Annotated in this window: 55 protein-coding genes and 3 pseudogenes (1 of these 58 running past the window's edge); 11 read left to right on the plus strand and 47 right to left on the minus strand. The window is 42.4% G+C overall.

Annotated elements, in window-relative coordinates:
- Nucleotides 1–195: 195 nt before the first annotated feature.
- From V6D44_RS19635 to gamR, 3 genes are all read right to left on the minus strand, one after another.
- Nucleotides 196–1,263 (minus strand): branched-chain amino acid aminotransferase, encoded by a 1,068-nt coding sequence (locus V6D44_RS19635; protein ID WP_087991805.1) that lies wholly within the window; start codon nt 1,261–1,263, stop codon nt 196–198.
- Between the two features lie 211 nt (nt 1,264–1,474).
- Nucleotides 1,475–1,750 carry a DUF1648 domain-containing protein gene (locus tag V6D44_RS19640; protein ID WP_087991804.1) on the minus strand — a complete coding sequence of 92 codons (276 nt, stop codon included), beginning with the start codon at nt 1,748–1,750 and terminating at the stop codon, nt 1,475–1,477.
- A gap of 56 nt (nt 1,751–1,806) precedes the next feature.
- Nucleotides 1,807–2,514 (minus strand): transcriptional regulator GamR, encoded by a 708-nt coding sequence (gamR, locus tag V6D44_RS19645; protein ID WP_202329058.1) that lies wholly within the window; start codon nt 2,512–2,514, stop codon nt 1,807–1,809.
- 218 nt (nt 2,515–2,732) lie between these two features.
- Here gamR and nagB point away from each other — a divergent pair, with 218 nt between their 5' ends.
- Nucleotides 2,733–3,482 (plus strand): glucosamine-6-phosphate deaminase, encoded by a 750-nt coding sequence (gene nagB, locus V6D44_RS19650; RefSeq protein WP_087991802.1) that lies wholly within the window; start codon nt 2,733–2,735, stop codon nt 3,480–3,482.
- Nucleotides 3,483–3,502: 20 nt separating this feature from the next.
- The gene (ptsG, locus tag V6D44_RS19655; protein ID WP_087991801.1) at nt 3,503–5,398 is read left to right on the plus strand and encodes a glucose-specific PTS transporter subunit IIBC; all 1,896 of its coding nucleotides are present in this window, start codon (nt 3,503–3,505) and stop codon (nt 5,396–5,398) included.
- Between the two features lie 140 nt (nt 5,399–5,538).
- On the opposite strand, the gene trhO is transcribed toward ptsG, so the two are convergent.
- From trhO to purT, 11 genes are all read right to left on the minus strand, one after another.
- Nucleotides 5,539–6,507: an oxygen-dependent tRNA uridine(34) hydroxylase TrhO gene (gene trhO / locus V6D44_RS19660; protein WP_333516831.1), complete on the minus strand. Its 969-nt coding sequence runs from the start codon at nt 6,505–6,507 to the stop codon at nt 5,539–5,541.
- A gap of 199 nt (nt 6,508–6,706) precedes the next feature.
- Nucleotides 6,707–7,594 (minus strand): helix-turn-helix transcriptional regulator, encoded by an 888-nt coding sequence (locus V6D44_RS19665; protein WP_333516832.1) that lies wholly within the window; start codon nt 7,592–7,594, stop codon nt 6,707–6,709.
- 108 nt (nt 7,595–7,702) lie between these two features.
- Nucleotides 7,703–9,043, minus strand: a complete 1,341-nt coding sequence (locus V6D44_RS19670; RefSeq protein WP_333516833.1) for an erythromycin esterase family protein — start codon at nt 9,041–9,043, stop codon at nt 7,703–7,705.
- A gap of 92 nt (nt 9,044–9,135) precedes the next feature.
- Nucleotides 9,136–9,426 (minus strand): hypothetical protein, encoded by a 291-nt coding sequence (locus V6D44_RS19675; protein ID WP_087991797.1) that lies wholly within the window; start codon nt 9,424–9,426, stop codon nt 9,136–9,138.
- Nucleotides 9,427–9,480: 54 nt separating this feature from the next.
- Nucleotides 9,481–10,272 carry a phosphatidylserine decarboxylase gene (locus V6D44_RS19680; RefSeq protein ID WP_087991796.1) on the minus strand — a complete coding sequence of 264 codons (792 nt, stop codon included), beginning with the start codon at nt 10,270–10,272 and terminating at the stop codon, nt 9,481–9,483.
- Nucleotides 10,265–10,753: a DedA family protein gene (locus tag V6D44_RS19685; RefSeq protein WP_087991795.1), complete on the minus strand. Its 489-nt coding sequence runs from the start codon at nt 10,751–10,753 to the stop codon at nt 10,265–10,267. Before V6D44_RS19685 ends, V6D44_RS19680 begins: the two co-directional genes overlap by 8 nt.
- Nucleotides 10,744–11,277 (minus strand): CDP-diacylglycerol--serine O-phosphatidyltransferase, encoded by a 534-nt coding sequence (gene pssA / locus V6D44_RS19690; protein ID WP_087991794.1) that lies wholly within the window; start codon nt 11,275–11,277, stop codon nt 10,744–10,746. The genes V6D44_RS19685 and pssA overlap by 10 nt, the downstream gene beginning before the upstream one ends.
- A gap of 199 nt (nt 11,278–11,476) precedes the next feature.
- A complete protein-coding gene (locus tag V6D44_RS19695) occupies nt 11,477–12,361 on the minus strand; it encodes an alpha/beta fold hydrolase (RefSeq protein ID WP_087991793.1) in 885 nt (294 codons plus the stop codon).
- 174 nt (nt 12,362–12,535) lie between these two features.
- Nucleotides 12,536–12,934, minus strand: coding sequence for a DUF2606 family protein (locus V6D44_RS19700; RefSeq protein WP_087991792.1), 399 nt, complete (start codon nt 12,932–12,934; stop codon nt 12,536–12,538).
- A complete protein-coding gene (locus V6D44_RS19705; protein WP_087991791.1) occupies nt 12,897–13,835 on the minus strand; it encodes a trypsin-like serine peptidase in 939 nt (312 codons plus the stop codon). Before V6D44_RS19705 ends, V6D44_RS19700 begins: the two co-directional genes overlap by 38 nt.
- A gap of 144 nt (nt 13,836–13,979) precedes the next feature.
- Nucleotides 13,980–15,134, minus strand: a complete 1,155-nt coding sequence (gene purT, locus V6D44_RS19710) for a phosphoribosylglycinamide formyltransferase 2 (protein ID WP_087991790.1) — start codon at nt 15,132–15,134, stop codon at nt 13,980–13,982.
- A 287-nt stretch (nt 15,135–15,421) separates the two neighbouring features.
- Between purT and V6D44_RS19715 the strand changes: the two genes are divergently transcribed.
- The 3 genes from V6D44_RS19715 (at nt 15,422) to V6D44_RS19725 (ending at nt 17,731) form a co-directional block, all read left to right on the plus strand.
- The gene (locus V6D44_RS19715) at nt 15,422–16,249 is read left to right on the plus strand and encodes an AraC family ligand binding domain-containing protein (RefSeq protein WP_333516834.1); all 828 of its coding nucleotides are present in this window, start codon (nt 15,422–15,424) and stop codon (nt 16,247–16,249) included.
- Nucleotides 16,246–17,166, plus strand: coding sequence for a DMT family transporter (locus V6D44_RS19720; protein WP_333516835.1), 921 nt, complete (start codon nt 16,246–16,248; stop codon nt 17,164–17,166). Before V6D44_RS19715 ends, V6D44_RS19720 begins: the two co-directional genes overlap by 4 nt.
- A 139-nt stretch (nt 17,167–17,305) precedes the next feature.
- Nucleotides 17,306–17,731 (plus strand): hypothetical protein, encoded by a 426-nt coding sequence (locus V6D44_RS19725; protein ID WP_442893327.1) that lies wholly within the window; start codon nt 17,306–17,308, stop codon nt 17,729–17,731.
- 19 nt (nt 17,732–17,750) lie between these two features.
- On the opposite strand, the gene V6D44_RS19730 is transcribed toward V6D44_RS19725, so the two are convergent.
- The 3 genes from V6D44_RS19730 to V6D44_RS19740 form a co-directional block, all read right to left on the minus strand.
- The gene (locus V6D44_RS19730; protein WP_087991787.1) at nt 17,751–19,004 is read right to left on the minus strand and encodes an MFS transporter; all 1,254 of its coding nucleotides are present in this window, start codon (nt 19,002–19,004) and stop codon (nt 17,751–17,753) included.
- Nucleotides 19,001–19,918, minus strand: a complete 918-nt coding sequence (locus tag V6D44_RS19735) for a bifunctional helix-turn-helix transcriptional regulator/GNAT family N-acetyltransferase (protein ID WP_202329071.1) — start codon at nt 19,916–19,918, stop codon at nt 19,001–19,003. Before V6D44_RS19735 ends, V6D44_RS19730 begins: the two co-directional genes overlap by 4 nt.
- 91 nt (nt 19,919–20,009) lie before the next feature.
- On the minus strand, nt 20,010–20,258 hold the full coding sequence (locus V6D44_RS19740; protein ID WP_087991809.1) for a YbeF family protein: 249 nt from the start codon (nt 20,256–20,258) through the stop codon (nt 20,010–20,012).
- Between the two features lie 292 nt (nt 20,259–20,550).
- On the opposite strand from V6D44_RS19740, the gene glpT reads away from it, so the two are divergent.
- Both glpT and V6D44_RS19750 read left to right on the plus strand, forming a co-directional pair.
- Nucleotides 20,551–21,885, plus strand: coding sequence for a glycerol-3-phosphate transporter (gene glpT, locus V6D44_RS19745; protein ID WP_087991785.1), 1,335 nt, complete (start codon nt 20,551–20,553; stop codon nt 21,883–21,885).
- Between the two features lie 100 nt (nt 21,886–21,985).
- Nucleotides 21,986–22,885, plus strand: coding sequence for a glycerophosphodiester phosphodiesterase (locus tag V6D44_RS19750; RefSeq protein ID WP_087991784.1), 900 nt, complete (start codon nt 21,986–21,988; stop codon nt 22,883–22,885).
- A 16-nt stretch (nt 22,886–22,901) separates the two neighbouring features.
- Here V6D44_RS19750 and V6D44_RS19755 read toward each other — a convergent pair whose 3' ends face one another.
- Nucleotides 22,902–24,530, minus strand: a complete 1,629-nt coding sequence (locus V6D44_RS19755; protein WP_176365284.1) for a Na/Pi cotransporter family protein — start codon at nt 24,528–24,530, stop codon at nt 22,902–22,904.
- Between the two features lie 350 nt (nt 24,531–24,880).
- On the opposite strand from V6D44_RS19755, the gene V6D44_RS19760 reads away from it, so the two are divergent.
- The gene (locus tag V6D44_RS19760) at nt 24,881–25,141 is read left to right on the plus strand and encodes a hypothetical protein (RefSeq protein WP_087991782.1); all 261 of its coding nucleotides are present in this window, start codon (nt 24,881–24,883) and stop codon (nt 25,139–25,141) included.
- Nucleotides 25,142–25,181: 40 nt separating this feature from the next.
- Here the strand turns inward: V6D44_RS19760 and V6D44_RS19765 are convergent, their stop codons facing one another.
- A complete protein-coding gene (locus V6D44_RS19765) occupies nt 25,182–26,435 on the minus strand; it encodes a cytochrome P450 (protein WP_333516837.1) in 1,254 nt (417 codons plus the stop codon).
- 61 nt (nt 26,436–26,496) lie between these two features.
- Here V6D44_RS19765 and V6D44_RS19770 point away from each other — a divergent pair.
- Nucleotides 26,497–27,284: pseudogene (locus V6D44_RS19770) on the plus strand (penicillin-binding transpeptidase domain-containing protein).
- Nucleotides 27,285–27,313: 29 nt separating this feature from the next.
- Here the strand turns inward: V6D44_RS19770 and V6D44_RS19775 are convergent.
- The 4 genes and pseudogenes from V6D44_RS19775 to V6D44_RS19790 form a co-directional block, all read right to left on the minus strand.
- A pseudogene (locus V6D44_RS19775) lies at nt 27,314–27,497 on the minus strand (YbxH family protein).
- A 15-nt stretch (nt 27,498–27,512) separates the two neighbouring features.
- Entirely contained in the window at nt 27,513–27,761 is a 249-nt protein-coding gene (csgA, locus tag V6D44_RS19780; protein WP_003234887.1) for a sigma-G-dependent sporulation-specific acid-soluble spore protein CsgA, read from the minus strand.
- A 110-nt stretch (nt 27,762–27,871) separates the two neighbouring features.
- A complete protein-coding gene (locus V6D44_RS19785; RefSeq protein WP_148962841.1) occupies nt 27,872–29,260 on the minus strand; it encodes an amino acid permease in 1,389 nt (462 codons plus the stop codon).
- Between the two features lie 284 nt (nt 29,261–29,544).
- On the minus strand, nt 29,545–30,729 hold the full coding sequence (locus tag V6D44_RS19790; RefSeq protein ID WP_087991778.1) for a DUF4885 domain-containing protein: 1,185 nt from the start codon (nt 30,727–30,729) through the stop codon (nt 29,545–29,547).
- 132 nt (nt 30,730–30,861) lie between these two features.
- Between V6D44_RS19790 and V6D44_RS19795 the strand changes: the two genes are divergently transcribed.
- Nucleotides 30,862–31,719 carry a hypothetical protein gene (locus V6D44_RS19795; protein ID WP_202329075.1) on the plus strand — a complete coding sequence of 286 codons (858 nt, stop codon included), beginning with the start codon at nt 30,862–30,864 and terminating at the stop codon, nt 31,717–31,719.
- A gap of 123 nt (nt 31,720–31,842) precedes the next feature.
- On the plus strand, nt 31,843–32,658 hold the full coding sequence (locus V6D44_RS19800) for a serine/threonine protein kinase (RefSeq protein ID WP_202329083.1): 816 nt from the start codon (nt 31,843–31,845) through the stop codon (nt 32,656–32,658).
- Here V6D44_RS19800 and V6D44_RS19805 read toward each other — a convergent pair.
- The 24 genes and pseudogenes from V6D44_RS19805 to cdaA form a co-directional block, all read right to left on the minus strand.
- Nucleotides 32,655–32,840, minus strand: coding sequence for a hypothetical protein (locus V6D44_RS19805; RefSeq protein ID WP_176365283.1), 186 nt, complete (start codon nt 32,838–32,840; stop codon nt 32,655–32,657). The two genes, V6D44_RS19800 and V6D44_RS19805, sit on opposite strands and share 4 nt — an antisense overlap.
- Before the next feature lie 69 nt (nt 32,841–32,909).
- Nucleotides 32,910–33,896, minus strand: coding sequence for a sensor histidine kinase (locus tag V6D44_RS19810; RefSeq protein WP_202329085.1), 987 nt, complete (start codon nt 33,894–33,896; stop codon nt 32,910–32,912).
- On the minus strand, nt 33,893–34,564 hold the full coding sequence (gene ybdJ / locus V6D44_RS19815; RefSeq protein ID WP_087991776.1) for a two-component system response regulator YbdJ: 672 nt from the start codon (nt 34,562–34,564) through the stop codon (nt 33,893–33,895). Before ybdJ ends, V6D44_RS19810 begins: the two co-directional genes overlap by 4 nt.
- A gap of 1 nt (nt 34,565) precedes the next feature.
- Nucleotides 34,566–35,543: an alpha/beta fold hydrolase gene (locus V6D44_RS19820; protein WP_333516838.1), complete on the minus strand. Its 978-nt coding sequence runs from the start codon at nt 35,541–35,543 to the stop codon at nt 34,566–34,568.
- 248 nt (nt 35,544–35,791) lie between these two features.
- Nucleotides 35,792–36,217, minus strand: coding sequence for a TlpA family protein disulfide reductase (locus V6D44_RS19825; protein WP_087991774.1), 426 nt, complete (start codon nt 36,215–36,217; stop codon nt 35,792–35,794).
- 4 nt (nt 36,218–36,221) lie between these two features.
- Complete coding sequence (skfG, locus tag V6D44_RS19830; protein WP_087991773.1) at nt 36,222–36,737, minus strand: sporulation killing factor biosynthesis/export protein SkfG; 516 nt, start codon at nt 36,735–36,737, stop codon at nt 36,222–36,224.
- A gap of 45 nt (nt 36,738–36,782) precedes the next feature.
- On the minus strand, nt 36,783–38,198 hold the full coding sequence (skfF, locus tag V6D44_RS19835; protein WP_087991772.1) for a sporulation killing factor system integral membrane protein: 1,416 nt from the start codon (nt 38,196–38,198) through the stop codon (nt 36,783–36,785).
- Complete coding sequence (locus V6D44_RS19840) at nt 38,191–38,913, minus strand: ABC transporter ATP-binding protein (protein ID WP_087991771.1); 723 nt, start codon at nt 38,911–38,913, stop codon at nt 38,191–38,193. The genes skfF and V6D44_RS19840 overlap by 8 nt, the downstream gene beginning before the upstream one ends.
- Nucleotides 38,914–38,931: 18 nt before the next feature.
- A complete protein-coding gene (locus V6D44_RS19845; RefSeq protein ID WP_087991770.1) occupies nt 38,932–40,422 on the minus strand; it encodes a CPBP family intramembrane glutamic endopeptidase in 1,491 nt (496 codons plus the stop codon).
- Nucleotides 40,415–41,650, minus strand: a complete 1,236-nt coding sequence (skfB, locus tag V6D44_RS19850) for a sporulation killing factor system radical SAM maturase (RefSeq protein ID WP_087991769.1) — start codon at nt 41,648–41,650, stop codon at nt 40,415–40,417. Before skfB ends, V6D44_RS19845 begins: the two co-directional genes overlap by 8 nt.
- 66 nt (nt 41,651–41,716) lie before the next feature.
- On the minus strand, nt 41,717–41,884 hold the full coding sequence (skfA, locus tag V6D44_RS19855; RefSeq protein ID WP_019257315.1) for a sporulation killing factor: 168 nt from the start codon (nt 41,882–41,884) through the stop codon (nt 41,717–41,719).
- 307 nt (nt 41,885–42,191) lie between these two features.
- Nucleotides 42,192–42,577 (minus strand): annotated as a pseudogene (locus V6D44_RS19860) (glutamine--fructose-6-phosphate transaminase (isomerizing)); the annotation flags it as partial.
- 117 nt (nt 42,578–42,694) lie between these two features.
- Entirely contained in the window at nt 42,695–43,867 is a 1,173-nt protein-coding gene (locus V6D44_RS19865) for an MFS transporter (RefSeq protein WP_253268780.1), read from the minus strand.
- A 124-nt stretch (nt 43,868–43,991) separates the two neighbouring features.
- Nucleotides 43,992–44,294, minus strand: coding sequence for an ArsR/SmtB family transcription factor (locus V6D44_RS19870; protein WP_003234907.1), 303 nt, complete (start codon nt 44,292–44,294; stop codon nt 43,992–43,994).
- Between the two features lie 487 nt (nt 44,295–44,781).
- Complete coding sequence (locus V6D44_RS19875; protein WP_202329087.1) at nt 44,782–45,144, minus strand: DUF2294 domain-containing protein; 363 nt, start codon at nt 45,142–45,144, stop codon at nt 44,782–44,784.
- 52 nt (nt 45,145–45,196) lie between these two features.
- Nucleotides 45,197–45,487, minus strand: a complete 291-nt coding sequence (locus tag V6D44_RS19880) for a DUF6407 family protein (RefSeq protein WP_253268779.1) — start codon at nt 45,485–45,487, stop codon at nt 45,197–45,199.
- Nucleotides 45,488–45,544: 57 nt separating this feature from the next.
- Nucleotides 45,545–46,072: a carbonic anhydrase gene (locus tag V6D44_RS19885; protein ID WP_087991765.1), complete on the minus strand. Its 528-nt coding sequence runs from the start codon at nt 46,070–46,072 to the stop codon at nt 45,545–45,547.
- Nucleotides 46,073–46,133: 61 nt separating this feature from the next.
- Nucleotides 46,134–48,752 (minus strand): DUF2309 domain-containing protein, encoded by a 2,619-nt coding sequence (locus tag V6D44_RS19890; protein ID WP_087991806.1) that lies wholly within the window; start codon nt 48,750–48,752, stop codon nt 46,134–46,136.
- A gap of 14 nt (nt 48,753–48,766) precedes the next feature.
- Entirely contained in the window at nt 48,767–50,275 is a 1,509-nt protein-coding gene (locus tag V6D44_RS19895) for an NADH dehydrogenase subunit 5 (protein WP_253268778.1), read from the minus strand.
- A 1,087-nt stretch (nt 50,276–51,362) separates the two neighbouring features.
- Nucleotides 51,363–51,986, minus strand: a complete 624-nt coding sequence (locus tag V6D44_RS19900) for an undecaprenyl-diphosphatase (protein ID WP_087992011.1) — start codon at nt 51,984–51,986, stop codon at nt 51,363–51,365.
- A gap of 332 nt (nt 51,987–52,318) precedes the next feature.
- Nucleotides 52,319–54,121, minus strand: coding sequence for a glutamine--fructose-6-phosphate transaminase (isomerizing) (glmS, locus tag V6D44_RS19905; protein WP_202329093.1), 1,803 nt, complete (start codon nt 54,119–54,121; stop codon nt 52,319–52,321).
- A gap of 430 nt (nt 54,122–54,551) precedes the next feature.
- Nucleotides 54,552–55,898 carry a phosphoglucosamine mutase gene (gene glmM / locus V6D44_RS19910; RefSeq protein ID WP_202329095.1) on the minus strand — a complete coding sequence of 449 codons (1,347 nt, stop codon included), beginning with the start codon at nt 55,896–55,898 and terminating at the stop codon, nt 54,552–54,554.
- A gap of 18 nt (nt 55,899–55,916) precedes the next feature.
- On the minus strand, nt 55,917–57,359 hold the full coding sequence (gene cdaR, locus V6D44_RS19915) for a CdaA regulatory protein CdaR (protein WP_087992007.1): 1,443 nt from the start codon (nt 57,357–57,359) through the stop codon (nt 55,917–55,919).
- Nucleotides 57,352–57,671, minus strand: partial view of a diadenylate cyclase CdaA gene (cdaA, locus tag V6D44_RS19920; RefSeq protein ID WP_087992006.1) — the end only. The gene runs 502 nt beyond the window's last position; the window shows 320 of its 822 coding nt (coding positions 503–822); the start codon falls outside the window, past its right edge; the stop codon is at nt 57,352–57,354. Before cdaA ends, cdaR begins: the two co-directional genes overlap by 8 nt.

A 57,671-nucleotide genomic window follows, 5' to 3' on the forward strand; every position in this document is an offset into this window, starting at 1 on the left:
CCACAGCCGCATGCCAGAACATGAAGAAGATTGCCACATACCTAGCCAAGCAGGGCTAGGTATGTGGGAGCTCTTTTTCTGCTTTTGAAATCAGCTGAATATCTAAAGAAACATTACAAAACAAAAAAGCTTGTAGAAAAAACATCGTTTTCTCTACAAGCTGAACCTGCCTCAGAGCAGGTTCTTTTTCGATCTTTAGACTTCCACTGTCCAGTTGCACGGCCCTTTCACTTTGCCAAGCTGAATATCTGTTATCGTTTCATACAATTTTTTCGAGATGTCCCCGATTTGTCCGTCGCCTACAATCACCGTTTTCCCACGAATATTGAGTTCACCGACAGGCGTTACGACGGCTGCCGTGCCCGTGCCGAAGACCTCTGTCAATTCCCCGCGCGCAGAGGCCGCATAAATCTCATCAATCGAAATTCTCTCTTCACGAACCGGAATGCCCCAGCTGCGAATCAGTTCAATCGCAGACGAACGTGTAATCCCGCTTAAAATACTCCCGTTTAAAGCCGGTGTGACAGCTTCCCCGTTCATGACAAAAAAGATGTTCATGCTCCCTACTTCTTCCACATATTTCTTTTCAATGGCGTCCAGCCACAGCACCTGGTCATAGCCCCGCTCATTCGCTTTTCGCTGCGCTTCAAGGCTGGCGGCGTAGTTTCCCGACGTTTTTGCACATCCGACTCCGCCATTTACCGCCCGCACGTACTCATCTTCGACGTAGATTTTCACCGGCTTCAGCTGATCGCCATAGTATGAGCCGACAGGCGAAAGCACGATCATAAATGTATAGGTTTTGGATGCCTTCACCCCGAGACTCGGTTCTGTGGCGATGATAAAGGGCCGAATATACAGTGACGTCCCCTTTTCCTTTGGAACCCAATCTTTCTCCAGCTCAATTAATTGCGTCAATGCCTCAAGCACAAGCTCTTCGTCTAAAGGAGGCATACTCATGCGCTCACATGATCTGTTCAGCCGTTTGATATTTTGGTCCGGCCGGAACAGAAGCACTCTGCCATCTTCTGTTCTGTACGCTTTTAATCCTTCAAAAACAGCCTGGCCGTAATGAAAGACAGATGAAGAAGGATCAAGCGTAAGCGGCGCGTACGGCGTTATTCTAGGATGGCACCAGCCTATTCCCTCTTCATAATCCATCACAAACATATAATCTGTAAAATATTTCCCGAATTCCAAGAATGACGGGTCAGGCTTCGCCTTATGAAATGCAATTTTTTCTCGTTCGATAAGCTTATTCAATCTGATCAGCACACCTTTCACATCGTAGTTGTTTAAATATTCAGTCTTTTTAAAGCTGCAAAAACTTCAGCCGCTTCTTTGATTATACGCCGCTTTTAATCTATAAATTTCAGAATATTCTTTATGATCATCAGCTATTATACACCACATCCATTGTCAAATGAAGAAAAAATAAAAGAAAAACAGCCAGATTCATTCCGGCTGTCTGATTTTAGACTGCTAAATAAAGGACGGCAATATGGCAAATCAGCAAAATATACACCGCGATCACAAATTGCCAATTGATCTTCTGCGCCCATGCGAACACCAACATCATGACAGGCAGTATCACTGTCCCCGCCAACTTGTTCACTGTCAAATCCGGGCTGTTTGTACCATCATAATGAATCGGCATCTCCGCCGGAAGAAACGGATAAAACACCATTGAAAGGACGAAAGCAGCAATCACAGACCCCCACAGCGCTTTTCCATTCGTCAATAGAAACATAGAACCACCATTCCTTTCTTCATAACCATCAGGCGTTTTCTTTCATACGCATTGCTTTATGAATGATATGACTGTTCTACGGTGAATTTCGTTCGGTCTCCCCGCGTAATAATTTGCGCATATTCCACGACTTCTTCATTTTTATCATAGGTGAGGGATTCTGCTAAAAACGCCGGTGCTCCCACATTGGTTAATAAGTGGCCGCTGATCGTTTCATCGGTTAAAATCGGTTCGATCGATTCCGTGCCCCTGCTGATTTCAATATTGTATTTTGTCCTTAACAGTTCAAAAAGCGAGCCGGTGCACTCTTCCGGAGCCAGACCAGGTGCCGCTTTCCATGGAATATATGAGGTGTGGTACTGCAAAGGTTCCCCCTCGGCATATCTGACTCTGACAAGCTTATTGACAGGTTCATTCTCTTTCATTTTCAAAAGCTCGGCAATGGAGTGATCAGCAGGGATCACCACGAGTTCAAGCACTTTTGATTCAGAACGCAGGCCTCTCATTTGTTCTGCAAAGCTCGTAATCTGATGCGGAATCGGCGTTTGTATTTTTGCCGCCGATACAAATGTTCCTTTTCCTTGAATCCGTTTAATATATCCCTCAAGCTCAAGCTGCTGCAGAGCCAATCTCACAGTTGTTCTGCTGACATCATATTGTTCGCAAAACTCGCTCTCCGTCGGCAGCTGATCATTCGCCTTATATTTGCCCGACTTAATTAATTCAATGATTTTAAACTTGATAACAGAATATAAAGCTGTCATTTCATTCTCCCCATCCTGTATGCAAACCGTTCTTTTTGATTGAGACCATCATACCACTTAATCTCATAATGATGAAAGATTTGTATCTTTCTTTTATAACAAATTTTCAGAAATTTATATTGACACTTTAATGATTATGGTGCTAAATTCGTAATGACAACTATCATAAATTGATTGTAACAAATGTGGTGCTTGTCTATCTCTTTGGGGGGTGTCGCATGAAAATTATTGTCGCCGAGCATTATGAAGAACTCTGTAAGTTAAGCGCTAACATAATCAAGGAACATGTACAGGCAAAGAAAGATGCCGTTCTCGGCCTGGCAACAGGAAGCACGCCGGTCGGCTTGTACAAGCAGCTGATTTCAGACTATCAGTCAGGCGAAATTGATTTTTCAAAGGTTACTACATTTAATTTGGATGAATATGCAGGCCTCTCTCCATCTCATCCGCAAAGTTATAACAATTTTATGCATGAGCACCTTTTTCAGCATATCAATATGCAGCCTGACCATATCCATATCCCGCAAGGAGACAATCCGCAGCTTGAGGCTGAATGTATGATCTACGAGGATCTCATCCGTCAGTCGGGAGGCATTGATGTTCAAATTCTCGGCATCGGCGCCAACGGCCACATCGGTTTTAATGAACCGGGTTCTGATGTTGAGGGTCGAACACGAGTTGTTAAGCTGTCAGAAAGCACGATACAGGCAAATGCCAGATTCTTCGGCGGTGATCCTGTGCTGGTGCCGAGACTCGCAATTTCAATGGGCATTAAAACCATCATGAAATTCAGCAAACATATTGTGCTTTTAGCGAGCGGCGAGGAAAAAGCAGATGCCATTCAAAAGATGGCTGAAGGCCCTGTCACGACAGATGTACCGGCCTCCATTCTTCAAAAACACAATCATGTAACCGTTATCACAGATCAAAAAGCAGCCAGCAAATTAAAGAATACATCCTACTCATAAAACAATAAAAGGAGATTGTCATGTTTAAAAAGGCATTTCAAATTCTGCAGCAGCTTGGCCGTGCATTGATGACCCCGGTTGCCGTCCTGCCGGCAGCCGGTCTTTTGCTCCGTTTCGGTGACAAGGATTTACTGAATATCCCTATTATAAAGGATGCGGGCGGTGTTGTATTCGATAATCTGCCGCTGATTTTCGCCGTGGGGGTCGCGATCGGTTTAGCCGCCGGCGAAGGTGTAGCCGGACTTGCCGCTGTCATCGGATATTTAATTTTAACCGTTACCCTCGACAACATGGGGAAATTACTTGGCCTTCAGCCTCCGTATGAAGGAGCCGAGCACCTGATTGATATGGGCGTATTCGGAGGAATCATCATCGGGCTTCTTGCCGCCTATTTATATAAACGTTTTTCAACAATTGAACTGCATCCTGTCCTTGGATTTTTTTCAGGAAAACGGTTTGTCCCAATTATCACTTCCATCAGTTCATTGGTGATCGGCGTCATTTTCTCATTGGTATGGCCGCTGATCCAAAACGGGATTAACGCTGCCAGCAGTTTAATTGCCGATTCAACGGTCGGCCTGTTCTTTTATGCAACGATCTATCGTTTGCTGATTCCTTTTGGCCTGCATCATATTTTTTATACACCTTTCTATTTTATGATGGGAGAATACACAGACCCGTCAACAGGAAATACCATAACCGGCGATCTGACAAGGTTTTTCGCGGGAGATCCGACAGCCGGGCGCTTTATGATGGGAGATTTCCCTTACATGATTTTCTGTCTGCCGGCAGTTGCACTTGCCATTATCCATACCGCACGTCCGGAAAAGAAGAAAATGATCTCCGGCGTGATGATTTCTGCCGCGCTCACATCTATGCTGACAGGCATTACAGAGCCAGTTGAATTTTCTTTCTTGTTCGTTGCGCCCGTGCTCTATTTGATTAACTCTATTCTCGCCGGCGTCATCTTTGTCGTTTGTGATTTATTCCATGTCCGCCATGGCTATACGTTCTCAGGCGGCGGAATTGACTACGTCTTAAACTACGGACTGTCGACAAACGGCTGGGTTGTCATTCCTGTCGGGATCGTATTTGCTTTCATATATTATTATTTGTTCCGATTTGCGATTTTGAAATGGAATTTAAAAACGCCGGGCCGTGAAACAGATGAAGCCGATCAGAATGAGGCAAAAGCGCCTGTTGCAAAAGACCAGCTTGCCTTTCATGTGCTGCAAGCCTTAGGCGGACAGCAAAATATCGCCAACCTGGATGCGTGTATTACAAGGCTCCGTGTGACCGTTCATCAGCCAAACCAAGTCAGCAAGGATGAATTAAAACGGCTTGGCGCAGTAGGTGTGCTGGAAGTCAACAACAACTTCCAGGCGATATTCGGAACAAAATCCGACGCCTTAAAAGACGACATCAAAACGATCATGGCCGGAGGCGTGCCTGATACAGCCGCCGCGCTGGATGCGGAAACTGACATACAGCAGATTCCCGCTTCTGACGAATCCTTTATTTATCCGCTCAAAGGAGAAACAGTCTCTTTAACGGACGTGCCGGATCCAGTTTTTTCAGAAAAAATGATGGGCGAGGGGTTTGCGATTGATCCATCGGAAGGAAAAGTCATTGCCCCAGCAGACGGCGAAATCGTCTCCATTTTTCCGACAAAGCACGCCATCGGCTTTATGAGCGCCGGCGGCATTGAAATCCTGATTCATGTCGGCATTGATACTGTCAAATTAAACGGGGAAAGCTTCGAAGCACATGTCACGAGCGGACAAGCCGTCACACAAGGTGAACTGCTTCTCTCATTTGATCTCGATACCATCAAACAGCATGCCGCTTCAGCTGTAACACCGATCATTTTCACCAATGCATCTGAAGAAGATATGAAGCACATTCAAATAAAGTAAAAAATCCCTCCTGCTGGTGATGTTTTCGTTGGCACATGAAAACATCACCACCAAAATAAAAAAGGACAAAATCCCGAAACGAAATGTTTTAGGATTTTGTCAACATCTGAGAATACCTTGAATACAAGGTGTTCTTTCTACTATTCAGCAGCAGCGTGATCTTCTTTTTCAATCGCTGCCAGTCTTGCGATGACTTCTTCTTCTGTCATATTGTGCTCTTTGACATACAGGTTTCTTGAGTTCGTGCGGCATTCGTGGCTGCAGCTGCGCATATACTTATACTCATTTTCCGGTGTGCATATCATTTTTTTGTTGCAAGATGGATTTGCGCAGTTCACATAACGCTCACACGGTTCATCTGTAAAGCAGTCTTTTCCGACAACCACATGCTCGACACGGTTGACAGGCACGCTGATTCTTTCATCAAAGACGTAGCACTGGCCGTCCCAAAGCTTGCCTTGCACCTCAGGATCTTTTCCGTAAGTCACGATTCCGCCGTCAAGCTGTGATACATCTTCAAAACCTTGCTTCATCAGCCATCCTGAGAATTTTTCACAGCGCACGCCGCCCGTGCAGTACGTTAAAATCTGTTTGCCTTCAAGCAGTTCTTTGTTCTCTTCAATCCACTCAGGCAATTCACGGAAGGCTTCGATGTCAGGACGGACAGCACCTCTGAAATGGCCAAGATCATACTCGTAATCGTTACGCGCGTCGAGCACAATTGTGTTAGGATCCTGCATTTTCTCAAAAAATTCCGCGGGCTTCAAATGCTGTCCTGTTGTTTGATTCGGATCCACATCATCTTCAAGACGAAGCGTCACAAGCTCTTTTTTATGACGGACGAAGATTTTTTTGAACGCATGGTCCTCTTCTTCATCAATTTTAAATACCATATCCGCAAAACGAGGGTCAGCTTTCATTGTTTCCATATATTTTTCAGTCTGTTCAACCGTACCTGATACCGTACCGTTAATTCCTTCAGAAGAAACAAGAATACGGCCTAACAAACCAAGCTCCTTACAAAAAGCCAAATGCTGCTCTCTAAACGCCTCTGGATCTTCAATCGGAACATATTTATAGTAAAGTAATACTCTGTATTGTTTTTCCATGATTTAAACACCCTGTTCAATTATAGTTAGTTGCTATGCACACTCTTACTATATCATACAGGAAAATGCCGCAAAGATGAACATATCCGCACAGACTGATAAAAATATCCAAGCTCTTGCAAACCCACGCGGCACCAGGGTTTATTAATAACGAATAGTATTTTCCACTAACTTACTAATAAAAGTAGTTGTCTGAAAACTATTTTTGTAGTTCCTCTTCAAAAGATAAATTTATCGGCTCATCTAAAAGTTCTCCCGGCATTTCAAGATTTGTTGAAGGAATACTCTCATCTACCTCTTCAAAAACAACATGATCCATCCACATCTGACCCGGCCCAGATAATAGGACACCAAAGGAAATCACAGCACTCTTTTCAGGGACATCTAAAACAATAGCATAATGATTCCAATTGGTTGTCCCGGTAATAGGCCTGTTGCTCATATTGTCAAATTGGAGAACATCGTCAGCAGCACTGTCAACCCGCATCCAAAGTGAGGCAAAATGCTGCACTCCTTTTGTTTTGATAAAACTTGATAGCCGAAGCCTTTTTCCTAGATAGCGATCTGCCTTAAATTGCTGCATCATCGTCGCAAATTCACCGTTGCCCTGCACCATCGTTGATTTTAAATACCCTGAAGCTTTTCCCTGATGTACATTTTCCCGGTCAACCCCCATTTCGTATTGGAATGGATGGCTCCCGTTCAATAACCAGCCCTTCATTTTTTTCCCCATGCGAGATTCCTCCTTTTTTGAAGTCAATCGCTTCATAAATGTTCGATATGCTCCAGGCGGCATGTGATACAGCTTTTTGAACGTCCTCGTAAATGCTTCTTGAGATTCAAACTGATAATGCAAAGCAATATCCATAATACGAAAATCGGTATAAAGCAATGCTGCCGCTGCTGTAGCAAGACGTCTTAAACGAATATAAGAAGCAACCGACATGCCGACTTCTTTTTGAAAAATCCGATGAAAATGGAATTTTGAAAAGCCTGAAACGTTTACAATATCCTCACTTGATATTTGCTCATGTAAATGTGATTCAATCCAATCGATTGTTTTCTGGACAGCTTTTTCATAATACATTGCACGTTTTAATCTCCTTTCTTTTTTAGAATAATGGATCTCGGCTTATATGTTTTGATGATTTTTGCGATATGTAAAAATCCCCTGTTATATCACAGGGGACACCGCTCACTTGATAATGACAGATGGCGTGATATGCTCCAGCCAAATGACACCGTCATATTGTTCCTTTAGGATCATCCGCTCTTCCATGAACCCCCAATAGAGTGCTGTCCGCGGGGTATACATCCACGAAGTGCCTTTCTTGTTTTTTGTATGGAGAAAATCAACAAACACAGCTGGATGGTCCGCAGCCTTCAGCAAAGCTTCGAGACTTCCAGTCGGCGGCGGGCTTGTGACCGGCGTAACGGTCTTATTGTCTGAGCTATCAAGACTGGCGCCTGAATATGCATAAATACCAATCGTATATGTTTGTTTTTTCAGCCGCTCCGGCAAATAATCACCCATATTAGGAGTGTTTGCCTGTGTCATATCCTTAATCATTTTCGTATTCTGTTTGCGGAGATGGTAATTGTGGCCCCAGACAATGATTTTCTTTTTTGGATAAAGGGTGTCGGCAATCCACTGAAATTGATCAGCCATCATTCGGTCTCTTAAAACGAAAGGTAAATCCTCTAATTTCTCCGGATAATCCTCTAGCTTTTGTTTCATTTCTTGAGGCATATACGTTTCCATTACGTCAATTCGCAGCTGGAGAGAATGCATAAACATCTCATAAGCTTTCGGCTCTTTCGGTAGTTGTGCTTTTAACTTCGATGCATGTGTTTCTGCGAATTGAATAAGCTCACCGTAGTTTTTCACCAGCACTTCCTTCTTTTGCGTAAATTCCTCAAAGGTGCTGCTGCCAGTCACCAATTCTGAAAAATCGTTTTCTGATTGGGAAAGCAGCTCAGCTTTTTCGGGGTTCACCGCCTTCACCCATTGATTCGCATTATCATTAAATGAAGCTTTAAGGCTTTGAATATCAAAACCGGTCAAGATAAGCGGATCGCCTTTCTCTTTTTGCTCTTTCATGTAATCAAACAGTTCAACGACATCTTCTGTGTGCCAAACGGCGTAAATGGAGTTTTTCATCGTGCTCTTAGAGGTGGATTGGCCCATATTGAGGTAGGATGTATTTGTATCCGAAAATCCGGACTCGAATGCCAAAACATCATATCCTAATTCTTCATGGAGGTATTTGATCATGCGGATCTTTGTTGCATTGATTTCGCCAGCGCCGTGTGTGGTTTCTCCTAACTGAACGATTCGTTTTCCCTTCAGCACCTTCTTCAAAAAGCGAAGGTCTTTGTTTGAAGCATCGGAAGCATCCAGTGGACGCGCATGTCGTTCAATCCAGCGCTCCCAATGTTTTTCTTCAGAAACAGCCCGGGCTGAGGCTGAAAAAGAAGAAAACACCAGACAGACGATCAGCAGCGGCAGAGCCATTTTCACTATCATTCGTTTCAATTCTATCTCTCCTTTTCTGCAAGGTTCTCTAGTAGTTACGAGATAGATATAGAAAAAGTTTCCTTTTTCCACAGCGAAAAAAGCCTCTCTTATTAAAAGAAGCTTTCACTGGATTCTCTCATCACCTGCTGAAAGTAAAACCGATACGTATTTCGTAAAAATGTTTCTACTGGAAGCTGCACATCCGCTCGGTATTTGCTGATGATAAACGGAAACCGCTCGATTCCTTTCTTGTGCAGGTCGCTCGCTAGTGCCTCATCCGTTGCCATTTCTTGCAGAATCGCTTCAACGATCGGCCAGCACGCCTCTCGCACTTGCCTCAGGACAGCTTCATCTCCGGTTTTCTGATAATCTGTGATCCAGCTGGCGATTTGTTTCTCCATGAGTCTCACTTCCTTCCAAAAAAAGAGGCGCTTCGTTTAGACGAGCCCCTCTTTTTACTCTTCGTAACCTATCAATTCTCCGACTTGGACTTCCTGGCCTTCTGTTAAATTGGCGGCCGGCTTGAACGCGTCTTTTTCAAAAATCAAAATGACGGTTGAGCCGAATGAAAAGTATCCCAGCTCCTCGCCAATCTCCAGCTCGTCCCGGGTACTTGTCTGCACGATAGAGTTAATATTCAACGCGCCGACAGGAATCATCAGGACACTTCGACTGCCGCCATTCAGCTCGTATACAAAGCGATAATTTTTCGACAGCACATCTTTTCCGTATTTTAACCCTAATTGATTTACCGGGTATGAACGATTTCCGAGCTCGGCCAGCTTTTGATACCTGCAGCTGATTGGGGAATGGAAACGGTGATAATGCCGCGGGCTTAGATACAGCACGACGAAGTAACCGCCGTTGTATTGATGGTCCGCGCGTTTACAGCCGGTCAGCTCAGCGAATGAATAATCTTTTCCCTTTACCGTAAAGGTTTGATTCGGGTTGATTTTTCCCACCGTCTGAACCACACCGTCAACAGGGCTGACCACCGCCTGCAACTCTTTTGAAACAGGGCGCCGCTCCAGATCAATATGTCGAATGAACAATTCGGACAGCGAACCATAATCAGCGGCCGTACCGTCAACATCATCCCAATTTAGCCGAAAATGTTTTGAGAAAAGCGGAATGACCGGTTTGCTGATTTTAGACTCGCAAAATCCTTTAATCAGATAGGATGACAGACGATGATTCGTCAGCTCTATCAATGAACGATACAGAATCTTTACAGCTGTGTTAAACATGAATAATCCCTATAACCCTTCCGATTGTAATAAAAATAAAGCACCATAAAAAGGCGCCGATTGCCGCAAACGCAATATACGTTTTCAGTTCCATTTTGCCTATTCCCGAAAAGTAGCACGTCATATGTCTGACGCCGGGTATGAAATAACCTAAAATAAGCGAATATGGACCGTATTTCTTCATCCATTTTTCAACTTTCATCATTCTCTTTTCTTTTAATCCGACCCACTTGCCGTACTTGTCGATAAATGGGCGGCCGGCTTTTCTGCCGATCATGTAGCTGATCAGCATACCTGACAAAGCCCCGACAAAACTGATGAATATCGAAAGCTCATAATTCAGCACGTCCGTATGCGTAAAGTAGCCGACGACAGTCATCATCACTTCATCCGGTATCGGCAATCCAACAATCCCTAATACGAGCATCAAAAAAATAGCGAGATAACCGTAATCCGCTATGAGCTGCTGAACTAATTCCATCTCCCGGACTCCAGGTTTTCTGCCGCGTGTTTTTTAAAATGAGGAAATTTAATTTTGCTCACCATTAAATATGAAAGTCCGCAAGTGCCGATCGCCAGCAGGATCGGATTATAGGTAAAGCTGAGAATCACAAGACACATGCCCGCAAATGGAATCGGCATTCCGATAAATGTCGGAAGCTTACTTTGTTCAATGTTAAATTTAGAGAGGCGAAGCATTCCGCAAATGCTGTACGTCAATGCGCATAAAATCCCGATAAATGGAAGAGAGTATAATGCGACACTGTAAGCAAGCATTGAAGGAGCCACACCAAACGTCACTAGGTCGGCAAACGAATCCAGTTCTTTTCCCATATCAGAAACGGCATTCAGCTTACGTGCAGCCATCCCGTCAAAAAAATCGAGAAGCATGCCGGTAAAAATGAAGAGCACTGCTGAATGAATGTTGTGATATAACAAGGAATGAATCGCCAGCAGTCCGCAAATAAAATTTCCTATCGTAATCATACAGGGGATATAATTCACAGTGTAACCAAACCTCCAATTGTAAAACCATCTATCATTATTCGACGTTATGGATCGAATAGCGTTACAGGAAAAATTTTCTCTATTAAGCATGATAACATAAAATGCCCTGCAAAAAGCAGCATTCAAATTCTATTATTATACAACATTTGTTACCTTTTGAACAATGAATGCCATTCTTTTCATGTTTCTGACAATTTTATTCTTCGCTCAAAAAGGACAAGACTCGTTGATTGACGTACTCTGGCTGCTCCAGAGATAACAAATGCCCGGCGTTCTTCACGATTTCAGCCTGAATTCCCGGCACCAATATTGAAGCCCGCTCTAAAGCCATTTGCTGATGGCACATGACCTCGTGCTCACCGAACATCAGCAGCATCGGGACCGCAATCGATTTCAATTCCCGGTCTGTGAACACGTACGGAAAGCCGTTTTCTGTCGGTTTCAGGCTTCTTTGTTCATCCTGCCATTCCACACCCGCCACAATTTGTCTTTGCAGCGCAGGATGCAGATCATAACGGCTAGCCGTGACCCACTTGATATATGCCTCAGCTCCTCTTGACCCTGTAAGGCCCGCAGCAAATTTATAGACATCTGGATAATATGATATAAATGCTTCAGCAGGACTCATCACAACCGCCCGCTCTACTCTTTCAGGCGATTGGAGCAAAAAATTCACGATATGGGAACCCCCCAGCGAGAGGCCTGCCAAGTGTGCGGTCTCAAGTTCAAGCGAATCTAAGACGTCTTTCAGCCATTCTGCGCAATCTGCTCTCGTATCCAGAGCAGCTGATGGTATACTTTTGTTTTTGTCTCCTATTATATCGACCGCATATGTACGATATTGACTGCTCCACGCCGCGATATTCGGATACCACATAAGAGAGCTGAAGAGCCCCCTGTGAAGCAAAACGAGCGAAGGTGCGTCCTTTGGCCCACTTGCCATGATATGCGTTTTTCCAAAACGAGTAGAAACATAGAATGCTTCCGACTCAATCGGCCACAAAGAAAGGCTTTGATCATATGCCTGGTAAAAGCGAAGACCGCTTTCAGCCGCGGCAGGCTGCATCGAATATTGTGTCATTTTCTTCTTTTTCCTCCGGGTTGATTGATATAAAAATCAAGGATAATGCCCCTTTTGTCTCGTAAGAAAAAATACCTATGTATGATTATCTCATATTATAAATTTCCAGTATATATATATAGTTTGGCTTTCTGTGATAAAAAAAGGCGGTTTCCTCGAAATCAAGGAAACCGCCTATTCTTTGAAAACTAATGGAATGACCTTATCTTTTTTATCCTCTGTTAATGAGATGTGATGGGTTACTGATTTTTCATCCTTCGTCAATGCGACTGAGTAGTTACCTTTTTTGCCGGTATCCCATTTGATGTCTCCATTTTTGTCTGTTTTGCCGAGTATCTCGCCAATCTCTATACTCGGCTCTTGATCTGAGACCGGTGCTGCGACAATCGTCACTTGCACTCCTTCAACCGGCACCCCCTCAGCATCCTCCACATGAAGAGTGACAGGAATCGTTGTTTCTTTCTGAGCAGATTGGGTCGGTGAACTGCACCCGCATAAAAACAAAATAAACATGAAAATGGCTAATTTGCTGTATTTATTGATTTGCCCAATATTGAATATTGTTGAATACATCGTTCGTCACCCTTGTTCCCAAGTTGTATGACGATCCCCCGTTCGTGTGAATCGCAATAGCTGTCTGTCCTGTATCACTGTAGTTTCGATAAACAGGTGAGCCGCTTTGGCAGCCGTACGTATCTGTTGTATAGGTCAGCTTATATGTTTCAGCGGATCGAATCGGCTTTGTATCAGACCACATTGTGCCAAATGTTTTGTCACACGGGAATCCTGTCACTGACGAGGAAAGTCCCGCGGGACTGCTGCTGTTTGTTGTCCGATAGCCGTACCAGCCAACCGTGTTTCCGGGAGAACCGTTTAATTTAATAGCTCCGTAATCATAATTGGTGTTATTGCTTTCCGTCCATCCTTTAACGGAGTAAAACATCGTGCCTGAATAAGTTCCATAAGGATATGACGAACCGTTGCGGCCCGGCGCGGCTGTAATCGTTGAAGCCCATCCATGATCCTGGCTGTACACACAATGTCCAGCCGTTACGACTGTATTGGCATTGACTAAAAACCCGGTGCATCCATATGTGCTTGAGGTGTTGGGATACTTGATTGAAAGTTGGACAGTTGCTCTGTAAGGAAAAGATGTAGTGCTGGAGATTCTGGTGCGTTCATCGGTTCCGATGATACTCGAAGGCTGTAAGGCTTGAATGTTTTTTTCCAGTCCCTTTTGGCCGTAAAGCGATTTACTTGTTTTCCCGGTTCCCTCATAAGGATCGGAAACCTGTTCTTCTTTTGACGTTTGGTTTTTCGTAGCATCGGCTTCTTTACCGTTATTCGATACAGACATTTGCGGGTTCTCTGCCGCTTTTGCCGGTGCGCCGAAAGATACCGCCGCTGCCAATGCCAAACATAAAACCGTTAAACCAGTGAACCATCTTTTTCTGAATGTTGAAACTAATTTCATTCTAGCCATCTCCCTCCCTTTGTGTCAACCACCCTTATACATGGAAGACTTTTACATTATAATCAAATTTCTGATTCTTATGATAAAACTTTTATGGAGGATGAAAAAAACAGGCCTTGTACATGACAAAGGCCCGCTTAAACTCTACTTTATAGATAGCTGATCCAACGCTTTCTTTGCGTTCTCTCTCGCTGTTTCGACTGTATCTGCCCCAGAAAGCGCAACCGCCATACGGCGTCCGGCTTTCGTTATCGGCTTGCCAAAGACGCGAACTTGTGTCTTCGGTACTGCCAGCGCGTTTTCCAGGCCTTCAACAGTGTAGTCCGCTGATTCTTCCGGTGCTTTGAGGGGCCGGCTGGCGCCAGGAGAAAGCTGGGTGATTTCTGTAATCGGAAAACCGAGAATCGCCCGGACATGCAGCGCGAATTCTGACAAATTTTGCGTCACCAGCGTGACAAGACCCGTATCATGTGGACGAGGAGATACCTCACTGAAATACACTTTATCTTTCGCAAGGAACAGCTCAACGCCAAACAGACCGTATCCGCCAAGCTCATCCGTAATGGCTTTCGCAATATGCTTCGCTTCTACCTTTTGCTGCTCTGTCATATGATGCGGCTGCCATGATTCGATATAGTCTCCGTCCTTTTGCACATGGCCGATTGGCTCGCAAAATGTCGTCCCGTTGACCGCACGTACGGTTAAGAGCGTAATTTCTGATTCGAATGGAATAAACTCCTCAACAATCACGCGCCCGTTTTTCACCCGTCCGCCTTCCATCGCCGTCTCCCAGCAGCTTGCTAAATCCGTTTCAGAGCGGCATACACTTTGGCCTTTTCCAGAAGAACTCATCAATGGTTTAACGACACAAGGGAAGCCGATCTGAGCTGCCGCTTGTACAAATTCGTCATATGTATTCGCAAATTCATAGCCAGCCGTCGCAAGTCCGAGCGTTTCCGCCGCAAGCCGCCTGATGCCTTCCCGATCCATCGTCAGCTTCGCCGCACGCGCATTAGGGATGACGTAAAATCCTTCCTCTTCAAGCTTCAGCAATTCATCCGTCGCGATCGCCTCAACCTCAGGCACAATCAAATCCGGCTTTTCTTTCTCAATGATAGTTCTGATCTGCTCGCGATCCAGCATATCAACGACATAGCTGTTATGCGCGACCTGCATCGCCGGAGCATGCTCATAACTGTCAACCGCCACCGTCTGTACCCCAAGACGTTGGGCTTCAATCACTACCTCTTTACCTAACTCACCTGAACCTAACAACAAAACCTTCTTCGATTGGTACATCTCTGCCCCTCCTATCTGTTTCCCAATCATTATAACTGAAATATTCGAAAAATAAATTTTTATTAAAAAAGATAAAATAAGAAGATCTTATTTTGCCTCATTAGAAAATATCCTCAAGTATTGTGCAAATAAAGCTATTATCGAGGAATAAAAATCTTTAGATTCTTATACGAAAACAGACCAATCACGGTCTGCTTTCTCTATTCCAAACAGCAACATCATACAAGAAATCCCCAAAAATCATGCTACACTTAACCCAAGACCATCACACCGACAGGAGGCATCCCATGCAAAACGAAACACGCACACTGCAGCTTGACCCGCACCTTCATATAGAAGCCTACCGCTTTAAGGGAATTATGCAAAAATTCCCGAACCACTTTCACGATTATTATGTGATTGGCTTTATTGAAAAAGGACAGCGGTATCTGGCCTGTCAGGGTCAAGAATACGTCATCAATCCAGGCGATCTTCTCCTCTTTAACCCCCGTGACACGCATAGCTGTGAGCAGATTGACGGGCGGACGCTTGATTATCGGTGTATCAATGTGATGCCGGATGTCATGGAGAAGGCGGTGGAAGAGATTACTGGCACAGGACATCTCCCGTATTTCTCCCAGCATGTGTTATTCCGCCACGAGATGACAGCCAGCCTGCAGGAATTGCATATGTTGATATCCAGAGAAAAGCAGGCTTTGCGCAAGGAGGAGCTGTTTCTTCACCTGCTGGAAGAGCTGATCCGCCGTTATTCTGACGTCACGTTCCTCAGCAGCATTCCCGAACCGTCCGACGAGGTCAAAATGGTTTGTGAATTTTTAGAAGAGCATTATACCGAGAACGTCATGCTCAATGATTTGAGTGAATTAACAGGCTGGAGCAAATATCATTTATTGCGTTCATTTACAAAACAAAAAGGAATTACGCCTAATAGTTACCTGGAGACAATCCGGATTAACCAAGCGAAAAAACTCCTTGAACAAGGGGTCAGACCGATTGATGCGGCTTTTCAGACAGGATTCAGCGATCAAAGCCATATGACGAAGTTTTTCAAACGGCAGGTGGGCCTGACGCCGAAGCAATACATGAAGATTTTTGAAAAGGAGCTGCAAAGATGAGCACACAAAGAGAAACGACCGGGCATATCGCAGCCATTGCGACCATTCTGGTTTGGGGAACGACCTTTATTTCGACAAAGGTTCTGCTGACTGACTTTACGCCAATGGACATATTATTTTACCGGTTTTTGATGGGCTTTATTACTCTTATTCTCGTACGTCCCAAAATGATACCGTTCAAAAACTGGCGGCAGGAGCTGTTATTTGCCGGGGCAGGTTTATTTGGCGTAACACTTTACTTTTTATTAGAAAATATAGCCCTTACGTATACATACGCTTCAAATGTCGGCATGATCGTGTCCATTATCCCGATGATCACGGCTGTACTGGCTCACTTTCTGCTTGAAGGCGAAAAACTGCGGGTGACTTTTTTCATTGGTTTTGGGGCGGCACTGATCGGGCTTTTATTGATTACGTTCAATGGCAATGTCGTACTGCGGCTGAATCCGTTCGGTGACATCATGGCAGTCGGAGCCGCTATCGTGTTTGGAGGCTATTCGATATTCATGAAAAAATTAAGCGCTTACGATTTTCATATCATCGAGCTGACACAGAGAGTGTTTTTGTACGGTTTGTTGTTTATGGTTCCCGCTTTATTTTTGTTCGATTTTCATTTTGACCTGAGCCGATTTTCATCTGCTTCAAATGTACTCAACATGCTCTTCCTCGGCATCGGCGCTTCCGCCCTGTGCTTTGCCACATGGAATTACTCAGTCGGCGTGCTCGGCGCCGTCAAATCCAGCGCGTATATTTACATGGTCCCAGTCATCACAATCGCCGCCTCGATCCTGATCCTGCACGAAAACATGACCTGGATCGCTCTCGCAGGAGGTGTGCTTACACTTTTAGGCCTCTACATTTCAGAGCTGAAACCGAAAGCGAAGCTGGTGGAGAACGGATGTCATATGGATGCTTAACGGCATCCATTTTTTATTCTACCGAACTATCTGCTATTTTACTGGCTATTTTTGCTTATTATACTAGTTAACATCAAATTGTTTCACCTTGAAATAAGAAAATAAAATGCGCAATTTCTATACTTAGGAGATGTATGTATTGAATAAAGACCTACACACATATAAAGAAACCGAAACAGCAGCGAAGTTTATTTTAGAACATGCAAAAGATGATAAAGAACTTTTGATTTTCCTAAACAAACATGACTCCATCATGCTGAATCAATTAAAAATATTCTTTAGCGAACCGCAGCTCACATTCAAACACACTATCAAAATCGTTTGTTTCGTGACATTCGTAACGTTATATATTTATTTTTTCAGCACTCGTTTTAATGAATTAATAGAATTAACTGTACAAATGTTTTTTGCCTTGATTGGCCTTTTTTGGGTTTTTGTTGTTTTCCCATTTTCAAGAAAAGTTCAAATCTCTGACCGCTTCAAACAAAAAGTCGAAAACACCCGCATTGTCGGAATGATTGACTTCGTATTAGAACAGAAATACAAAAAAAGCATCTCTGAATAAAAGAAGAGATGCTTTTCTCTTACAGCTTCTCCACCACAGCCGCACTGTCACGCGTGACCGCCCCGGGCTCTCTCAGCAACACGTTCATCACACTGGCCAGCACGAGCATCCCGATCGACAAATAAAAAGCCAGTGTATATTCACCCGTTACCGTATAGATGACACCAGGTATATACGCGCCGAGTGCCGAGCCGATTTGATGGGCGAGCGACAGCCAGCCGATCATGAGGCCGATCGAGTAGTTTTGAAAGTACTGGGTGGCGAGCATTTGAGTCGGCGCTACGGTAGCGAAGTCCACTAATCCAAACAGAATCGCAAAGCCTAGAAGCAAGTAGGGTTCGTGGCTGTAAATCAGAATCACGATCGAAAGCGCGCGTACCGCATATAAAAAGCACAGGATTTTTCGGCTGCTCCACCGGTCCGCTACAATTCCGGACAGTAAGATGCCAGCGATATTAAAGCCGGCAAGCAGACTGACAGCGGCACTGGTGACTGTCGTTGAAAAGCCGTGATCGTGAGAAAAGGGAATCAAATGAGTATCCATCAGCCCCACGGTCGTAAATCCGCAGATCAAAAACGGCAACATCAAAAACCAGAATTGCCTCATCCGAAACATCCCGGTCACTGAAAGAGCAGTTGTTTTGGGCGCTGTTTCTTTTTCCGCAGCCGCAAGCCCGCCTATCGGCTCTGCATTCTTTTCTGAAGGATTGTTTCGCAGCATCAGCATTGCAGCCGGAAAGACAATCACGATTAACAGCAGCCCTAACACCACAACCGTCAACTTCCAGCTAAACCAATGGATCAGCATGAGTGAGCCGGGAACGAGAAGCATTTGCCCAGCGCCAAAGCCTGCTTCCATGATCCCAAAAGCTAGTCCGCGCTTTTTGCTGAACCAATTGACGACCAACACACTTGCTGCCACATTCGATGCCCCGCCAACTCCAAGCGAGACACCTAATCCATAAAGCAAAAACAGCTGCCAAGGCGAAGTGACAAAGTATGTTAAGAAAATACTGACTCCTGTCAGCAGCGCACTCCATGACAAAACAGCCCGAGCACCCCATTTATCCACAAGCCGCCCGATCACAGGCTGAGATATGCCATAGACAATAAAGCTTATCGTAGAAATCAGCGAGATGGTGCCTCTATCCATTGAAAATTGCCGTTCCCACGGCTCCACAAACGCACCAAACGACAAGCGCACCCCCTGAACGGCCAATAAGATCAAAAAGGTGACGGAAACGATGATCCAAGCATAATGCAGCCTTTTCATGATAGCTCCAAATCCCACCGTTCTTCTGTCAGACGCTGCCCCCATAATGGCGCTTCTTCTTTCACTTCACTTATCCTGAATCCAAATTTTTCGTAGAGCGGACGGGCCTCAGCCATGGTGCTCACCGTCCAAAGGAAAATGCGTTCAAACCTCATTTCCCTGCAGTATGCAACCAGATGCTCAAGCAATTGAGTGCCGAGCCGTCTGCCCCGAAAATCGTCATCAACCAGGAACCATCTGAGCTGCACAGTCTTTTCCTCATGTTTGACCAAACCCACACAGCCGGCAAATTTCCCGCCGCTTTCCGCGATCCATATGTTTTCGATTTCCGCATCAAATGTCTCATGAAGATAAGCTAAAAACGTGTCGTCCCAGCCATGCGCCTCCGCATAAAATTGTCTATGTTTTTCAATGAGGATTTGAAGATCATCCGAAAGAAAATAATCTCTAATCGATATGTCTGACGTTCTGGAAGTTAGTGACTGTGAAAGGATCGCTTCAATTTCCGCCATCGCCTCCGCAAGCTTGTGCTGGTCCTTTTGGTCAATTTCCTTCAGCATCAGTTCTACTTGTTCGTTCGCTTTCTCCTCCAGCTTTTTATAAATCGTTTTTCCTGATTCCGTGACATAAATATAATGGTGGCGCGCATCAGCTTTGCTCTTCTGTTTATAGATCAAATCTTCTTTTTCAAACAGTTTCAACATCCTGCTGACATATCCCCGGTCAAGCCCAAGCTTATCCTGAAGGGCTTTTGCCGTACAGTTAGGCGTATTATAAATTTCAAATAAAATCCGTGTTTCTGTTAAGGAAAACGGGCTGTCGTAAATGTGCTCATTAAGGAAGCCAAGAACATTTGTGTAGAATCGATTGAACTTTCTGAATTTTAAACCGACAGATGATCCACTGGTTTTCAAATCTATCCCCACTTTCTTATATCGTTGATTAAGGCAATTATAATCATAGTTAGTTGCCATAGTCAACGATATATTGAAAAGTGGAGCATTTTCATTTTCCTGATGCTTTCCTTTTCCTGATCACAATCATTGTGATATAGGATATAGCCAGTGAAACCAAGGTATAGACAACAACCCATCCCAAAAATGATAGATTAAAAACGGTAAAGGTGAGCACTAGCGAAATCATCAAACTAAACACCGGCATCAAATACGCATTTTGACAAACACAAGTCCCGACAACCGATAACACGATAATCCCTAACGGCAAAATACCGAATGCGATATCTAATTCATCCACCTGCAACAGCCTCCCTCCAGATTTTTATGCTGCTTGTAAAAAAACATACCCGCAATTAGTAAAAGGATAATTTTCACTCCCTAGATCCACATTTGAAAATTACCCGTTTACATTCACTCCGGACTATGATAATTTAAGAAAGCGCTATCATGATAAGTTAATAGCTTGGATGGAGATGAGGAGAGCCAGGAATCCAACCCCTTTTAAACAAGGGGTGTTTTCTGGCTCTTTTTGTTTTTCGGAAAGGAGGCACGCCACACATCCAGCACAAACAGCAAAGGGGATGATTTTGATGTTTCACATGTTTAAACCGGCTCCTCACATTGAGAGACTCGATGATTCAAAGACGGATGCGGCTTATAAAAGGCTTAGGCTCCAAGTATTCATTGGTATTTTTATCGGCTACGCAGGCTACTACCTGCTGCGGAAAAACTTCGCCTTTGCCATTCCTTATCTGCAGGAACAGGGATTTTCAAAAACGGAACTGGGATTGGTGCTGGCCGCTGTGTCCATTGCGTACGGCTTCAGTAAATTCATCATGGGCATGGTGTCTGACCGCTGCAATCCGAGATATTTTCTCGCGACAGGCCTATTTTTATCAGCAATCGTTAATATTCTTTTCGTTTCAATGCCTTGGGTGACTTCGAGCGTCACCATCATGTTCATTTTTATGTTTATCAACGGATGGTTTCAGGGAATGGGCTGGCCGCCATGCGGCAGGACAATGGCCCACTGGTTTTCCATTAGTGAACGCGGGACAAAAATGTCGATCTGGAATGTCGCCCATAACATAGGCGGCGGTATTCTTGCTCCGCTTGTCACTCTTGGCATTGCGATGTTCGCGACTTGGAAAAGCGTGTTTTTCTTCCCAGCCATCATCGCCATTATCATTTCATTTTTGATTGTTTTATTGGTTCGCGATACGCCTCAATCTTGCGGACTCCCACCAATTGAAGAGTATCGTAATGACTATCCCAAACACGCTTTTAAAAATCAGGAAAAAGAATTAACAACAAAAGAAATTCTTTTTCAATACGTGCTGAACAACAAATTTCTTTGGTACATCGCGTTTGCGAATGTATTTGTCTATTTTGTGCGGTACGGCGTTGTTGACTGGGCGCCTACTTACCTAACGGAAGCCAAAGGCTTTTCTCCTGAGGACTCGCGCTGGTCGTATTTTCTTTACGAATACGCCGGCATACCGGGAACGATCCTGTGCGGCTGGATCAGCGACCGATTTTTCAGAAGCCGACGGGCACCGGCAGGGGTTTTGTTTATGGCGGGCGTTTTCATTGCCGTATTGGTGTACTGGCTGAATCCCGCCGGTCATCCGCTCGTAGACAACATCGCCCTGATCAGCATTGGCTTCTTAATCTACGGACCTGTTATGCTGATCGGCCTGCAAGCGATTGATCTTGCGCCGAAAAAAGCAGCCGGAACTGCGGCTGGTTTGACCGGATTTTTCGGATACATCGGCGGATCCGCTTTCGCCAACGCCATTATGGGCTTTGTCGTTGATCGATATGATTGGAACGGCGGCTTTATCATGCTGGTCTCTTCCTGCATTCTTGCCATCGTCTTCTTAGCTTTGACGTGGAATACAGGAAAACGGGCGGAGCACGTTTAAGAAAGAAAAACAAAAGATTAATCGTTTTCCAACACGCTGTTTACATCTGTTTTTTAATATGAAAAGCAGATGTACGGCTTATCTATAAGGAGGAGAAATCATGCGGAAAAATAGAATACTAGCCTTGGTTCTTCTGTCGCTGGGCTTACTCTCATTTATGGTAACACCAGTGTCGGCAGCGTCAAAAGGAAACCTGCTGTCACCTGACCGTATCCTGACGGTCGCGCACAGAGGGGCTTCCGGATATGTGCCTGAACACACGATCCTGTCTTACGAAACCGCTCAGAAAATGAAAACAGATTATATTGAACTGGATCTGCAAATGACAAAAGACGGCAAATTGATTGTCATGCACGATGAAAAACTGGACCGCACCACAAACGGAACAGGCTGGGTGAAAGACCATACACTCGCAGACATTAAGAAACTTGACGCCGGTTCTTGGTTTAATGAAGCCTATCCGAAAAAAGCAAAGCCGCAGTACGCCGGCCTTAAAGTTCCTACATTAGACGAAGTATTAGACCGTTTCGGAAAACACGCGAACTACTACATCGAAACAAAATCGCCTGACACCTACCCAGGTATGGAAGAAAAACTGATCGCTTCTTTGCAGAAGCATAAATTACTGGGCAAACGTTCTAAGCCCGGCCAAGTGATCATTCAATCGTTCAGCAAAGAAAGCCTGGTAAAAGTCAAGCAATTACAGCCAAACCTGCCAACTGTTCAATTGCTGGAAGCCAAACAAATGGCGTCAATGACAGATGCTGACCTAGAAGAAATCAAAACATACGCTGTCGGTGCGGGTCCGGATTATAAAGCCTTGAATCAAGAAAACGTCCGCATGATCCGCAGCCACGGTCTCCTGCTTCATCCTTACACAGTCAATACGGAAGCAGATATGCGCCGCCTGCTTGACTGGGGAGTGACAGGAGTGTTCACAAATTACCCTGATGTCTTTCAGCATGTGAAAAAAGACTACAAAAAAAGCTTAGAATCCTAGGATTCTAAGCTTTTTCTCATTGATTTTCACCAATAACAGCTTCTGCAACATTGACCGCATGATCGCCGATACGCTCCAGGTTGCTGATCATATCGACAAAGACAATGCCCGCTTGTCCAGTGCACAGCCCTTCATTCAGACGGATAATATGCTTTTTGCGAAGCTTCCGTTCCATTTTATCAATTTCATCTTCTTTTTCAATGACTTGATCAGCGATCTTCACATCATTCTGGTGCAGAGCATCCATAGACGCCTTCACAGTAGAAATCGTCAAATCCATCATTTTCGTTAAATCCGCCATGGCAGATTCAGTAAGAACCACACGATGCGCCTGCTGATATTCAATCAGTTCAATCACATTTTCGAAGTGATCTCCGATTCTTTCAATGTCTCTGACTGTATCCATCAGCATATGATGCTCCTCAGACTCGTGCTCTGAGAGAGAGCTTGAAGAAAGCTCAATCAAATAATCAGTAATTTTTCGATCAAGATTGTTAACCGCATCCTCTAACTGGTAAGCATTTGCCGCGTATTTCGGCTGTTTTGTGACCAAGAACTGTTTTGTAACCTCCAGCCCCTGCACCGCAAAGTTCCCCATTTGCAGAACTTCTTCTTTTGCTTGCCCGAGAGCAATAGATGGAGATTGCTCAATAAAAATCGGATCAAGATGCGACTTGTATTCCACCATTGAGTCCTTGCCTGGAATCAGTTTTGTTACGATCAAAGCCAATATCCCGACAAAAGGAAGCTGTATGAGTGTATTGGACGTATTAAAGATTCCGTGCGCAAAGGCAATCGTCATTTTGGGATCAAGCCCCATTGAAGCCTGCAACCATAAGATCAAAGAAGTAAACGGCTTGAGCAAAATCAGGAAAATCGCTGTCCCGATAAGGTTAAACAGCACATGAGTAGCCGCAGCACGTCTCGCGGCAACAGATGCACCTAGAGACGCGAGAATCGCTGTGATCGTCGTTCCGATGTTATCCCCGAATAACACCGGAAGTGCGCCGTTAATATCAATCAGACCATCTGAAAATAAACCTTGCAGGATACCGATCGTGGCGCTGGAACTTTGCACGAGTACCGTAAACAATGTCCCAATGACAACACCTAAAACCGGATTGGTGCTCATACTAACCGTTAAATCATGAAACGCTTCAAGTGAACGGAGCGGTTTCATGCCGCCGCTCATTAGCTCCAATCCATAAAACAGAGCCCCGAATCCAAACACAATCTGGCCAGCATTTTGTATATTTTTATGTTTAAAGAAAAACAGTAAAAATCCGCCGAGAGCAATAATCGGCAAGGCATAGGCCCCTATGTCGATTCCGATAATAAACGCGGTAACCGTCGTTCCAATATTGGCCCCCATAATGACCCCAATGGCCTGGCGAAGCGTCATAAAGCCCGCACTGACGAGCCCTACGGTAATAACCGTGGTTCCGGAACTGCTCTGAATCAAAACCGTCACAATGATCCCCGCCAATACGCCCATCAGCGGATTGCTTGTAAAACGGTCTAAAATATTTCTTAATCTATCTCCAGCCGATTTCTGCAGTCCCTCTCCCATGAACTTAATCCCAATCAGGAAAATACCGAGACCTCCGAGAAATTCGAACAGTAATGTTTGTAAATCAATCGCCAACATGTTCACCTCTGTTTAGACATTATTCAGCAAACTCACTTCGATTATGTTTCAAGTTCAATTGGTTGTAAATAAAACAACCGCTGAATTTACAATAACTTAACAATCAGCCTTATGGTCCTATTTAACGTTTACATTCGTGTAATATTTCGCCGATGAACATGACCAATCGACTACAAAATTCTTACATCATCACAAGGTTTTATCATGGCAATTATTCTTTCCCTTTCCAGCTTTCCGTATACAGAAACGACATCCGCTTTACAGTTCTCCTGAGCAAGGTTTAGCAATAATGAGAACGGGAATGATACAGGAAACACTACTCTTCAATTATAGAAAGGAGTATCACCATGAAACAAAAGCTGTTACTTTCAGGTCTCGCTGTTTCAACTGTCGGCATCACTTCTTATCTATTAAAGGACCCGTCAAATCGCCAAAAAGCAAAAGAATTCATTCACAGCATGAAAATGAAAATGACAAAACAGCCTGAAATGGAGAAGTTCCCAGTCGATAAAGCCGGCCACCCGCACCCGCAAGATATCGAGGATAACAAAATGGTATCCGAAGGCTCCATGTATCCCGTCCAATATTACGATGAAAAAAAGAAGTAATCTAAAAGCTCTCTTCGATAAAGGAAGAGAGCTTTTAAATTTACCCTTTTCGTCTGACCCCGCTCATCACAAATCCACTTTCAGGCAATGACGGCATCCTGGCAAGACTGTAATGCAGCGATTGTACCGGAACGTCGTATTCTACCTTATTCACGAGAAAATCCAAGCTTGCTTTCATGACTTCAATTGTTATCCCTTCCCCCGGACAGCGATGCCCTTTCTCCGCGTCACCTCCGCCTTGAGGAATCAAATCAAACGGATTTTCCTGACGATCCTCAAATCGTTCAGGCCGAAATACATCAGGATGATCCCATAAGCGGGGATCGTGATTCGTTCCATATACATCAAGCAATACAGATGTCCCCTTCTTAAACTCACAGTTATTCCATACAAAATCCTTTTTAACAAGCGCTCCTAAAAACGGTGCGAACGGATAATATCTGCGGACCTCCTGCACAAACATTTCTCTTTCCCGGCTGCTTCCAGAACCCATCCATTTCTTATACGCAGAATGCTCGTGAAGCGCCAAAGCTGAAAACACAAGAAAATAAGAAATAGCGATGATAGGCCGCAGTACATTCATCAGCTCAATGGCTGCCATCCGGGAATCCAGCTGGCTTCCATCTTCTTGTGTGTGAAACGCCATTTCATGCAGCGCTGTTCCGGCAGATGTTTTCAGCAAGCCGGCACGAACATCTTCAATCATTCTTTCAATCCACTCTTCAGCACGCAGCCTTGCTCTTCGTCCCTTCCAATGACGCGGTCCCACCGCACCGAACGCGTCGACCATATCAATGAAATCATCAGCTCTCTCTTTGACTTCTGTTTCTTTCAGCGGAACACCTGCCCAATAGCACGCTACCCGGCATAAGATTTCTTTTGCTTCTTCAAATAACACAACCTGATCTGCCTTCTCCCATCTCGTGACTGCCGCTTCCCATTCCTCTGTCATCAGCTCAGCCAAACGCTTTTGATTCGGCGGTGTCATTAATGACAGAAAAAGCAGCTTCCGATGAAGATGAGCTTCACCATCCATTGTCTGGATTGCATTAACGCCAAACAGGGATTTCTGTACACGTTTCGGGAGAGCACCCTGCCGCTGAAATCGCTCCGTATCGTAAAATACCTTCGCGGCCTCCGCGCCGCTCATACAAATAAATGTTTTTCCAAGCAAACGCGCCTGAAACAAATCCGATTGGTAATGCTCTTTTCTATTCTTTACAAACAAATATCCTTCCCGCACCAAAGCCAGACTGTTATCGAGGCTTTTGTCATGTGGAATCTGCTCATTCATCCCGCAACCCTACCTTCCTTTTTACCCTCTTTTTTCACGTTATCTCACGATGATAAACCCAATGACAGTATTTGCTTCTAAGCATTTTTTCTTTATTTATAACGATGAAAAGCAAAAAGTTGTACTTGCTCTGCGCATTGCAGGGATCGGCAGCTTTTCCATCCACACAGCTTTCTCTAAATGTCGATGACGAATTTAATGATACGGATGGAACCTTCATCCTGCACGATATGCAAAAGGATCAGACATTTGGCTGCAACAGAGAACGGTCAAACAAAAGACAAAAACTCCGCAGTCCACCTTTAAAGCCGTGAACCCTTAATCAATTTGCAGGTAAAAACTGTTCGGGATGAATACGATGTCAAACGGCGGGACGGGGTCAATCGTGAATTTGAATCATGGAACCGAGACCATACGCTTGGCTCGGCCATGCGCGAATCCGCAGTCTGGTATTATCAGGATTAGCGAGAGACATCGGCGAGGAAAGAATGAAAACATGGCTTCATACATTGTCTTACGGCAACGCAATTTTGGCTGCAAAGCTCTCTGACAATTTCTCGCTGGAACAAGAAGCCTTTTTGAAGAAGCTTTTAAAAAGTGGCGCTTCCATTTAATCAATCAGTGATGAAAACAGTTATGCGCATGATGATTCAAGAAAAAGGCGGTCATTACACGTTCTACGGGAAAACCGGAACCCGCCTGACAGATATGGGGTTAGGCTGGGTTTATCGGATTCATCAACACAGAGCATGGCTCATATATTTTTGCGCCAATGACTTTGATTCCGGCACAAAAGCTAAAAACATCACAGTGAATATCCTGAAAAAGCATGGCCTGATCACATCATAAATGAAGGAGCCCTGCAAATAGGCAAGGCTCTAAATCTCATGCTCAAAACAATAATGATTCACAAGCTCTTCAATCAAATCATGATCGGGAAATTCCCCGTTAAATTCAAATTCAATTTCTTCCGCCGTGATGATACACATGGATGGCTCCGTTTTGACGGACGACGCTAAACTCCGGCTGAAATGTATATCCGCTTCGTTCAATTGCTCCCACTTCTTACCCCGCCTTTCAAAGCAGTAATTCATACACCTCGTTTAATTCCTTGGCCCGTTTTTGATCCTGTTCATTCTGGGCATACTTAATTTCTTTTTCTAACACATGATTCAAAAAAGACATTTCATTGTCATCTAAGTCTTTTACAAATTCCTCTTCATTCGCATACCGCTTCGCCAGCATCTTCTTGCAAATCCGCTGGCAGACTTCATTTTCAAGATGGTTCGAAAGTGATTCACGCAAATAACCGAGTGTAACATCCATTTTATGAACACCTTTCCTTCCGCTATCTTTATCCTATAGCTTGCTAAAATAGGAAAAATCCATACGCCAAAAATAAAAAAAGAGACATCCGTGAATGTCTCTTTTCCATGTTATTCAACCGCTTGATCGCTTTTTGTCACATTCGCCTGCGTACGTTTGCCAATCCCAAACCCATAATAACTAATGACCACAAGCGCTAAGAAAATCACGCCTACAATCAGAGAGATACGAGTATCATCGTTGAACCACATGCCGACCAGAACCATCAGCAAGAAAGCAATCGTCACATAGTTTGTGAAAGGTGCAAACGGCATTTTGAATGGATGTTTATCTAATGCAGCGCCCTTCGCTTTTCTGAATCCGATGTGGCTGATCAAGATGACAAACCAAGGAATCATACCAGGCAGCACGCTTGCGCTGTACACATACACAAAAACCTTCGGCGGCGCGATATAGTTCAGCACAACACCGACAGCCAAACCGATCATTACAGCAATTGTGCCGTAGAGCGGCACCCCATTGCGTGAAATCTTCGTAAAGAATTTCGGTGCTTGTCCATTTACCCCAAGTGTATAGAGCATGCGTCCTGCACTGAAAATACCGCTGTTACAGCCCGACATTGCCGCTGTAATCACGACAAAGTTAATAATGCCGGCCGCTGCCGTAACTCCGATTTTCGCGAACGTAGACACGAACGGACTTCCAAGTGAATTGAGCTCATCCCAAGGATACACTGTCACGATCACAAAGATAGCGCCAATATAGAAAATCAAAATACGCCAGATAATACTTTGAATCGCACTTCTTAGCGTGTTTTTCGGGTCTTTCGCTTCACCGGCTGTAATCCCGATCAGCTCAACCCCTTGATAGGCCGCAATAACGAGAGACAGCGCAAAGAAGAAGCCAGAGAAGCCGTTAGTAAAGAATCCTCCGTGAGACCACAGGTTCGACAATCCGATCGCATCTCCGCCGTTGCCAAATCCGAAGAAAATGATCCCGATTCCGGCAATAATCATCAAGATAATCGTCACGATTTTAATCATCGCAAACCAAAACTCAAACTCACCAAACGACTTAACAGAAATTAAGTTCGCCGCCCCGAGAATCACCATTGCCACGATACCAGGTATCCAAGCAGGCAAATCCGGGAACCAATATTTCATATACGAACCGACAGCGATAATTTCTGACATGCCGACGATAACCCACTGGAACCAGTTGCTCCAGGCTGTCATATAACCTGCCAGCGGATGAATATAGTTATGGCCGAATGTCGCGAAAGAACCCGTGCTCGGCTCGACATACAGCATTTCACCCATCGCACGCATGATAAAAAAGATAAAAATTCCGCATATTGCATAAGCCAAAAGGACAGACGGACCAGTCCATGAAATCGTGCTGGCAGAACCCATAAACAAGCCAACACCAATCGTACCTCCCAAGGCGATCATCTGAATATGACGCGCGCCCAAGCCCCTCTTTAATTCTTGATTTGCCACTCCTCTTCCTCCTCTTAACAAAATACTCGACATCTTTCTCAACAATCAATTATAACAATCTGAAAATTCAAACTTAATATTGTTATATAATCTCCAAAATTACTTATTTCATCATAATAAATTTCTCTGGAAAATACAATTGTTTTTTTCAGGTAAACACCTTTAGTCAGAGTTTTTCATCTACACTTCATTTAAAATCTTTTATATAAATATAATTAAATTGTTTGAATGTTATTATCCCTAAAATTCTCATAAAAAATAAGCTGTTCACAATGAACAGCTTTCTAATAAGTCACGCCAGTTAGACGTTTTAATGTTTCAAGCCACTCGGTATCTCCGGTGCCGTAGCTCTTGCTTTGCCCCACATCTCTAAGAGATCCATTGCTGTAATCAATTGATAGAATGAAATCCGGAATGGCATCATACCCGGCTTCCGCCATTTTACTGAGCTCCGAACGATAGTGAGATATAGCATAGGAAGCCGTTTGTTTTTGTACAGGATCTTTTTCAAGCTCTTCTTTATATACGTCTAATAAGTCACGTCCATCAGGTGTTACGTACCGCCCGTCGATCACTTCTAAATCCCTCAACTGATAGCCTGTGACGTCGTACATCTCACGAGCAGCTTGATACTTTTGATATGCCTCTTCGGAATATTGTGTCGAGTCAATACTTTGGCTTTTCATGATATGTAAAAATAGCTCTTTGCTGTTGTCTCCAGCTTGCAGCGCTTGCTCAATTTGCTTTATGAGTGCCTCATCTTTCGTCCCGCTCACCTGTACCTTATAGTCAATCGGCGTAATCGTAAACGTCAGCTCTGTCCCCTCCGGAATGTGAATATCGTTTCGATTCAACAGCACTAGCAGCTGCTGGTTGACCTGGCTCCGCTGATACACCTTTTCATTCTCAGCTTCCACTTCCCCATGAAACGTGACATTGCGAAACACAGCATCCTGCAGGTTATAGTTTTGCGCCTTCCCTTTGAATAGCCACTCTGTTTCATTATCGTAAGCAGCCTGTCTTTCCGCAGCTGACAGATCACTTCTGAAATAAGGCGACTTTGAATTTTGATATTTATCCTTAATATAGCCTAATGGATCAGACTTTGTTTTGTTAATCGCATTTATCCTGCTGTATTTTTCATCCAGTATTTTGATTCTGATATCACTCTCAGATTCATAGGGGTTATTGGATTGAATCACTGTTTCTTCCCCTGTGTCCCTCACTGTTCGATCATTTGCTGATTGATACACTTTGCTGAACGTTCCGCTGTTTCCAGCCACACTGGTTTTAGAATAATTGAACTGATTGATTCCCTTATTGGAAGATCGTGACTCAAGCCTGCTGTATGCCTTTTCCAGCACCGCCGCTGTATTTTCAGACGTATTCTCGCGCTTGGCAGCCGGATCCTGTTTCAATATGTTCTGTACCATCAGCTGTGTGCGGATAAATTGCCGATTCAGACGCATTGGATTCCCCCCTGAACAATTCTCTCTTAGTCTTTTTTATCGGCAATACCAATGTATATATTAACCTCAAAAAACATTTATTTACACCCGAAGCGTTATTATGTATGATGGAAATAAAAGGAGGTTGTTTACATGACGAAAAAATGGCTCATTCCATTCGCTATTATGCTGTCTGTCTTCTTCACCTTTACGCATTCGGCATCAGCCGCCGGAGTCACTGCTATTACAGGAAACAATTCATTTGATACCGCAGCGCCAATCGGTTATTGGAAATATAAGAATATCGATACAACGATACTGGAAGCCGGAAAAGATGAAGCCTATTTTACCTTTACAGCTTATAAGGGAGAAAAAGTATACGTAAGAAGTACATACCAGAACGCGTACACAGGGATGAAAATCGAAATTTACGATAAGAACAGAGTTCCTGTTTCGCAAGGCACAGAAGTCATTAACCCCAATACTTTCTCTTCTTTTATTTATGCCAATGCTGACGCCCAAAACACCACGGATACCTTCTATGTCAAAGTGTCACGCGGCACTTATACCGGGAACATGTATTTTACACTTTCAATTGAAAATCGGATCAAATCCGGCAGCGGAACGTTCTCATTCAGCGGTGTTGCCGATAATAAAGGAAATACAGCCCTTAGCCCCTCAGGTTCTGACTCCAGCGTGATCAAGGTTGATTTAACAAACCAATCCGGAATACCGCGCGATGCCATTGTAACTAGAGTACAAACAACCGCCACTCAAACACCAAGCCAGGGAAATACACGCCATATGATCATGACGAGCGAAAACAACGAATGGCGCCGTGCCCTTGTGAATAGCTCAACATCAGGGTCTTATGATATCTCTTTGTCAGATCAACTCAGTGTCGCAAAAGTATGGAGTTTTAAATACAATACATTAGCGACTGCTAGATCGACGATGAGTAATGTCAAAGCAAAAATAGATTATGAATACGATGTCACAAAACAGTTTTAATTCATACAGAGCTGGTTCAAGTTCCATGGGCCGGCTCTTTTTTATGCTAAGCTCCCCTTTACTTAGCCCAAAATGCCATTGTTTTGATAAACTAAAATCAGTACAACCAAGGGAAGTGCAGACATGGCATTAAAACAGCTGAAAAAACTGTTATTTGACCGCCCTCTAAAGGACGGCGTTATCCTGAACAACCGATACAAAATTGAAGAATGCCTCGGCATGGGCGGCTATGGCTTGGTTTATTTGTGCACGGATCTCCATACGCAAACACCTTATGTCTTAAAACAGCTGCGGCCGACAAAAGCGAAAAAGGAAAAAGAAAGAGTCCGCTTCCAGCAGGAAATGAAGCTGATCAAAAGCATTCACCACCCGCAAATCCCAGCCTTCATAGAAGATTTCATCATAGACGGACAGGCTTATTATGCCATGCAGTTCATTGAAGGAGATAATATAGAAGAATTATTATTTTTTCGAAAACAGCCATTTACAGAGCTTATGGCGTTACTGCTGATTTCGCAGTTGCTTGAGATTGTAGAATACCTGCATGATCACCTGATTTTTCACAGCGACATCAGAACGCCTAATATCATCATCAATAATGGCAGGCTCTGCCTCATCGATTTCGGCCTTGCAAAGCAATTGACTACTGAAGAAACGGAGGAAATAAAAGTGAGGAAACAGGATGACTTTTTTGATCTCGGAGAAACACTGTTATTCCTGCTGTACTCTCAATATAAAGGAAAAAAGAAGAAAAACGCCACTTGGCTGGAGGAATTAACGCTGACAAAAGAAGTAACCCTGCTGCTGAAAAAATTATTGGGCATTGATGAAGAGTATCAGCACACCGCTTCCATCCGTGAAGACCTAAACCGTGCCATTCAATCGGCCACACAAAAAAACCCTTGTCCCAAAAGCGGAACAAGAACTTTTTTGGATTAACTGCTGCTGTAGCTCCGGCGTTTGTAACGATGACTGCCGCCATAGCGGTCGTAGTGTCTTCTTTTACCTGAGCTGCTGCTGTAGTGCCTGCGCCGGCTGCTGCTGTAATGCCGATGTCTGCGATATCGGCCGCTAGAACTGCTTGAGAGGTGCTTGATTGTTTTAATGATTTTTTTAAACATATGCTGATCACCTCATTTCTTTCTGCCTATTATATAGAGTTTATAGGAGAAAGAAAACATCAGCGGGGGTCACTCTTTCGAAAACAAGAACCCCGTTCCATTCTCATTTGTCTGCAGCTCATAAGTAATCGACAGCAGCCTGCATATATCATCAATAATCTTTAACCCAAGCCCCTCACTGTTCTGATTACGATCAAATCCAATGCCGTCATCACAAATAGAAACAGTCCCATGTTCAATCGTGACTTCTATTTTTTCAGCTTTTGAATGCTTTAACGTGTTTTGAAAAATATTATCAAACAGCCTTTGCAACCATAACCCGTTGCTCATCCATAGTACATCTTGATCTGCCGGCTTATAGTGCAGCCCAATCCCATTCATACTATACAAATAATCCCATTTTTTCACCGCTGTTTCTAACAGCTCATTTATACGGACTTCTTCATTTACGATATAAGAACTTTCCAACGTCTCAGCGGAATATAGATTGAATTCATTGGTTAATTCCGCGATATAGTGGATTTGCTGATACAATGATTCAAATACGGCCTGATCATCACATTGGCCCTCCAAATAAAATAACTGCAGCCTGAGAGCGGTTAAAGGTGTATTCATGTCATGACGCAGTTTTTGCAAAAGTTCCTTTTTCACTTCTTCCTGCTGCCTCAGTTCCAGTTCACGGTATGTCGTCCGTTCAATTAACAAATTAACCGACTTAATCAGTTCCCCGATTTCATCAGCGCGTTTCACTTCTATTTTATCAGGCACCTTTTGATCACTCGCCAGGTGCCGAATGGTTTGATTCAATAGATTGATTTTATGCAGCAGAGAATGAATCGACTTTGAAAATAAAAAAGCTAACAATAAGAGTGATAATAAAAATACAATGAGCATTGCCGGATACGCAAAAGACCTGTGAAAAGGCATACCATGATTCATCGGTTTAAACATGCTGTCATAAATGACCGACATCAAAATGCTAACCGCCAGCAATAGCACCGGAACACTAATGACGGCGGTACATAGTAACAACTGATATTTTGTCTTGAGCTTCATTTCTTCACAACGGTATTCAGCCGATACCCTTCTCCATATATATTTTCAATAATCTCACCCGCTTGATCATTGATTTTAGCTCTGATTTTTTTAATGTGCACATTGACGATATTCGGGTTTCTGTCTTCGAGCTGCCACAGATATTCAAAGAAATGTTCCTTTGTCAGGGTGCTGTCCCTATTTTCATATAAATAAAAGAAAATTTTCCGCTCAATTGCCGTAAACAGCACCTCATCATGCAAAGTTTCATTGAACACTTTTTTCGTTTCTGCATCAATATATAAATGTTTGATTTGCGTAAAAGTGCCATAATGATGCTCAAGCATATTCTGCATTCTTAACAGCAGCTCCCTCGGATCAAAAGGCTTCACCATATAATCCTCGCCGACCTGCAAACCTTGAAGCTTGCTGTCCATATCATTGCGGGCCGAGAGAAAAATGACCGGAATGCGCAGCCCCAGCTTTTTGATTTTGGCAGACATTTGATATCCGTCTTCACCCGGCAGCATCACATCCATAATGACCAAATCCACCTTCTGAATCACCGAAAGTACATCCGCTCCATCGGTTTTCCACATCACATGATAGCCCTCACGCTGCAAAATCTTTTGCAGCAAACCACCAATCATCACATCGTCTTCAACGATTAAAATATGATAACCCTTCATCCTAGCGAACCTTTCTCATAAACTCCATGGAGAGTTTATATATTTGATCTGGCTGATATAAATAAATACTGTGTGTTCCCCTCAGTTCCTTTATATCGGCTGTATTGAATTGAGCCGCAAACGCTTCATAATCTTTTCGGTTTTGTATGGCATACTTTGAATTTCTATTTTGGTCAGAAACCGCATCTAAGATGAAGATGGGAGTTTCTTTAGGTACTGGCAGATTCACAGATTTGCTGCCGTTTTGGTAAGACTCTAAAAGCTCATGCTCCATATCGGCATTAAAAAATTGTTTGTAAGAAATCGCTTTATAGCTTTCTTTTTCTTCATCCGTTAAAAATGACTGTCGAACCACTTCAGGATTATATACAGCGGAAGGCATAAACCGATGAAAACCAATCGACGTTAACAGATGGAAGCCTCTCACTTTCAGTCTGTCAACCCCGCTCAATTTATACGTGACATACTGCTGGGGCAATCCAATATCCATCGCAATTATCGCCTTTATTTCCTTAGGATATTTCTGTGCCCAATACATCGCTTCAATCCCCGATATGGAATGAGGCATTAGAATATATGGAGGCTTATTTCCGCTTTTCATAAGCGCTTCCCTCGTCTGTTCCAGTATCGTATCAATGTCTCTATCATCGTGAGACACATCACTGTATCCATAACCAGCCCGATCTACAACAGCAATTTTATTTTCCTTTGAAAATTTGCTATACAGCCCCTTCATCTCATAAACAGGCGCAGCAATCCCCGAACCGGACATAAACACAAACGTATCCTTCCCACTCCCCTCTTCATAGACATTCATCTTTTTACCGTCAACATCGACTACTGTTCCTTTGTCTTTTAACAATGCTGCTTCCCTATTTAATTGATAATGGTGGTAAATAAAAACGGAGAGGGAAACAAGTAAAACCAAAGCAGCCAAGCCGCCAAAAAAGATTTTTAGTACTTTCCATAACGTTTTCATATGATGCTCCTTTCACGTGATACGGAAAGGATACGATATGAAAATAAATTTCTGATTAATTTTGGGACGATTTTATTCAGACATTTGACTTTGCCCTTACGGAAAGGTGTACATTGGGAGCATGGCAGAACATGAATTTACCCACTAATAGCAAATAGTTCATCATAAAAAAACCTTCCTGCTTATAGGAAGGATCGTTTGATCGTAATATTCAACTGTTTGTCGTCATACTTACAAGATGGAAAACTTCACAAGCCATTAATCCTTTTTACCATCTTACCCCAACCAACATCCCCCATTGTTTTAGCTACGATCTGCCCGTATTGACTTAATAGACAAAAGCTAGGAATACCTTGTACGTGACAACTTGTGACAATCTCATAGTTTTGGTCTAATACAATCGGAATATCTATTCCCCTATCAAGAGCATACGTCGAGACAACCTCCATAGATTTCTCTTCTTCTATGTAAGGGACATGTACTCCGATTACTTTCACATTCATATCCTTTATATCTTGAAGGACTTTATCTGTTAATTGGTGACAGTTTGGACAGCTCATTGACCAAAAATAAAGAAGATGATATGTGCCACTTGGACATGTCAAATCAATCTGTGATTGATTCAACCAGGGTAAATGAATTGGCCATTCTTTCATTATTTGTTCAGCTTTCATCCTTTCAATCCTCCTTGTCTTTCAGCTGAAAAGCAATCAGCTTTCCTAATGCCTCTTCAGCTGCAAACGGAGCAACCATTCCTGAAGGGTGTTCATGCTCGCGTTTTAGACATTCATACATCTTCGGTTCAATGTAAGAAGGATCGATCCATGCGATACACCAAGATGCCCAAAAGCACGATTGTCCTTCACTTTCTTGAGCAATTTTGATGACAAAGGGCAGACTGGGCTTCCCGATTCTCATGAGTGAAATGGCCGCTGCCATTCTTGTATCTTCGGCATGACTTTTTAATAAACATGATAGCTCCTTCGCTGCTTCACTCGCGTCTTCCCCAAACTCACCTAAAACAGCCGCAGCAATATTACGTAAAGATCCTTCCTCTTTTAAGGCCTCAACCAAAACAGGTATCGCATCTTTTCCTGATTTCTTTAGCTCCCCTATCGCTTGAACAATTGTGATCTCATTTGTTTTCGCTAAATTCTGAACAGACAGCGACAATTCATCACCATTTGATTTCATAATAGAGCCCCTCTCCTCGTTTAAAACAATAATTCTACACATCCACTATCTGAAACGATTAAGCATGCACCAACAAAGGCTCCCTACACAGACAACCACCACTAATGTATACCAGCCAGCAGTCAATAAATGAATAACATACAAACAAATGCCGCTAAGCCCTAATGCCATAAAAAATGACTTGTAGTATTGAGGCAATGAAAGCTTAAAATCGTTTCGACTTGTATTGTTAAAAGTAAACAGTCTTATTGTCATGAACCATATATATATCCCTAAGCCATATATATACCAATAAACTAAATTCTCAACTGCCATGAAAGCAATAGAAATACAGTAAAGAATAAACAACCAGACTGTATTCATTAGCTCTAGAATAATGATTTTTCCCCAAAGGGCTCCAGGGAATAAATAAAGGGCGCCTGATTGCGAATGCCTGACTATTCCTGAATAATAGGAACTCAACATGACTGCCGAGACGACGAGAAAGAAAAGAAGATAAAACCATTCTGGATATATAAAAATGACGACATAAAAGACGCAGCCCAGCGTGAAGGTATGGATGCTATGAAAAAATAAATGTTTTTTCATAAGCAACAGTTCCAACCACAGAAATGACCAAATACCATTTAGACCTTGCAGTCCCCACCAAGTCTTCCTTGGTTTCTGCATAATTTGCCCTGAACCAAATTGACGTTCTTGAAACTCCTCCCAGAATTCAGCCTCCTTTACCAACGATTCCTTCATTTCTACCAGACTGCTCGTAAAAGAAATTGTTATAAAAGAAACTGCAATGATTCCAATAAATACAGCCACATACAACGGCGACAATGCCTCAAACACTACACCTACGCCACTAATAAAACGACCAATACCCTCCCACAGCCCAGATGAATGTTGTAGAAAGTAGAGTTGAAAAAGACACATGGAATAAATACCCAGCATTAGAAGAAAGACTGAAATGTATACTCTTTTCATTTTCTTCACTGTTCTAGCACATGAGACAGACATCAACCACACTTCAGCGATAAAAAAGAGCCCTACAAAAATTATAGATCTGCCTATTAAATTGATATGCTTACCGGACAGAAGTACAATCAATACATCACCGAATATGGCCGAGATGATCCAAAGCAACGCCTTCCAAGTGACGCTGAAAATTAAAACACTATACACAACTTTTGAAAATGAAGCAGGAGTGCAATACAGCCACATGATATCGGCCATCTGACTTGGCAATCGATTGGAGAAAAGTCCAAATGCCGTATAAAGGATAAAAACACCTGTAAGCACCCAACCAGTAAGATTCATATCCCATATCGCAGATCTTGAAACGAAACTTACTTGAAATCCGATGGCCCCAACAAAAAGGAGCATGATCAAAAAAGGCATCTTTTTTTCCTGACCTTGATTTACAAAACGCCTTTTTGACTGAAGCCATAAAAAAGACATGATATTATTCATCTGACCATTCCCCTAGAAGACGAATCACTTCTTTTCTCCATTCCGATTGTTCCTCTTTGAATTGAGGAACAGACAAACTCTTCATAAGTTCACCATCTCGAATTAATAACACCCTGTCTGCTGTTTCTAATACAAATTCAAGACTATGAGTTGACACAAATGCTGCACAGCCTTGATCTGTCTTGGCTTTTAACCAGTTTGAGAGCCACTGTTTTGATGGAATATCGAGACCTACAGTCGGCTCATCCAATATATAAAGCAAAGCATCTTGAACTATTGCCCCTGCTAAGACAACCCGCTGCTTCTGGCCTCTTGACAGCTGACCACACAATTCATTTGCTTTCTCCTCCAAGTGTACTTCCTTCAATGCATAATAAACCCGTTCTTTTAAACCCTTTTTACCTTGATGAAATCCTCTTGCCCTGAACTGAATATGTTCAGCAGCTGTTAATGTCGGATACAGGTAAGGCTGATCCGGAATGAGCGCTACTTTTTTTTGAACAGTTACATGGCCCGGAGGAGAACCATCAATGAGAATGTTGCCTTTATCTGGCTTGTAAAGCCCCGTCAAACATCGAATTGTCGTTGTTTTTCCAGCTCCATTTGGCCCTAATAGCGCCACAATTTCTCCTCGCTTTATTGAGAAAGACAAATGTTCAATCCCATCACCATTTCGATAGCACTTTCTTAAATCTTGTACTTGCATCAATTGCATCAAATCTTCTCCTAATCATTAGAATGAAGTATACTTTGGTTTTTCGTGATGCATATGTTTCTGAAGTTTAAATTGCCACAGCGGCATACAGACGAGCACTAAATTATGAATGAAATGAGCTGCTAATACACATATAAAACCAAATTTGATAAATAGAACTCCCAAAAAGCAACCGAATATAAATAGATGTAGCCAACGTATCCACCTTGGATCATATCCAGTTACTTGGTGCATAATCGCCCATAAAAAGGACGATACAATAATGGAAATAATGATATTTCCACTCAACCACCAAATGACTGAAATCATTAGCAACCGATAGATGACCTCCTCTCCGACTGAACTTTGTATGCTCATATTCAATCCTTGTCTAAAAGTAAAACCTGATAGAAAGACGGTTCGGTTAGAAAGCTCAGGAGATATACTTAAATAATGCTTTTTCTCTAATATGTTAAACAGTAGAGAAGTCACTCCCAAACTAATGAGCCCCGCTCCTATTCCGTAGAAAATCTGAATCATTGGTTGTTCAAACGTTTTCCATCCTAATTCACCAGCAAGCGCATTTCCTGCCATTGAACATATAAATACTACAAACCCTGTTAATAATCCTGTAAGAAGTGTAGACAAAACACCTAACAAGCTGACCGTTTTGACACTCATCCTTGCATCATAAGCATTCACAATTGTCAATTGGATGTCTTCTTTTAGTGTCAACGACTGGCATATTATAATCAACAAACCTAGAACAAGGCTAGTGATTATACTTGTTTGCACATCCATAAATACAAGTATGAGAATGGCAACTACCATCGCTATAGCTGAACCCAACATACCAGATACTCCGAATGTCGACTCCACTTGTTCATCTCGAATGACTTTACTCATTTGATCAGTTAGTATTTCTTGTTCAGTCCCAATATAAGAAATTCGCCCACCCTGTAATTCAACTGTCACCTTTAGTCGAATATCTCCAGCTTCCGCTATGTACCAATAAGTACTGACCTCGCTAAAATCTTCTTCTTTTTTACCAGTACCAGTCATATTTACTCTAGACCAAAGTCCATCAGGCGAAACCATTAACCTCTGCTTGAGTGCCTCTGGAGAAACTTGTTCAAACTTCCCTGAGAGGGACTTTTTGGGAACGTCCGCATAAAAAAAAGTGATTTCTCGATTGGCATTGACACCAACTACAAATGATTGATTTTGGTGAACGAAACGGACTCTCCATGATTCGACCAACCCGACATCATATAAAACCTTTCTATTTTTCTTAAGTATGCCTAAGTGATGAAGTTTATTCACTGTATCATGGTCATACCAATATACCGAATAAAAATCCCAGTTTTCCACATCCATCCCAACAAACTCTTTTATAAATTGTATACTTATTTCCTTTGCCTCATCTTTGCTTAAGAGCAGTGAAGCAATTGTTGGAGGCTTAAATTTAATAAATAACAGCAATCCAACAACTGCCAAAATAACCCAAAATACCACCGATAGACTATTCATTCCTCATCCCTACCTTGACTTCTTTTTGAAAAGGCAAGTCCGGTTCTGAAAGCTCAATTTTCCCAATACATTTGCAATTTTTAGCATCACATTTTAATTGAAACAAACGATCAGGTGAACCAATGTCTGCCATGCTATCTTCTAAGATATGTCCTAGTGGCAAATCCTCTAATTGGCAGGGAGTTACATATCCATCTGCTCTAATGTACCAGGCAAGATATCCAGGCGTACAAAAATCTGTTGTGAAAGAACTCTCTTCATGCTCCCAGTCAATGATGTTCAGGCAGTCTCCCCATCGGACACGGGCTTCCCTAAGCTGATTTTTAACCAGCTCTTCAAAATCAACAGCCAAAGCCCTAAAACCTTCTGTCGCTCGTCCGACAGATAACGTTTTTCCTGCACGAAAGATAAAAGCACCCGCATTGGCACATCGCTCCACCACATCAGATACTTCACCGGCATTAGACTCATTGATAGTCATAGCAACAATCACTGGAATGTTTGCTTCTGATAATTTTTTGATGGTATTCATACTTTCTTTAAAACCGCCTTTTCTGCCTCTTAATCGGTCATGAGTATCATCCATACCATCAATACTAATCTGTACAGAAACATTCCCTAAGTGACTGAGTAATTCAACTTCATCATCTCGCCAATTCAATCCATTACTAAATACATTTACATTGGTAAATAGCGAACTTGCAGCAACGACTAATTCTTTAAACCCTTTAATTAGCTTCGCTTCACCTCCGGTCAGTGTAATATCAGAAACTCCATGGGCTGCTAGCTTTTGCATAACCAAAATCCATTGTTCACTATATAGTTCCTGCGGATATGGTTTTCCTGAGCTGGCATAACAAAAAGAACAGCTTAAATTACATGCATTTGTCAACTGCAGAGTACAACTAATAGGTAAATATGAATCTAACGAACCTGAAACATGTAAAGGCTGATCTAACAGCCCTTGCGTCCAAGCCTCTGTAAAGGGATGGGCACTAAGCTCATCTTTTAATTGTTCAGCACTCATCTCTTCTTTCTGTACAATTTCCCAAATACGTGCCGTTTTGTGGAGGTTTTTGTTTTTTGATAAAAGAAACGCCAACTGTGCTCCACGTCCACTGAGTCTAAAATAAAACATACTTTTTCTATCAACCATTACTGCACCATGAGGCTGTAAATGAACCGCTAACTCTGGTAAATCGATATCCTTAACCCGATCATTTGACATATAAAATCCCCCTCAAGAGAAAATAAGGAGTATAAGCATATATGCTCAACTCCCTATTCTCAAATGTTAAATTGCTCTCATAGCAGGATGCGGAAGTGCACAAACACGTGTCATAGCAATACTCTTCGAGGCCCAGCAGCCCATACAGCCGGCAGCCTTTACAATCGAAGTACCCCCTGGCTTTATAAGACCTTTTTTACTCACAGATTCCCATTCTTTTTGGTTTCTTTTCATAAGTAAAACCTCCTCTCAATTCAATTTTGCATAGAGTCTATAGACATAGCTTCCATGCGATACGATAATACCAGATTGCAATTGTCGAAGTAAGGGGAATTTTGTATATTATCCTAAAAATTACATTAAATAGATATAAGTGGATCATCTTAATCTCAAACAATCTCTGCGAGGAAATTAAATCAAGAGATTATTCCAAATAAATTTTAGTGATTATATAAAGCAATGACTTTAGTTAAATGAATTCTCCTCTAATTTAAATAAAATATTCATACTAAAACCCCTTTGGCTAAGATAACCAAAGGGGTTAAACATTTTTCTCCACAGTAACACTCTTCGCAAGGTTACGCGGCTTATCAACATCACAGCCGTGATGCAGTGTAGCATAGTAAACGTCAGCTACAAGGAACAACAAAAACCAACACGAGCAAGCGCTGCGTTTACTTCCGGCAGTACGAATCTATTATCCGCACCGTCTAGTCCATTCAGTGAGATGATGCAAGTGTTGTTCCGCGAGTGGCAACTTCCTTAACGTTTCCTCGGATGTATAGGTTTACATGCTCTTTGTGTTGCCAGTGCGAATACTGGTATACCTTGTTCGATCAAGGCAATCGTGCTGTGCTTCAGCTCTCCGCCGGCAAAACTTTAAAATATCTCTTTCAGCTTCAGTGCGCCTTCGACACATACAGAACGATGTCGGCCCTTGGAAGGCTTATGGACGAACGGACTTTGAACAACTTGTAAAAAACACCCGCTTGTATTTACAAGCGGATGTTAGATCTTTCGAAATGAACCAAACAAAGCAGTAGATTATTGATTGATATCTTTTAGCGCCTGTTTCGGTTGTGAATTAAAAATCAGCAATGATGCCATAATTGCAATCATAACCCCTGATGCACCAATCCAGGTAATCGAGGCCAATGATACGTTTTCTACAAAAACTCCCCCTATCCCTGCGCCGACTGCCATGGCGAGTTGCATCATGGACTGATTAATGCTGAGCAAAACACCTGACATTTCCGGTTCTATTGTAGCCAAGTGAAATTGCTGTGTCGGACCGGTAGACCATGCGGCAAACGACCATAATATGAGAATCACCAACACTCCGATATAGGAATGAGTGACAAATGACAGCAGAATCAGTGCGACGATATGCAATGTCATTCCGCCAACAAGTGTAAAAGACACTCCCCATTTGTCGGTGCTTAACCCCCCAAATTTCGATCCAACTAAACTGGCAACTCCAAATATAAGCAAAACACCGCTAAGCAACTTGCCGCTTATTCCTGAAATGTTCAAGAGATACGGTGACAGATAGGTATAAGCAACAGAGTATCCCCCGAGCCAGAAGAAAGTGATTGATAATCCTATCGCCACTTTCCGTTTTTTGAAAAGAGAAAGCTGTTGAAGCAAAGGTACAGGCTTATCCCCTTCAGTATGCGGAAGAGTAAAGAATATAACGGCCATTGCGATCAATCCCAACAAAGCAATTGCACCAAATACAGACTTCCAGCCTAATGCTACTGCTATCATTCTTCCAAGCGGAACACCTATGATTAAAGAGGCGGTAAATCCCATAACAACAGTAGCGATGGCACTACCTTGCTTCCCTTCCGATGCAATCTTAGCGGCAATCGTTAATGCGGTGACAACAACCACACCTGCTCCCATCGCCATAATGATCCGAGCAGCAATAAACCATCCATAACCAGGCAGTACAAAAGCCAGGACATTGCCAAACACAAACAAACCGAGGGCATACATCATCAACCTGCGTCTATCCATACTTGCTGTCAATGCCATAAGTACGGGTGTGGAAAGAGCATATACAAGTGAAAAGATCGTAATAAGCTGGCCCGCGGCAGCCAAAGTGATCCCGAGAGTATGAGCAATTTGATCCAAAATTCCCGAAATGATGTACTCTGAGGTTCCAACTAAAAAGCTGACAATGGCTAAAATATAAATTTTCCAAGTATTAGACATAGCATTCACTCCTTAATCATTAATAAACATATCACGAAATATCGATATGTTATTATAAAAAATAAACACATCGTAATATGTCGATATGTATAGTGTAAAAATAAACATCCTTTGATGTTTATTTTTATATCTCTGTTTTAAGAAAGTCAGCAAGTTTCCCAATGGCTTCTTCATCTCTTTTGTAATACGTGTACTTTCCGATTCGTTCCGCCTTAATCAGGCCGGCTCTTAAAAGGATGGTAAGATATTGAGAAGCCGTCGATTGCGTCATTTTCAATTTGTCTGTTATTTGACTGACACATACCCCGATTGTGTTCATATCAATCCCTTCATGGGGTGCAAAATGACGATCAGGCTCCTTCAGCCATTGTAAAATTTGCAGCCTTGATTCATTTGATAAGGCTTTGAATACTTCAATTGGTTCCATACCAATTATTATATCGTTATATTCCGATATGTCAATTCGTTTTTTGGCAACTGACTTCTTTTTAGACATTAAAAATCTGAAGACTTTTTTCAGTTCCGAAGCATGTTTTCATGACTTCCAGTTAAAATGAGTTTAATATCGATCAAGTGATCAATCCACTAGCATCAAATTCATTATTTAAATAGATGTAAAAAACATCCGCTCGTAACAAAAGCGGATGTTAGATCTTTCGAAATGAAACCATTGAATCTTCAGGAATAACAAGACAGTGTGCTATAAATTGATATCTCTTTGCGTCCGCTTAGATTATGAATGAAAAATCATTAATGATGGCATAACTGTAAGTCAAAAGAAGCGGCAGCTGATTATGTTCAATTTATCATAACTTCCATCGTGTTTAAAAAAGTAAAATATGACAACCTTGAATGCTTCAGCCCTCCACTTGGGCTTGAATAGATTGTTTAATAAAACATTTTAATTCTTTACATCAAAGATTCTTCTCAAGATCATTAAATAATTTAAACACCATCACTCGTTCACCTGTCCGAGAGCTTAAATCAGTATGAAAACTTGTCACTTCTTCTCCGGTTATCGTCAGGATAATATCCTTAAGTTCTTCTATACCTGATTCAACTAACTCCGAACGAGTTTGTTTGATAGATAACATACCCTCTTTTGATCCACAAACTGCATATTCAGCTGGTGTTAAAATTCCTTTTAAATTAACAATGATCATGTCCCGCAAGATATCGGTCTTAACAGATACAGACCCACGCCCAAGATAATCCTTTTCCCATTGCGTAATTGACTTACTGATCTCTGATTCAAAAGAACCTTTCGATTTTTTCATTTATAAAACATCTCCTGAGCAAAAAAATTGGCATATTCGTTATTTCGTCTGATTAATATTCTCTTACAACATGTCCTGCATATACATCTTCAATATCCAAATCAGTTTTACCGTTTCTTGTGACGACTATCATTTTGGATAACATATTTTCTTCAATAATAGAGTGTACATGCAAAAATCGAACGCTTCCTAAGTGGGTTTCCTCAACTTCTTCATAAGATTTCAAATGATAAAAATCAATTGCTTTTCTCATTACTTTTTTCATACATTCTATATTTTCACGATCAAACGGACTCATTTCCTCTATTGTTTTCGTTACAAAATCAGTTAAATTCGCGGCCATACTTTCTCCTTAAAACTGCTTTTTTCAGTGCTTAGAGGTTAACTCCTTCCGTTTCCATCATGACAAGCAATGATCAGGTGAGGCTTGACCTGTTTTAGCAGCAGGAGCATCCACAATTGAAGATGTTCCATCCTTTGGATTAACGATTAAACCTCTAACTTTAACATCTGACGGCACTAGTGGATGATGGCGAATGATTTCCACGCTTTTTTCAATAGCGACAATACTATTTTCATTTCCATCTAGCCATTCATCGACTGTACCACCAAAAAATTCAGGCTTGCAATTTTGAAAAAGATAATCCAATGTTTGTATTTTATCTTTCATTGTTTCAAGTTGAGTTCGTACATTGCCTGGGGAAGTCCTCTTATCTTTTGTGCCTACAACAAAAACCTCCTCAACATCTTCCTGATAAATTGCAATGATAACAGACCTCATGATTTCTCCATAGGGACGTGAGATAACGGCACCATAGCTTTGTATCGTCAGCATATTTTCCGCTGGAGTGTTAGTCACTTCTTGTAAAATAGGCTCCAAGCCGTTTTCAATGTCCGTCAAAAATAATACTTTTTTATTTACATTCATACAGCACACCTCTTCTTTATGTTTATCATTTTTGTATTGAGTAACGAATCCATATGAATAGTTACCAGTTTTCCCAGCGTCCATCTGGATCAACACTAGCCAGTCGAATCCATCCATTTTGAACTTTTTCTCGAAATACTGAATCATTATTTAATAACCGTTCTACATAATCTCTAGGAGCTTGGATGACAACCAGCAAACGAAGAGGAGAATGATAAACCTCTTGATCTGATTGCATGACGGATTGCCAAGGCAGTCCGGCTAACAAGTCACTTGCATTCCCCTGCATAACTCCGAGACCTGCAGTAACGGTTTGAGTTGCCTTATTTCCGCTGCCATAATAATGAGGTGCGACCGTTGATGCGTAATATTGTAAATTAATCCATTGGGCCACAGTTCCAGGCCCTGCAATAATATTTGCTAGGAGTTCACCGCTTTCATCCTGATTCCATTCATAATTATGAAGGAAGGCTCTTCCTTCCAAATCACAATCCTTAGTTAGTTCACGTTGGCCGATGATAAAAGCGGCATTACGAGCTAGTCCCCATTCCGGACGTATCTCACTCCAATCTTCCGCAAATCGGTGTGCCTCAGCCTTCGGATTTTTAAGTTCCTTTTGGAAATTCGGTAATTGGGCTAGACGTTCTGCATTTGCATTATGGCTCACTTTCGGCATAACAGCTTCGATACGATCAAATGCTTCTTGTGCAGCTTCGGAAAGTTCAGGAACATAAATCCAATGTAATTCATCCACTGTTGTTTTATGCTCAGCGGCTGCGAAAACGGTATCCTCAGGGATTTTAATTCCTTCAGTTAAAAGAACTTCTCTTACCTCTGAAAGATTACATAAAGCAGCTAAAACTCTTGCATTGAATCCGCCGGCAGCTCCACCGCAAGCACCACAGTCAAGAGCTGCTGCATAAGGATTATTGGCGCTTTGACTGCCATGCCCGCAAATCACGACTAATGGTGCGAAATTCTCAGTTAACCCCATCATTTTTAGAGCTTGGCGAGCAAAGTTCACTCTTTCTTCTTCAGAAAAACCAACAGGTATCTCTGCCTCTGTGTCATAAACATGATGAAGCGAGAGTTTTGTATCAGGTTTGCGTAACCAAGTCTCACGGAGATTACGAATGAAACGATCTGCTTTTCTTGGTACAAAGCTACGCGCTACCATTTGCAGACTTAGCCAAGGTCCACTTAGCTCAGGCAGAAGTAAGCTCGTAAGCACATTCTGTTTCATCGTTTTAAATGTATGGCTTACGGAATAAACTGCCTTTTTGCGTTGGTTGTATTTTTCGAGTACATCATCATCTACGAACTCTTTTATTTTATGTTGCGGTTTTAGTATGACCGGCAAGGAGGCATGACTGTGTTTACTGCCAAGTTCACAAGTTGCAATCGGCACCCCGAAGAAACCGGCAATACCAATCGTTTCAAACGGGCCTTCTTTTTCTAGTTGACGGCGAAAAGGTTCTGATCGGACATCGATGCAGAATGCTAATTGAGCTAACGCCGATGTTTTACCGTTGGTTTCGTGTTGTTTCGAGATGATCTTCTGACTTAATCGATCTGTGTGTGTTTGTTCCCAAGCTTCTAACCAAAGTTTCCTGCGAAGGTTCTCATCAAAGCTGTAGGCAAATGATAAATATTCGTTTTGTTCATCGGCCGACATCTGTGACCATTCCTCTATTGCAAGGTCCCCCCAATGGATCCAAGCTGCTAAAAGGGGCGTAATCGACATTTTTTTCTCAGGTCGTTGATTAGCCAAAGGTAAATAAGGCTTTACAAAGGCACGCTCCATCAATATTCGAACTGCTAAATATTCTGTTAGAAGTGCATGTTCATGGCTCGATTGTTGGGAGCGCCAAAGCATCATCCCTGCCCATCCAGGTAAGGAAAGTAAATGACCTTCAAGATAGCTCTGGATTTCTGATTCGGGGATTTCTAGTGCGAATAATACTTCTTGTAAAGCCAAGTGTGCTTCTTGCGGCCAGCCTTTTAATCTTTCACGCTGCTTTTTACTAAGTGCTGGATCATATTGAATCAGATGCTGCCAAGAACGATAAAAACCTTCATCACGATTGGGCATTGTCCAACCTGCTTGAGAGTCATCAAGATATAATTTACACCACTTAATGACATGATGATCTAGTATATTGATTAACCTTTCACCATCTTGATTCTCTATATATGAACTTATTGGCTGCATAAAAATATTCTCGATACGATCCAATCCACTACATTCATTCACCAATTTCTCCAGCTTATGCGATGATAAAAGGTCGGAAGGCAGTGGATCTAATTTTAATCCAGCACGACAAAATCGTTCTGCCGCGTCCCGCGGGATAGTAAAGGAATGTGAATCCAACCAACTCTGCAGCCCCATTTCCACAAAATCTTCATCAATCTCACCTTTATTCTTTGCTGAATGGATCAAAGACGCACTAGGGTATATATCAACATCACGGGTATTTTTCAACCAGCTTGCAACCTGATCAAAAGGTTGGTTTTCGAGACCCATCCACGGATTGCGTGCAGCAAAGGTAGAAATAGGCCAAAGCGGCGCAATCACTCGGCTGGCAGATTCAATTAAAACGTGAATATCACTTTCTTGAACATCAAGATCTACATCTTTGTTTTTTACATTTTCTTTCGTTAATACAGATGTAATGCCCATCATTGATGACCTCCTTATGATAAATATTGTTTAAGGTAGTCTGGATGTCTCTCTACTGTCTTTGGTTTTGCTTCACCTAATCGCACTAACCAAAGATAGAGTACTGCGAAGAAAACGGAAGAACGATGACGAGCAACCCACGTACCTAAAGCACTGCCAAATAGTAAGAGACATACGACAATGATCACAGCTGACATTGGAGGCTGAACACTTTGAAAAGCGATTGTATGCAACCACTCATAGAAGAGGCTATGAATGATAAAATATACGAGAGCTGCTCCTCCTAAAAATGTTATGCCAACAATTCGGCCAAGTCTTCCCTCTCCAAAAGCTACGAGCTGAGTCCAAGAAACGGACAATGACCACCCTAAGATTAGCGCACTAATGAATTGATACCCCTCATCAGGAGCCGTGAGCCAAAAAGAAACCCCTATAACTAAGGATAAAATCCGACCACCCATGATCCATAAATAGGATGTTCCTATATTAACGCCAGCCGATACTTCATGAGACCGTACCGCTGAACCAGCTTGTAAAAACAACGTAGCTTTGAATAAACCATGTAAAATAAGATGAATAATGGCTGCTACATACGCACCTAATGCACACTGAATGAGCATAAACCCCATTTGTCCAATCGTGGAGCCTACTAACTGGCGTTTATAGTCAACCTGGACTAAACTAATGCCAGTTCCAATCAATACAGAGATCCCAGCAAGCATAAGTAAAATAATCGAAGCTATACCACCATTAAATAGAGGTGAAAACCGGGCTAGTATAATCCCGCCTGCATTGACTAAACCTGCGTGCATAATCGCAGAAACAGGAGTTGGAGCAACAATAGACTCAATTAACCATCTTTGGAATGGCCATTGAGCTGCGGGAATGATCACTGCTAATACAATCAATAGATTAATCCCTGTTCTCTCCCATCCCCCCAGTTGAGCTAAACTTTCATTTGTTAAAACCAATGATAACTGCCATTGGCCTGTGACTTGAAAAAGCCAAATCATCGCGAAAAACAAAGAAAACCAACTTAACAAAAATAAGCGGCCAGAAACCTTGGCTGCTTCACTAGCCACTTGCCATGCACTGTTTAACCTGATAAGTAAGGTTAAACCGACAAGAGTTGCTCCCCAAAAAACAACTATCAGGCGGAGATCACCACTTAACCATGCAATTGAAGCAGCACCTGTAGTGAAAGTAAAAAGCGCAAAATATTTTCGATAAGATCGATCCCCCATTAAGTAACGTACAGAAAAACGCTGAATGATTAGGCCAATTGCTAAAACAAAGAAAGCCATTAACCAAGCTAAGGAATCTAAGTACCAAGGGCCCACATTTCCATTCACACTGCCATTGGCAAGAATGACTAAGGATACCAACGGTGGTAAAGCCAAAATACCAATATGAATGCGAATAAAGCTCAAGGGTACGCGTGGATGTAAAAACAATAGTCCGCTTATCCCAGATGCAATAAGCATCATAAAAAATAATGTTAATAATGATGACGAAACTAACATTCTAACTTCTCCCTTTTTAAATGTCATTATTGTTCAAAAGACCTTTAAGTCAGATCATATTTTTCTATCATTTATTACAATTTTTATTCATCTCTATTTTTTTCCAATAAAAAAACCGACAACTTCAAAATTTCAATGATAATTTTAGATCATTGAATCTTGAAAATTGTCGGCTTCACTTCAACTAACTTCAGTGAAGTTTTTTGAAGAGCTACCTTATTATTGGTCATTTAGCTTTAAGCTATATTTTAACTTCCTTCTAAAGGAATCATCGTTAAAACTTTCATTTAGTCCCTTGATTATAAAATAAATCGATTTATGTTACTTTTCCTTTTTAATATTAGAATACTTTTTCATCCAGTCAAGATTTAAATTAAATATCAAAAGAATGCTAAAGGCCTAATAATTTAGAATGGCGAAAATAAACATCTGCACCGATTATTACGTTACGTATAAGATATGCTAAATTTTAAACATTGTCAAGATGTTGGAATACGGAGAATGAAGTATGAAATCTTGCTTTCCCTTTAAATATACATCCTGAATCTTTATCCAAGGCTTATGATATCTATCACTTTAATTTTTTTAAATACAAGAAAAATTTTATAATCATTTTCTTGTTTAGTAAATAACTGAGTTCAATTAGCAACTATAAATGAATACTGGTTCCTACTTTATTTTCAACAGCCCTAACGACCAAAAATTTACCGTGTTTAAATCGGTTGAACTAGCTGCTGTGGATATTGTTATCGCTAGAATTCCCCAATTTCTCCGTAGATGTCACTTTCCCTGAAAATACCTTCTTTATATTTTCATATTCTTTGGCAATCTTAAATATTTGTAAAACTAAACATAGCCATCTTTAAAACAAAAAACCCCTTTGGCTAAAACTGTAGCTGTGAAATAAAGGTTGATCAAAAATAACACATGAACCTTCAGTGTACGGCAAATTTAAAGAATCCATTTAGAAAAAAAGATAGATCAAAATGGATTCTACAGTTTTGAATACAGATGGAATCTTTATAAAAGAGTTTGATCATTTTAGGTTGCGATTTTTTGAACATTAGCACCCGATTGTTGAATAAATCTAAAGGTTTTTTGACTTGTTTTCCTTTCTTTTGAAGCGATAAAGAAGTATGTTTTCACATTTTTCATAAATTTTTATGGTAGTTTGAGTAACATTTAGTTTAGGGAATGTTAAATATATAAAAGTTGAAACTGCTAGGCTTATTAATACTCCTGCTAAAACATCAAAAGGATAATGAACCCCAACCCATATACGGGAGACTCCCACAAGAACAGCTAACAATACCCATAAAATTGACCAGCCTCTTTTAAAGAGCCAGAATGAAATACAATATGAGAAGAATAAAATTGTATGGTCACTTGGAAAAGAATTGTCTTTTTCTTTATGTATCAGTTTATTAACCTCTCCCAATTCAACAAAAGGTTGATAATTCGAGTGAAATACCCCTGCAACCTTCCCTATCGTAAAGGCACAAATGAAAGCGATAGATGCACAAAGAATCATAATTCTATTATCCGTATCTCTTGTAAACCAAATAAAAAGAACACTTAGTGCAAGTAAAAAAACCATATATTCAGCAATAAAACTAAATACAGGATTCAAAAAGGGATGTTCTTTTCCTAAGTCATTAACTAGTCTAAACAGTGATATATTAACTTCTGAAATATCCAAACCCAACACCATCCAATCTCTTTTTAGAACATAGTAAAAGAAAATTAGATGACCTGCCATCGAATCAAATTACATTATTTGAGATTAAAGTTACATTTTTGTAAGATTGGTGTCACATCATTTATGTAAAAAGGGGACCCAAAATCAATTGGAATCCCCTTATAACTTTTAGTTACCTGCCTCTTTAGTTAAAATAGAAAAATACCCTTAGACAAAAATTATCTAAGGGAAAAAGCGTCGTAACATTTTTATAAACGTCGTAACTTTATTTTAAACATCACATCTTTTTACAAAAATCGCGACTTTATTTCAAAGCCACAAAACAACCAAAGGGGTTAAACATTTTACTCCACAGTAACACTCTTCGCAAGGTTACGAGGCTTATCAACATCACAGCCGCGATGCAGTGCAGCATAGTAAGCGATCAGCTGCAATGGAACAACAGAAACCAATGGAGCAAGCGCTGGGTTTACTTCCGGCAGTACGAATCTGTCATCCGCATCGTCTAGGCCTTTCAGTGAGATGATGCATGTGTTTGCTCCGCGAGCGGCAACTTCTTTGACGTTTCCGCGGATGCTTAGGTTTACGTGCTCTTGTGTCGCCAGTGCGAATACTGGTGTACCTTGTTCGATCAAAGCAATCGTGCCGTGCTTCAGCTCTCCGCCGGCAAAACCTTCAGCCTGGATGTAAGAAATCTCTTTCAGCTTCAGTGCGCCTTCGACACATACGAAGTAGTCAAGGCCGCGTCCGATGAAGAAAGCGTTTCTGGATACAGTCAAGTATTCACGTGCGATCATTTCCATTTCGTCTTTCTGGTCGCAAAGGGCTTCCATTGCGTTTGCAGCGATACCAAGTTCTTTGACGAGGTCAAATCCGATATCAATGCCGTTTTTGTCTGCAGCTACAGATGCAAGAACCGCAAGAACTGCGATTTGTGCAGTGTATGCTTTCGTTGACGCAACAGCGATTTCAGGGCCTGCATGAAGCAGCAATGTGTAATCAGCTTCACGAGAAAGCGTTGATCCCGGTACGTTTGTGATTGTCAGAGCTTTATGTCCGAGCGCTTTGACTTGAACAAGTACCGCGCGGCTGTCTGCTGTTTCTCCGCTTTGAGAAAGGAAAATGAAGAGCGGTTTCTTAGACAGGAGCGGCATGTTGTAAGAGAATTCACTCGCTACATGCACTTCAACCGGCACACTTGCCCACATTTCAATATATTGTTTACCGACAAGTCCTGCATGGTAGCTTGTTCCGCAGCCAATGATATAGATGCGGTCCGCTTCCGCTACAGCGGCAGCGATATCGCCAGGCACAGACAGCTTGCCGTGTTCATCTTGATACGTTTGGATGATTTTGCGCATGACAACAGGCTGCTCATCAGTTTCTTTCAACATGTAGTGAGGGTATGTGCCTTTTTCGATATCACTGGCATCCAGCTCAGCGATATAAGAAGCACGGGAAATCACGTCACCATCAAGGTTTTTGATGACAACTTGATCATCAGTGACGATGACCATTTCTTTATCCATCAGCTCTACGTATTCATTGGTCACTTGAAGCATTGCCATCGCATCAGATGCTACGACGTTGAATGTATCTCCAAGACCGACTAATAGAGGGCTTTTGTTTTTCGCTACAAAAATCGTTTCTCTGTTTTCGTTGTCGAATAAAGCAATTGCATAAGAGCCTTTTAACAGTGTAAGTGTTTTGCGGAACGCTTCTTCTGTTTCAAGTCCTCCGTTGACAAATTGCTCGATTACTTGAACAACTACCTCTGTATCGGTGTCACTTTTGAGCTCTACATCTTGCAAATACTCTTGTTTCAGCTGAACATAGTTCTCGATCACACCGTTATGAACAAGTGTAAAGCGGCCCAGTGCGCTTTGATGCGGGTGAGCGTTCAGATAGCTTGGTTCGCCGTGTGTTGCCCAGCGAGTATGGCCAATTCCGGCCTTCGCCTCTGCATTGGCATCCACAACTTCACGAAGATCAGCAATGCGTCCTTTTTCTTTGAACACATGAATCCCCTGTTCGTTGGCAACAGCGATACCCGCAGAGTCATATCCGCGGTACTCAAGCTTTTCTAACCCTTTCAGTAAAATTTCCTTCGCATCAAGCTGACCGATATAACCTACGATTCCACACATAATTTCTTCCTCCTAAGATTGTAAAAGGAGACGAAGAAAGTCGAATTTCAAGGGGACTTTCAATCGTCCCCTCCTACATGTTTTTGGAAGATCATGTGATTTCTCTTTGTGCAAGGAGTCGCCTCCTTGGTTTGAAGAAATCCTTACGGCTGTGATCTGCATAATCAGCCGGGAGGCATCCGCCGAAAATTCGATAACCTCCATCCTCGTCAACTAAGCCTTTTTTCGGGCGCTTAGTCCGGGCGCTATAATTATAGGTGAAGCAATAATCCCATCTTTTCTTCCTCAGAGAAAATAAGAACAAGACAAGCTTGATTTTACAGCATGTGCCATGCACGGTCAATTGTTTTTTAAACAACTTTGCCGCATGTCTCACCATTATCATATGTAAACCTCGCTTGTCTTGTTCGCTCTCTGATGATAGGCTTCGTTACTCCAATCCCATTTCTGACCGCACAACTTCAGCAATGCGATTTACGTATTCATCGCACAGCTCTTTCGTTTTCGCTTCAGCCATAACACGGACGAGCGGTTCAGTGCCTGAAGGGCGCACCAAAATCCGGCCGTCGCCGTTCATTTCTTTTTCAACTTCAGAAATAACAGCTTTTACTTTTTCATTTTCTTCGACTTTATATTTATCAGTTACTCTCACATTGACTAACAGCTGCGGGAACTTCTGCATTTCAGCTGCAAGCTCTGACAGCGGCTTCCCTGTCGCTTTCAATGTGTTCATCAGCATAATAGCAGACAACAATCCGTCCCCTGTCGTGTTGTAATCAAGGAAAATAAGATGTCCTGACTGCTCACCTCCGACATTGTAGCCGTCATGTTTCATCGCTTCTACTACGTAACGGTCGCCGACAGCTGTCTGAACGCTGTTGATGCCTTCTTTTTCGAGCGCCTTATAGAAGCCGAGATTGCTCATCACGGTTGAAACGACTGTATCATCCTTTAAGCGGCCCTCTGATTTCAGGTATTTTGAGCATATGTACATGATTTGGTCGCCGTCAACGATATTTCCTTTTTCATCGACCGCAATCAGGCGGTCGCCGTCACCGTCGAACGCAAGGCCGAGATCGGCGTTTTTCTCTTTGACAAACGCGCTGAGCGCTTCTGGATGTGTCGATCCAACGCCGTCATTAATGTTTAACCCGTTCGGGGAAGTGCCCATTGTTGAAACATCTGCATCTAAATCAGCAAACAGGTGTGTCGCCAAGGACGATGTTGCGCCATGAGCACAGTCGAGCGCCACATGAATGCCTGTGAAATCTTCATCAGCTGTCTGTTTTAAAAATTGCAGATATTTTTGGCCGCCTTCAAAATAATCATTTACAAGCCCGAGATCGGCTCCGACCGGTCTTGGCAGCTTATCCTCCGGTTCGTCCATCAGTCGTTCAATTTCAGCCTCCTGTTCGTCGGAAAGCTTAAATCCGTCTCCCCCGAAAAACTTGATGCCGTTATCCTGCACTGGGTTGTGAGAGGCAGAAATCATGACGCCTGCCTCTGCATCCATCGCTTTTGTTAAATAAGATACACCAGGTGTAGAAATGACACCCAGACGCATGACTTCTGCGCCAATGGATAAAAGTCCGGCGACAAGGGCTCCCTCCAGCATATGGCCGGAGATCCGTGTATCGCGGCCTATCAGCACTTTTGGACGTTGTTTGTCTTTTGTCAGCACATATCCGCCGAAACGTCCGACTTTAAAGGCCAGCTCAGGTGTAAGCTCACTATTGGCGACACCTCTTACACCATCTGTTCCAAAATACTTGCCCATTTTATAATCGCTCCTTTTTTATTCTGATGATGATTGTGAACCAGAAGTAGATTCGTCCTCATCCTGATCTTGGTTTTGATCTTTATGTTCGTCTTGTTTTTGATCATTGCTGTTTTTCGTTGTATCTTGCTGGTTGTTCTTTTGATCATTCGTTTGTTGACCTGTGTCATCCTGGTTCCCTGATGTATTGCTGCTGTTGTCATTAGTTGATGTATTGCTTTTTTTAGACGTCAGCTTGATTTTGGCGTTTTTCTGTCCCAAGGACCAGGTTACATTTTGAGGCCCGTTTACTTCAAGCTTCACGCTATGCTCCCCGTCATCTAAATCTGAAACATTCACATACAATTCAATATCTGATTTTTCCAGTTTTTTTATATTGCTGGGAGAGCCTTTAGCCGTCACGTCTATCGCTTGCGAATCAGGATCTAGAAATTCAATGTTTTGCGAGCTGCTCAGCCCTACAGTCTTAATAGAGACATTCTCAAACTTCTGATCCGCTTCACTATCTACTTCTATATGCAAAGTCACCTTTGACGGCGAGATTTTTTTGACGCCGTCAGGAAGCGGAATATCTGCCTCGATATCGGAATCCTTGTTAATTTTGCTTAAATCTAAGCTGACGCCGTCTATAAATTCAAGAGAATCCAACACATCCTGCGAGCCGTAAACCGTTACCTCACTGGGGCTGGATTCAATATTCGCTATACTGACACCGTCAGGAAGGCTTCCTGTCCGTTCAATTTTAAAGGGTACTTTTTTACTTGGGCTTGTCACCGGAACGGTAATCTTGATGACCGAGGGCTCCACGTCCACAGGAAGCGCGTTTCCGTCCTTATCATAGACAGTCACTTTTGCCTCTTTTTCAATCGTTTCATCTGCGTTTTCCAGGTTCACTGAAGCTTTCACAAGAGAAATATGATCAATCACATCTTTAGATCCGGTAATCTGCACATTTTTCGGACTGACAATCGGCTGCTCCGGAGAATAGCCTTTTTTCATCTTGCTTTTATTGTAGTACTCCACTTCTACGGGAAAGCTTTTGGTCATCCGTTCTTGAATCGTAACTGTCGTAACAGACGGATTGATTGAGATTGTCAGCCCATCCGACACGTTTTTGGCCTTTAGCTCAACCTTATGTGTGCCGGTTTTTAAATTTTCCATGTCGGCATATATTTCAAAATTCTTGGTCTGTCTAGCCTTTTTCACGGCACTTGTCGAGCCTTTTATCGTGACATTAACCGTTTGCGGAACACCCGTCACGACGTAGTTTTCATCATCGTAATACGCTTTGACCGGAATGTCGGTCAGTGTTGCCTCATCAATTGTTGATGTCGGAAAGAAAGATTCACCCGGTTTTTTCGGAGTCGGTGCTTGATTGCTGTTGACCGCCACATAAAGCAAGAGCGCGAAAAGCAGAGCAATAATTTTCACAGCCCAGCGATTGTTTAAGAATTTATCCATTTTTCTTGCCCCTCCAATACCAGCGGTTAGAAGAAGTGTCTTTGGTGTTTTTCTTAAACTCGGCTTCAAGCATTTCTTTCAGCGCTTCTTCGGTCAGCTCTCTGTGAAGGTCGCCGTTCTTTGCCACACTGACGCCGCCGGTCTCTTCAGACACAATAATCGTCAAACTGTCTGTCACTTCACTGATACCGACAGCCGCTCTGTGCCGCGTACCCAGTTCTTTTGAAATAAACGGGCTTTCCGAAAGCGGCAGATAGCAGGCGGCAGCGGCAATTTCATTATTCTTCATAATCACAGCACCGTCATGAAGCG

This window comes from Bacillus sp. 0209A (genome assembly GCF_036765095.1).
Lineage (GTDB): Bacteria > Bacillota > Bacilli > Bacillales > Bacillaceae > Bacillus > Bacillus subtilis_G.

Bases quoted from the DNA above. Each gene is read 5' to 3' on its own strand.
- V6D44_RS19705 (WP_087991791.1), bottom strand. From the start codon at position 13,835: ATGAAATTAGTTTCAACATTCAGAAAAAGATGGTTCACTGGTTTAACG.
- V6D44_RS19695 (WP_087991793.1), bottom strand. From the start codon at position 12,361: ATGACACAATATTCGATGCAGCCTGCCGCGGCTGAAAGCGGTCTTCGC.
- purT (WP_087991790.1), bottom strand. From the start codon at position 15,134: ATGTACCAATCGAAGAAGGTTTTGTTGTTAGGTTCAGGTGAGTTAGGT.
- V6D44_RS19765 (WP_333516837.1), bottom strand. From the start codon at position 26,435: ATGAATGAGCAGATTCCACATGACAAAAGCCTCGATAACAGTCTGGCT.
- csgA (WP_003234887.1), bottom strand. From the start codon at position 27,761: ATGGATGTTACACTCGGTTATTTGCGTGAATCACTTTCGAACCATCTT.
- V6D44_RS19665 (WP_333516832.1), bottom strand. From the start codon at position 7,594: ATGTATTATGAAAAAGCTGTCCAGAAAACAATCGATTGGATTGAATCA.
- V6D44_RS19790 (WP_087991778.1), bottom strand. From the start codon at position 30,729: ATGCGTCTGAATCGGCAATTTATCCGCACACAGCTGATGGTACAGAAC.
- skfB (WP_087991769.1), bottom strand. From the start codon at position 41,650: ATGTCAAATGATCGGGTTAAGGATATCGATTTACCAGAGTTAGCGGTT.
- V6D44_RS19685 (WP_087991795.1), bottom strand. From the start codon at position 10,753: ATGGAATTAGTTCAGCAGCTCATAGCGGATTACGGTTATCTCGCTATT.
- V6D44_RS19675 (WP_087991797.1), bottom strand. From the start codon at position 9,426: ATGGAGAAACAAATCGCCAGCTGGATCACAGATTATCAGAAAACCGGA.
- V6D44_RS19845 (WP_087991770.1), bottom strand. From the start codon at position 40,422: ATGAATAGTCTATCGGTGGTATTTTGGGTTATTTTGGCAGTTGTTGGA.
- V6D44_RS19720 (WP_333516835.1), top strand. From the start codon at position 16,246: ATGAGCACACAAAGAGAAACGACCGGGCATATCGCAGCCATTGCGACC.
- V6D44_RS19715 (WP_333516834.1), top strand. From the start codon at position 15,422: ATGCAAAACGAAACACGCACACTGCAGCTTGACCCGCACCTTCATATA.
- ptsG (WP_087991801.1), top strand. From the start codon at position 3,503: ATGTTTAAAAAGGCATTTCAAATTCTGCAGCAGCTTGGCCGTGCATTG.
- V6D44_RS19680 (WP_087991796.1), bottom strand. From the start codon at position 10,272: ATGTTTAACACAGCTGTAAAGATTCTGTATCGTTCATTGATAGAGCTG.
- V6D44_RS19800 (WP_202329083.1), top strand. From the start codon at position 31,843: ATGGCATTAAAACAGCTGAAAAAACTGTTATTTGACCGCCCTCTAAAG.
- V6D44_RS19900 (WP_087992011.1), bottom strand. From the start codon at position 51,986: ATGGTGTTGGGTTTGGATATTTCAGAAGTTAATATATCACTGTTTAGA.
- V6D44_RS19875 (WP_202329087.1), bottom strand. From the start codon at position 45,144: ATGAAAAAATCGAAAGGTTCTTTTGAATCAGAGATCAGTAAGTCAATT.
- V6D44_RS19885 (WP_087991765.1), bottom strand. From the start codon at position 46,072: ATGAATGTAAATAAAAAAGTATTATTTTTGACGGACATTGAAAACGGC.
- V6D44_RS19810 (WP_202329085.1), bottom strand. From the start codon at position 33,896: ATGAAGCTCAAGACAAAATATCAGTTGTTACTATGTACCGCCGTCATT.
- skfG (WP_087991773.1), bottom strand. From the start codon at position 36,737: ATGAAATCAAATGGTGATGAATTGTCGCTGTCTGTTCAGAATTTAGCG.
- ybdJ (WP_087991776.1), bottom strand. From the start codon at position 34,564: ATGAAGGGTTATCATATTTTAATCGTTGAAGACGATGTGATGATTGGT.
- gamR (WP_202329058.1), bottom strand. From the start codon at position 2,514: ATGACAGCTTTATATTCTGTTATCAAGTTTAAAATCATTGAATTAATT.
- V6D44_RS19870 (WP_003234907.1), bottom strand. From the start codon at position 44,294: ATGGAACCAATTGAAGTATTCAAAGCCTTATCAAATGAATCAAGGCTG.
- V6D44_RS19825 (WP_087991774.1), bottom strand. From the start codon at position 36,217: ATGAAAGCTGAACAAATAATGAAAGAATGGCCAATTCATTTACCCTGG.
- V6D44_RS19865 (WP_253268780.1), bottom strand. From the start codon at position 43,867: ATGTCTAATACTTGGAAAATTTATATTTTAGCCATTGTCAGCTTTTTA.
- skfF (WP_087991772.1), bottom strand. From the start codon at position 38,198: ATGAATAATATCATGTCTTTTTTATGGCTTCAGTCAAAAAGGCGTTTT.
- V6D44_RS19890 (WP_087991806.1), bottom strand. From the start codon at position 48,752: ATGGGCATTACATCTGTATTAACGAAAGAAAATGTAAAAAACAAAGAT.
- skfA (WP_019257315.1), bottom strand. From the start codon at position 41,884: ATGAAAAGAAACCAAAAAGAATGGGAATCTGTGAGTAAAAAAGGTCTT.
- V6D44_RS19820 (WP_333516838.1), bottom strand. From the start codon at position 35,543: ATGAAAACGTTATGGAAAGTACTAAAAATCTTTTTTGGCGGCTTGGCT.
- V6D44_RS19840 (WP_087991771.1), bottom strand. From the start codon at position 38,913: ATGCAATTGATGCAAGTACAAGATTTAAGAAAGTGCTATCGAAATGGT.
- V6D44_RS19805 (WP_176365283.1), bottom strand. From the start codon at position 32,840: ATGTTTAAAAAAATCATTAAAACAATCAAGCACCTCTCAAGCAGTTCT.
- V6D44_RS19760 (WP_087991782.1), top strand. From the start codon at position 24,881: ATGAAACAAAAGCTGTTACTTTCAGGTCTCGCTGTTTCAACTGTCGGC.
- nagB (WP_087991802.1), top strand. From the start codon at position 2,733: ATGAAAATTATTGTCGCCGAGCATTATGAAGAACTCTGTAAGTTAAGC.
- V6D44_RS19700 (WP_087991792.1), bottom strand. From the start codon at position 12,934: ATGTATTCAACAATATTCAATATTGGGCAAATCAATAAATACAGCAAA.
- V6D44_RS19880 (WP_253268779.1), bottom strand. From the start codon at position 45,487: ATGGCCGCGAATTTAACTGATTTTGTAACGAAAACAATAGAGGAAATG.
- V6D44_RS19895 (WP_253268778.1), bottom strand. From the start codon at position 50,275: ATGTTAGTTTCGTCATCATTATTAACATTATTTTTTATGATGCTTATT.
- trhO (WP_333516831.1), bottom strand. From the start codon at position 6,507: ATGGAAAAACAATACAGAGTATTACTTTACTATAAATATGTTCCGATT.
- V6D44_RS19750 (WP_087991784.1), top strand. From the start codon at position 21,986: ATGCGGAAAAATAGAATACTAGCCTTGGTTCTTCTGTCGCTGGGCTTA.
- glmS (WP_202329093.1), bottom strand. From the start codon at position 54,121: ATGTGTGGAATCGTAGGTTATATCGGTCAGCTTGATGCGAAGGAAATT.
- glmM (WP_202329095.1), bottom strand. From the start codon at position 55,898: ATGGGCAAGTATTTTGGAACAGATGGTGTAAGAGGTGTCGCCAATAGT.
- V6D44_RS19730 (WP_087991787.1), bottom strand. From the start codon at position 19,004: ATGAAAAGGCTGCATTATGCTTGGATCATCGTTTCCGTCACCTTTTTG.
- V6D44_RS19640 (WP_087991804.1), bottom strand. From the start codon at position 1,750: ATGTTTCTATTGACGAATGGAAAAGCGCTGTGGGGGTCTGTGATTGCT.
- V6D44_RS19795 (WP_202329075.1), top strand. From the start codon at position 30,862: ATGACGAAAAAATGGCTCATTCCATTCGCTATTATGCTGTCTGTCTTC.
- cdaR (WP_087992007.1), bottom strand. From the start codon at position 57,359: ATGGATAAATTCTTAAACAATCGCTGGGCTGTGAAAATTATTGCTCTG.
- glpT (WP_087991785.1), top strand. From the start codon at position 20,551: ATGTTTCACATGTTTAAACCGGCTCCTCACATTGAGAGACTCGATGAT.